Origin of the sequence: Cytobacillus oceanisediminis (genome assembly GCF_004366035.1) — a bacterium.
In the GTDB taxonomy this organism is placed as follows: Bacteria; Bacillota; Bacilli; order Bacillales; family Cytobacillaceae; genus Cytobacillus; species Cytobacillus oceanisediminis_C.
On record NZ_SOEE01000005.1, the window covers coordinates 57,672 to 115,342 of the forward strand.

Genomic DNA, 57,671 nt, shown 5'->3' on the forward strand with positions numbered 1-57,671 from the left:
CATATCCCGGGGAGCTCCCTCTGCTCCTCCACCTCCACTTGCTTCACCGCTGCTTCCCGCCTCATTCGAAGAACAGGCTGCCAATACGACTAACATAAAAGCCATCATCACTGCCAATAATTTTTTCAACTCATTTTCCCCCTTAATTTGTTTCTACTTTTGTTTTTTCCAGCACATGAAATTCAGCATCTGTCATCTCACGCAACGCCTCAATCGAAACATCGGAGAGAGTTTCTATGAGGTACATTTTTCCTTCAAGAAACTGAAATACAGCATGTTCGGTGACAATCATATCGGCTTTTCTTGTACCGCTGCTAGGAAATGATAACTTTTTCACAATTTTCGGACTTCCGTCTTTAGACAAGTGCATAGAAGCAATAATCATCCGCCTTGCTCCCGCAACTAAATCCATGGCCCCTCCCACTCCAAGAATGGTTTCACCCGGTACTGCCCAATTAGCGACTTCTCCTGTTTCATCGACCTGCAAAGCCCCCAGTACAGCGGTATCGATATGCCCTCCGCGAATCATCAGGAAAGAATCGGAACTATCAAAGAGTGATGCCCCTTTGTCCATGGAAACGGGCTTCTTACTGGCGCTGATCAAATCCATATCAATGTCGTCATCAGAAGGAGTCGGCCCCATCCCGAGAAGGCCGTTTTCTGATTGAAGGTAAACCTTTTTGTCATCGAGGTAATCCGGAATAATGGTTGGAATGCCGACACCCAGATTAACAATTTCTCCTTCCTTCAATTCCTGTGCTACCCTTTTGGCGATCTTAATTCTGTCAGATAGACTCAATGTATCTCCCTCCTTTTTTTACATACTGATTGACTACGACATAATCCACGTATAAGTGAGGGGTTACCACTTCTTCCGGTGTAAATGAACCGGCTTCCACAACCTCATCCACTTCAGCTATAACCACCTTCGCTGCAGTTGCCATAACCGGATTGAAATTCCTCGCTGTTTTGTCATAAATTAGATTTCCCAGTGTATCCGCCTTAAGTGCTTTAATAATGGCCACATCCCCTTTGATGGCTTTTTCAAAAATGTAGGATTCACCATCGATCACCTTCTCTTCTTTCCCTTCAGCAAGTTTGGTCCCGGCACCTGTCTTCGTATAGAAACCGCCGATGCCTGCCCCGCCGCATCGGATGGCTTCTGCCAATGTGCCCTGAGGAATTAATTCAATCTCCAGTTCACCTTTTGACCAGGCCTTAACTGCATCTCGATTAGTGGTAAAATAAGAGCCCTTCGCTTTTTTCAGCTTACCTGCCACCAGCAGTTTTCCGAGTCCCTTCCCTTCCTCACCTAAATTATTGCTGATGACTGTGAGATTCTCTTTATCAGATTTCACCAGCTCATCAATTAAAGTAAGCGGTGTTCCCGAAAGGCCGAATCCTCCTACAAGCAATGTGTCACCACTTTTAATGAACTGCAGTGCATTAGCAGGATTTAATCGTTTTTTCATTATGTTCCTCCTCTTGTCTCTGGGTTTCCGAGTAATTTATATAAGCAGACAATGATTTGATTGCTGTATTTTCATGAAAGAAGTAAGGTTTCTTTGTTTCCTTTAATATGTCAATGGCCAGTTCCCCCTGGTATCCCTGGGACATGAAAATCGGAATAAAAATACTATCTCTTTCCTCCATCAGCTTTTTCATTTGTTCCGAGAGAACTTCATTTTGATAGTCCACCTGGAAAGGGAAAGGAACAATGATATTATCAAAATCACCCGATTTATGAAGCACCTCCAGACAAGTTGTCAATTTTGACAAGTCATCATATACGATGGTGGTCAAATCTAAAGGATTCATGAATGACTTTTCTATACCTGTAATCGTTTTCATTTTCTGCTGAAGTTCTGATGATAGGGGCTGAAGCTGAATCCCATACTTATCGCATAAATCCGCAAGATAAATGGAAGTAGCCCCTGCCCAGGAAAAGATAGCCGTACGCTTGCCTGCTGCCTTTTTGTATGTGTCAAACAGCCATGAAAGGGCAACTACTTCATCAATACTTTCGGCTTTTACCAGTCCGGGGTGATTGACCATATCCCAGGGAATAGAGTAATCATTGTTTCTTCCGAGGTGATATTTAACGGCCATTCTTGAAATCTTCGAATGGCCGATTGGCAGAAGGATCACAGGCTTCTGTTTGATATAGGCCTGGTGCAGCAATCGGAAAAAACGCTCTTCCTCAGAAATAGATTCAATGATTAATAGAATGGTATCTGTTGATGGATCACTAATTAAAAATTCAAAGCAGTCATTAATCGTGATATCCATCTCATTTCCAGGTGATAGCCAATAGGAAAATCCCAGTCCTTTTTCATTGGCATCAAGTACAGCACGGCCTAAACTTCCTCCATGACTGATCAATCCAACAGATCCCTCATGGAAATTCTTAGGTTCGAAACGGGGTGAAAAAGAGATTCCCCAGTTTCCTATAAAATGATAAAATCCGGGCGAGTTTGGTCCATAAACCGCCGTTTCTGTACCCTTAACAATTTCTTTTAGCTCTTCTTCCCGGTTTATCCCATCCGGTCCGCTTTCAGAGAAGCCAGAGCTGATGATGATGACACTCTTCACTTGTTTTTTTACACATTCTCTTAAGATCTCAGGGGTATGTTTAGAGGGAACGATTATACAGGCCAAATCGACTTCTTCTTTGATCTCAAGTACACTCGGATAACAGTGAATTCCCGATATTGTGTCATAGTTTGGGTTTACGAGATAGATCTCCCCGGAATATTTTGATTTTTGAAGATTGACCATGACACGTCCGGCATTTTGATGAAACCTTTCCGAAGCTCCTATTATGGCAATGCTCTTAGGGGAAACAAGCGTCTGCAATGATCTCATGATTTTAATAATCCCCCTTCTAATTTTTTTACCTTTCGAACAATGGTAGAAGGATTCACTTCCAGCACACGGGCAATGCCCCGATAGGATTTTTCAGACTGTGACGCTTTATAGATCAGCTCTCTTTCAAGCAGGTCTACAGCTTCTTTTAGCGGTAATAACTGATTTACGACAATGGCTTGATCATGACTCATTCTTTGGTTATCGCCTTTGCTGAATAAAGAAAGAACCTCCTGCTCCCCCACTTCCAGATTCGAAGCTGTTACGTATATTCTTTCAATCATATTGACGAGTTCCCTTACATTCCCTGGCCACTGATAATTAGTAAGAACCTGTATGGCTTTCTTGGTGAATTTGAGATGTTTGTGATATTTTGCTGCGAACATTCTTGCATACGCATCAATCAGGATAGGAATATCTTCGACTCTTCTTCTTAATGGCGGAATTGATATGGGAATAACATTTAACCTATAAAATAAGTCCTCCCGAAAACTTCCTTCCAGAACCAATTCTTTAAGATCCCTATTGGTAGCTGCTATTACCCGGACATCAATCTTTGTCGTTTTGGCTGATCCTACCCTGGTAATCTCCATTTCCTGCAATACCCGCAGGAGCTTGACTTGCAGGTGGTTTGGGATTTCCCCTATCTCATCCAGGAAAATAGTTCCATTATTTGCTTGTTCAAATAAACCGGCTTTTCCCTTTTTCAAGGCACCTGTAAAGGCACCGCCTTCGTATCCAAAAAGCTCAGACTCCATCAGTGATTCAGGAATGGCCCCGCAATTTACTTTAATAAATGGCTCTCCCGATCTCGGACTCGACTGTTGGATCAGCTTGGCAATTTCCTCTTTCCCCACTCCCGACTCACCTGATAATAGAACCGTTACATCCACCTTTGCCACTTGCTGAACGGTCTTAAGCAGCCTTTCCATTTCGGGTGATTTGGCTATGAACGTCTCCGATCTCTCGGTAAGATGCATATGCTCCAGTATTGACTTTGTTTTTGCCAGCTCACTTCTGAGTGCATCGAATTCAGTCATGTCCTTCACATTGATAACAACTCTTTCAATTTGATTGCTGCTGTTCTTAATGGGGTTTGCCGTTATAATTAATGAATTTTTATTGTCTTTGCTTGTTTCCATGATATTATGTGATCTGCCCTTAGCTTCTACCTGCCGGGCTATATCTTTTATGTAGTCAGGACTCTCATGTCTAACATCAAAAAGCTGCCTGAAACTCTGGTTGCATTTAATAATGGCTCCATCCCCATCCGTAATGCAGATTCCGTCTGTAGAGTTATCCAGTATCGTTTCCTGTTCCTTCAAGAGCTGTTTGACGGATTCAAGTTCACTCGATACAAATTCGATTTCTGAAATATCCTGAAATACACCAACCGCTCCCACAAGAGTTTTGCCATCATAGAGCGGTGTTCGATGGGTTAAGTATTTTCTTTTTCCTACCCGGTATTTTTCTGTATGTCGCTTTCCTGTACGGATAACATTCAATAACCCGCTTGGAGTGACAACATCAGTTAAAAACTTTCCTATGGCTTTCTCCTTAGTTGTCATAGCCATCTTTTCTGCAGGAGGATTCATTGAGGTAATCCTTCCCTCCAGATCAATCGAAAGAATCCCATTATGAGCAGAATTAAAAATGGCATCCATGCGGCCGAGTTCCACCTGAGAAGTTCTGGCATAGGCCGCCATATACTGTTCTTTTGTCAGGAAGCCTGTAATCTGCCTATTCTTATTAAAAATTGGCCAGATTTCCTGATCATTAAGCTTTAAATTATTTAAATCGTCCATCTCGTTAAGGAAACAAAAGTTAGTCTGATAAATCTCTGATAATACCTTATTTTGATTCAACAATCCTTCTAATAGATTATGCTCCGTAAAGCATCCCGCTAACTCATCTCTGACGTTATAGACCAGCCCGCCTTTCATATGGGATTCAAGTAAGGTTTTTGCAGCTCTATCGATGTAATCGTTTTCAAAAAATTTAATAGAAGTACGAGTCATCGCATCTTTTACTAACAATTTTCCCGCTCCCTCTGAGTGATTCACTCATAATTTAATAATGCAAGAAGTGTGCCAACGTTAGAAAATTAATAAAATGCTGATATTTCTCACATTTTGTAATATTTAAACTATATATCTTGTAAAAAAATGTTGCAATACCGCAACAGGTGTTGCGGCAACGCATTAAAGGGTGAAGAAAACTAGTCTCTATAAAGAAGAAGGGGCAATCCTTTTATTATTATCCTTTTTAATATCGTTGCGTTACTGCAACATATTTGGGCAAGTTCATATAAAATAAGACACCTTTTTATAAAGGTGCCTTTTAAAACTAGACTCGATTATAAACATCTTCCAATTCAGTCTTTGTTAAAGCATTTGGTAAAACTTTTTTATAAATTTGACGAATATCTTCTTTTTCTGCTTTCCGGGGATTATTTGGAATCGTGCCTAAATCATTCATTGCATCTTTAGATAAGCGATCCACCATTTCATCAGTAAAATCCAGCTTTAGATAACTAAAATCATTTGGAATATCCAGAGCTTTATTAAACTCTTTAACTAATGAAGCAAGTTTCCTTGCAGCATTTCTATCATTCTCGAATGTCAGCGAAGGTTCAAAGACCCTTGCAATATTGGCATACTTTTCATAGTTAGCTATCAGGTTATGTTCTATAATGTGCGGCAGCAGTATGGCATTCGCAAGTCCATGAGGCACCTGATATAAAGCCGACATCGGATGCGAGCAAGAATGGACTAATGCAACGCCCGCCATTCCAAAGGATATACCTGCCATTGTACTGGCCAGGTGTATTTGTGCCCTGGCTTCAAGATTATCAGGGTGTGCATAGCTTGCCGGCAAATTCCCCTTAATCATTTTGATTGCTTCAAAGGCTAATCCATCTGTTATCGGGTTTGATTTAAGTGATGTATAAGACTCAATGGCATGTACTAAAGCATCCACACCAGTAGCAGAAACAACATGCCGCGGAAGAGAAGTGGTTAAACTTGGATCGACAAAGGCCGCCTTTGGTGCAAGCATAGGGGAAGCAATTACGTATTTTCTCCCCTCCTCATGATCAGTGATCACCGAGACCGGAGTTACCTCCGAACCGGTTCCAACCGTAGTAGGAATAGCAATGAGTAAAGGAATAGCTTTATGGAGGGGCTTTTGACCCCGGCGATAATCCAGGATGTGTCCTTCATGGGCAACTATCGCACTAACAGCTTTTCCGAAGTCCATGGGGCTTCCTCCCCCTATGGCAAGGATCATTTCGCAGGATTCCTGTTTATATATCTGTGCTCCCTTCATAACAGTCTGAGCATGGGGATTCGGCTCAACCTCAGCAAACACTGCTGTATCAATGCCGTTCTTATTTAATAATGAGGTAACCTCATCTATTATTCCTGTATTAAGAAGCCCTGGGTCAGTGGCAACAAAAACCTTTGCTTTTTGAAGGCTTCTTATTGTATCTGGCAGCTTGTGTTTAACACTATTAATGCCATAGACAATTTCTGTTGGTATGGAAAAATTAAAATTTTGCTGACTCAAATACATCTAAATCTCCTCTCTTTCTCCAAATCCAGTTTAGTCCGAAAAAGAAAAGCTGCTTCATTACATAATCTCATTGGTGAGTGTTCCCAAACCGGTAATTTCAAGTTCCACTACGTCCCCCGGCTGTAGCCAATTCTGAATATCCGTTCCTAATTCCAGGATACAGCCCGTACTAACTGTACCTGAACCAATAATATCTCCAGGATAAAGGGCAGCCTCTGAGGATGCCCGCTCAATCATTTGTCCAAATGAGTGATGAATGTCTTTGAAGTTTCCCTTAGATAGCTGCTTTCCATTAACTCTTGCTGTCATTTCCAGGTTTAACCTATCTCCATCGCGGTATTTTTCCAGTTCATCCTTTGTCACAATATACGGTCCAATCGATGTAGCAAAGTCCTTGCCTTTGGCCGGCCCTAATCCCGCCTTCATTTCCTTCATTTGCAGATCCCGTGCAGACCAGTCATTCAAAATGGTGTAACCTGCTATATAATCTTCAGCTTTTTCAGCACTTATATTTCTGCCTTCTCTGCCAATGATACAAGCAATTTCCAATTCATAATCCAGTTCACTGCATTGGGCTGGGCGCTGGATTTTCTGATTCGGCCCCGTAATGGCATGGTGATTCGTAAAGTAAAACACCGGAATCTCATACCACTCCGGCACAACACTTTGCTTATTTTTGGCTGCTATAGTCGCGACATGGCCTTCAAATGCCATAAAATCCCGCACACTTCCAGGGTTCGGCAAGGGCGCTAAAAGTTCAATTTCCTCTAGCTTGTACGTGCCCAAATGATCATGGCCAGCAATATGGCTGGCAAGCTCATAGTTCTCTTCAAACTGTTCCAGAAACCCACGTATTGAACCAGGCAGTTTACCCCCGCTTGCCTTTTCCATATCAAAAACTTGTTCTTTCTCTATCCACCCTGATTTAATTGTTCCGTCCTTGTCTTTAAAGGTTATCAGTTTCAAGAAAATCACCCTTTCATTTAATATGATTCATATAGTATTGAGAGGCATTTAGCTGATGAAGCAGCTTCCTATTAAACTGCTTTTTAATTTCCTCCGCTTCATCTTTTCGATAGTTAAAAAAACCTTCGCCGGATTTTAACCCCAGCTTTCCCTCAGATGTTTTCTCTCTCAGCAGAGGGCTGGAGAATTGCCTATTCTCCATATCTTTCAGCAAGTTATCACCTACCGTGCACCATATATCCAATCCGCCCATATCAGCAATCATTAATTGCCCTGTAGTGGCGTATCGGAATGCAGGCCCAAACATTAATGCTTTTTCAATATCCTCGGGAGATGCAGCTTGCTGCTCCATCAGGGAAAACACCTCTCTTGCCACACTCTGCTGAATCCGATTTGCCACCAGACCAGGAATATTTTTTAATACTTCTATACATTGTTTACCAATGGACATATGCAAGTTTTTCACATCTTCATACACATCTTTATGGTTATTTCCAAAATTCGAAATTTCTACAAGAGGCATGATATGCGCAGGGTTATACCAATGAGTTATCAGGATTCTTTTTCTTCTCATTTCGCTTACCTTTGCCATCATGCTCCCCAAATCCAAGCTTGAAGTGTTGCTTGCTAAAATGGTCTTTGGAGGGCAATAATCATCTAATTTTTTAAAAAGATCTTGTTTTAGTTCCAGATTCTCAGGGACGGCTTCCACCACAAATTCCCTATCTGCTACTGTTTCTTTTAAGCTGGTATAGAAATGGATGCTTTTAAGCGTATTGATTTTATCTTGGATATCTATATTTCCAACTTCCTGTAATAAGTCCAGCTGCCTATGAATCTCATCTTTAGCACTTTCAACACTTTTCCAATCTGGGTCATATACATTTACATTAAGGCCATAGATTGCAAAGTTAAGGGCAATACTGTGGCCCATTGTTCCTGCTCCAATAACAGCTATTTTTTGAATCATCGGCAAGTCTCCTTTTACAGATATGATAATTGCCTTTCATTTACACCTTTTTTACTAGCGAATGTGCAATAGGAAAAACAGCGCTCCAGGAAAAAGCGCTGTTTTCTCTATAGTTCCAAAATGGCTGTTATATGGATGACTGGACTTTTGCCATTTCAGTTAGGATTTCAGCTACACGCGCACCAACTTCTGAAGTGGAAGCAGATCCGCCGAGATCTGGAGTAAGAACCCTTTTCTCTTCCAAAGTCTTTTCGATGCAGCTGATCAGATTTTCTCCTATATCGTTAAAGCCGAGAAAATCAAAAAGCTGGCTGGCTGACCAAATGGCGGCCAGCGGGTTGGCTATCCCTTTCCCTGCGATATCCGGTGCTGAACCATGAATTGGCTCAAACATTGACGGAAACATTCTTTCAGGATTAATATTGGCTCCGGCCGCCAGCCCCATGCCGCCTCCTAGCGCTGCACCCAAATCTGTTAAAATATCTCCAAATAAATTGGAGGTTACAACAACCTCGAACCTTGCAGGATCCTTAATCATGTACATAGCTGCTGCATCAACAAGATAGGAATAGGTCTGAACTTGGGGATATTCCTTGCTTACCTGCTCAAACACTTGATCCCAAAATACCATGGAATAATTAAGTGCATTTCCTTTACTTATGCTGGTCAGTGTTTTTCCTGCGTTGGACGCTGTTTCAAAAGCATACCGGATGATGCGCTCCGTACCTTTCCGGGAAAATACCCCTGTCTGTAAAACGACTTCTTCAGGTTTGCCTTTAAAAAGCCAATCCCCGGCCCCCGCATACTCACCCTCACTATTCTCACGAATGAATAGCATATCGATGTTTTCTTTATTTCCGCCAGTAATGGGACAGGGTGCACCATTTAATAGTGTGATAGGACGAATATTTACATACTGGTCAAATTCCTTCCTGATTTTCAGAAGCAAATCCCAAAGAGAGATATGATCTGGCACCCCCGGATAGCCGACGGCTCCCAAATAGATTGCATCAAAAGACTTCAACTGTTCAATCCCGTCTTCATCCATCATCTTTCCATTCTTTAAATAAAATTCACAGCCCCAAGGAAAGTACGTAAATTCGAGCTGCAAACGACCATCCAGCTCTGCCGCCTTTTTCATAATCTTGACGCCTTCATCGATTACTTCCGGTCCAATTCCGTCACCTGGAATAACCGCTACTTTAAATGTGTCCAATTTTATCAGCTCTTTCTATTTTTATATGAACCTATTTATTATTCTTCAAGATTTACAACCACCGTTACAGTTTCCACGAGTTCTTGTATGGCATATGCCGGACCTTCCTTGCCATTTCCGCTTTCTTTCACGCCTCCATAAGGCATTTGATCAGTCCTGAAACAGCAGGTATCATTAATGACAACACCCCCTACTTCAAGCATATAAGGAATTTTATAAGATAAACTCAGATCGGAAGTATATATTCCAGCCTGCAGGCCATACTTCGAGTCATTCACAAGCTCGATTGCTTCTTCGATTGTTTCGTAATCTGAGACGGTAACGACAGGAGCGAAGACCTCTTCATCCGAAACTTTCATCCCTTTTCTCACATTTGTAACTACGGTTGGATAAAAAATACTGCCTTCTCGTTTTCCCCCTGTTAAAATGACAGCTCCATCCTCTTCAGCTTCCTTCACCCATTGCTCAATCCGCTCCGCTTCCTTCACATTGATCATTGGACCAACATTCGTGTTCGGGTCCAAAGGATCTCCCACCTTAAGGTGAGAAACTTCCTGTAAAAACTTTTCAAGGAAACGTTCTTTAACAGATTTCTGAACAAAAATCCTCTGAACTGAAATGCATATTTGCCCGGCGTGTGCAAATGACATTTTTGCAAGCTTGGCTGCAGCCTTATTAATATCCGCATCACTATGAACGATAGTGGCAGAGTTGGAACCCAGCTCTAAGGTTGCTTTTCTTAACCCGATTGTCTTCTGAATATGTTTGCCTACTCCAGGTGAACCTGTGAATGTATAATGCGCAATCCTTTCATCATTCAGGAGCTGTTCACCGACTGTGCCCCCGCTTCCTACTACACATTGCAGGTACCCTCTCGGAACTCCCGCTTTCTCGAGCAGTTCACATAGTTTGATAGCAATCGTTGCTGTATCAGATGCCGGCTTAAGAATAACTGGATTTCCCGCTGCCAAGGCCGGAGCAACTTTATGCGCAACAAGATTCAGCGGGAAGTTAAACGGGGTAATTGCTGCTACAACTCCCACAGGCTTTTTTACTGTATAAAGGAATCTTCCCTGCACGTTATAATTGGGGATAATTTCTCCTACGAGCTTTTTTGTTTCATCAGCAGCAATTTGGAATGTCGATGCTGAACGATTCACTTCTGCTCTTGCATCAGTGATAGGCTTGCCGCCTTCCTTGGCAATAATTTGTGCGAATTCTTCGGCATGACTCAGCAGCAGCTCTGCCGCACGCATTAAAACCTTATAGCGGTAATCCGGGGTAAATATTGTTTTTTTATGTGCGTATACAGCGGCTGCAATCGCTTGATCCACCAGCTTTTTATCAGCTATGCCAATCTCTGAAAAGAGCTCTCCGGTATATTTGTTATACACTTTGTGTGTATTTTCCGATTGAATCCACTGTCCATCAATGAATAGCTTTTCATTTAAAATACTTGTCTGCATATTTTACCTCTCCCATCCTATGGTTAAATTGAAGAATTTTTCTTCGTCAATGCCTCTTTGACTCTTTTGACAATGTGGCCGGATGAAATTTCGTACTTTTCCAGCAAATCATCATTTTTAGCTGACTCTGAATTTAGATCTTTCACACCCACACGAAGCATAGGAACTGGTTTCTCTTCTACCAGAACCTCTGCCACTGCACTTCCAAGACCGCCATAAATGCTATGCTCCTCTGCTGTAACGATAACTCCTGTATTTTCTGCTGCTTTAACAATTGCTTCTTTATCAAGCGGCTTAATGGTCGGCATATGAATCACTGCCACAGAGATTCCATCAGCTTCTAATTGTTCCGCTGCAGCTAAAGACCTGCTGGTTTGTGTTCCTGTAGATATGATGGTAATATCTGTTCCTTCTTTTAAATGCACCGCTTTACCAAATTCAAAGTGGTAATCTTCATTAAAAATGATTGGATAGGGATCACGCGCAAGGCGCATATATACAGGTCCTTCGTATTTATGGGCAAACTCCATCATTCTTCCTACTTCAGTGCTGTCTGCAGGTGCCAGAACAACCATATTAGCTAATGAACGAAAAATTGCGATATCCTCCAGGGATTGATGAGTTTTTCCTGTTACCCCTGTCAGCAATCCGCTGTAAGCCCCTATCATTTTTACGTCTAATTTTGGCTGAGCAATTTGTACCTGAATTTGATCAATGGCACGTTTAGACAGAAATGCAGCAAAGGTAGCAGCCCATGGCTGTAAACCAGTTGCAGCAAGTCCAGCAGCCACACTCATCATATTCTGTTCAGCAATGCCCATTTGCAGAAATCTAGAAGGATTCCCTTTTGCAACAGCATCTATTTTGGTTGAGTTAGCCAGATCTCCATCAATCGCATAAACCTTATCGGACTCCAGAGATAATTTAAGCAGTGTTTCTCCAAAAACGTCCCTCATTGAAACTTGATCTTTAGAAAGTAAGCTTTTCATTTTTGAACCCCCATTTCCAGTTCTTCTGATGCGCTGCTTAACTCTTCAGCTGTCGGAATTCTTGAATGCCATAAATAATCTCCTTCCATAAACGAAACACCCTTGCCTTTAACCGTGTTGGAGATAATCATAACCGGTTTTCCTGTTACCTCTCTGGCATGACTTAAAGCTTTACTAATCTCTTGATGGTTATGGCCATCTATCTCAATAACATGCCAGCCAAAAGCTTCCCAACGCTGCTTTGGCTCATTAATCGGAGTTGCTCTCGAAGCTCCTTTACCTTGCCACCCAAACTGCTGAAGCTTATTAAAGTCGAGAATAACGACCAGATTATCCAATTTATATTTAGAAGCAATATCTGCAGCCTCCCAAACCTGGCCTTCCTGTGATTCACCATCACCAATCATGCAATATGTGCGGAATTCTTTATTCTGAAGTTTTGCACCCAGGGCCATTCCGACAGCTGCAGAAATCCCTTGGCCAAGCGAGCCTGTTGACATGTCCAGACCTGGAAGGGTATTCATATCCGGATGAGCCTGCAAGCGGGAATTTAATGAATCGAACGTTTGCAATTCCTCTATCGGAAAATATCCTCTAAGTGCTAAAACTGCATAGAGTCCAATAGCAGAATGCCCCTTTGATAGGACAAATCGATCTCTCTGTTCATCTGCAGGGTTTTCCGGATTTACATTCATTTCATTAAAATACAAATTTACGAGGACATCTGAAGCAGACATTGGCCCTCCTATATGCCCTGCTCCTGCATGATGCACCGTCTGAATAATTAGATGTCTTGCTTTAGATGACTTCTCAATTAAATAACTTAATTTTTCTTCGTTTAATGGGGTACTCATTTATATCCTCCTTAAGGTTTTGTTCTAATTTAGTTAAGCGCTTTACCAAGTGGTGAAAAATGAACAAGATAAGGAAACTTATCTTGTTATTAAGAACTTAGTTTTTTGTGCCCATCTTTGTTTCATGTCTCTTAAAAACCGCATTTGCCTATTTTATTAGTGATGGCAGCCAGGTAGAAAGCGGCGGAAAAAATGAAATAACAAGCACATCGATAATCAAGATAATTATTAATGGGATTACTGCTTTTCCAATCCTTACAATTGAAAGTTTTGTAAGCTGGGATACAACAAATAAATCAATCCCTACAGGCGGGGTTACCAATCCAATCGCTAAATTACAAACCATGATTACTCCAAAATGAACAGGATCTATTCCCAAATTGACTGCAGTACCCAATAATAGAGGAACAAAAATAAGGATTGCAGCTCCCCCTTCTAAGAACATGCCTGCTACAAACAAAATGATGTTTACAATAATAAGGAAAATATATTTATTTGTAACTACATCTGATATTGAGCTGTATATCATTCCCGGAACACCATTCATCTCGATGAAAAAGCCAAACAAGCCGGCAGTTCCAATTACTATCATGATAATTGAGCTGCTGATGGCTGATTTCTTTAAGGTATCAGCAAGCTGCTGAATAGTAATATCCCGATAAATAAAGAAACCGACAACAAAAGAGTAAACAACTGCAATAACTGATGCTTCTGTCGGAGTAAATACCCCTGAATAGATGCCTCCCAGCACAATAATAGGCATTAGAAGTGCAAGAAACGATTTCTTAAACGACACGAGGACATCAGGGAAGCTTTTCTTCTCCTCTCCAACATAACCGCGACGGTTTGCGATGATATATGCACTGATCAGAAGCGAAAAAGTAATTAATAAGCCCGGAAGGATCCCCGCAATAAAAAGGTCCCCAATAGAAACTTCCGCAGCGACACCATATAATATCATGGCAATACTTGGCGGAATAATAATCCCTAAAGCACCTGCCACCGCCTGATTGGCCGCAGCATACTCAATTTTGTAACCTCTTGCCACCATAGCCGGGATGAGAATAGAACCAATGGCTGCTGTTGTGGCGGCACCTGATCCTGAAATAGCTGCAAAAAACATTGATGTAACGATCGCCACCATCGCTAATCCGCCAGTAAAGTGACCCACCAGAGCACTTGCGAAATTAACCAGTCTCTTCGACATGCTTCCTGCGCCCATCAAATTTCCGGCAAGAATAAAAAACGGGATGGCCATTAATGGAAACGAGTTCATTGAGACAAATATTCTCTGCGGAATTATTTCCAATGGCAAAGTATCATGCATCCAAACCCCTAATGCCGTAGATAACCCCAATGAGAAGGCGATCGGCACACTTAGAAAGATAAAGATGAATAGAGATATAAAGAAAACAGGCAGCATCATTTCACTCCTTTCTTTCTATGAACTCTTCCAAAATACATGTGATGGAGTTCAATAGAAGCAATACGCCTCCCAGCGGCAAAGAAAGGTAGATAAAGAACATTGATATCCCTGTACCAGGAGCAATTTGATTGCCAAAGCTTTGCGCTACCTTCCATCCAAACATGATAATTACTGTATAAAAAAAGATGGAAATGAAATGGACTATAACTGTCAGCCATTTCTTGACTCGTCCCCTTAACATTTCCGGTAAGACTTCAACGGATATAAGCTGGTTCTCCCTAAGCGCAAGCGAGGCGCCGATCATAATCATAAATATCATTAAAAACCTTGAAAGCTCCTCTGACCAGGCCAAGGAAGAGCCCACTACGTAACGTGCGATAACCTGCCAAAAGATAATAATAGTCATAAATGCCATGATAAAAGCCAAAGCATAGCCAAAAAACTTGTTCAGCATATCAATGGTTCGAATATACAATCCGGGAATGCTCTTCATCTAATCAACTCCTTAAATGAAGAGGGCAACAAATAATTCAATTCATCATTGCCCTCTCAGCAGCCTAATAATCCAGATTTTTTACTTTTTCAATGATTTCTTCCCCAATTTTTGGTGCCCACTTTTCATAGACACCATCGGTTTTCGCTTTAAAGGATTCTTTATCCGGCTCTGTCAGCTCCAATCCCTGATCTTTAAGGAATTTGGCTGCTTCATTTATTTTATCTTCATTTGCTTGTCTTCCAATTGGTTCTGCATGTGCAGCAGCTTTTAGTACCGCATCCTGCTGATCAGGAGTAAGACCATCAAAAGTAGTCTTGCTTATAGAAATTGGGCCAGGTGCATACCTGTCTTCCAAAAGGGCAACATGGGTTTGCACCTCAAAAATCTTTGATGTTTGAATGGTTGCTAAAGAGTTCGAATGACCGTCAATGACTCCCTGCTGCAGCCCTGTAAATACCTCAGTCCATGCCATCGGTGTTGCATCTGCACCATAAGCCTTCCATGCATCAATTTGCAGCTCATTTTCCTGAACACGCACCTTCAGCCCTTTTACATCTTCAACACTGTTAATGGCTTTATTTGAAGATGTTGCCACAAAACCATTTTCCACCCAGCCAAGCACCTTAACATTTGTCTGCTCTTCAAACTTTTGAGCCAGCTCATCTCCAATTTCTCCATCTAATACTGCATGTGCATGCTCTCGATTATCGAATAGGAAAGGCAGATCGAACATATTAAATTCCGGAACCCAGTTTCCCATGGGACCCGCAGATTGAATAGCCATATCCAGAGAACCCATTCCCATTAATTCAAACACTTCTCTTTCTCCGCCAAGTGCATTATTATAATGTATTTTTACTGTCATTTGATCGTCTGTTAAGTTTTCAAGCTCCTCTTTAAAGGCTTTTGCTGCTACATCAAATTTTGCTCCCTCTGGCTCAGGAATACTTAATTCCAGTACAGTTTGCTTTCCTTCTGTTGCATCTGCACTAGCAGTTTTCTTTTCTGATGATCCCCCTCCGCACCCTGCTAAAGCTAAAGATAAGATCGTTGCCAGTGAAGCCGCTTTCAATGCTTTTTTCATTTTAAATCCCCCTTTTTTATTTTTAGAGCCTTTTGAAGATAGACTCCTCAAAAATAACTCCAATTTCTAAAATCCTTCTTCTATTAATCTTGTAAATGATTGGGATATACCATGACTTTTAAACTGCCGCTTCGATTAGTATGAGCCTGGTTCATTGCTTCCTGGATATCTTCCAGCGGATATTTATCTGTGATGATGGGTTTTATCTTGCTGCCGATCGTATCTAGCAGACTGATGGCTAAGGGGTAGGTATTCGTATAACGATAGACAGAAAAAAGATCTATTTCTTTTTGAAGCATTAATGTGATGTTGAGAGGCACCTCTTCAATTGCCGGAAATCCGATAACAACAACGGAGCCGCCTCTTTTCGCGGATTCAATTGATGATTGCAATACTTTAGCGTTTCCAGAGGTTTCTATAATCATATCAACGCCTAAGCCCGAGGTTATCTCTTCAATGGCAGCATTCAGATCTTCATTTGCAGCGTTAAATATCTTTGTAGCGCCAAATTTTCTGGCTGTTTCCAGCCTTAATGGCTCGATATCACTGACAATGATCTCTTTTGCACCAAATGCTTTTGCCGCTATCACGGTCATTAAACCAACAGGTCCCATACCTGTAATGGCTACGGTGGAACCCGGAGTTAAGCCCCCGCGTTTTACGGCATGGATCGATACGGATAATGGCTCTGCAAGAGTTGCATGTTCGTAAGATAAAGAATCGGGAATTGGAAATAGAAAATCCTCCGGGTGTCTTAAATATTGAACGAAAGCTCCTTTTACCGGCGGTGTAGATAAAAACTGCACGTCGGGACATAGGTTATACCTTCCCTCCTTACACCATTCACAGTTCATGCAAGCAACACCCGGTTCCACAGCTACACGATCTCCAACCTTAAATTTTGTTACTTTTTCACCTATAGACACAACGATTCCTGCACACTCATGTCCCTGTACATGCGGGTACTGAACATATCTTTTGCCAATGCGGCCATGAGCAAAATAATGAATATCCGAACCGCATACCCCAACGGCCATTAACTTGACCAGTACTTCTTTTCCAGTAACATTAGGGACTCTTTCTTCTTCAACACTAACTTCCAAAGGTCTTTGCAAATAGGCAGACTTCATTGTCTCCGGAACAAGAACACTTTCTTTCTCACTAGCTGCTAATTTTGTCTTTGGCATCTGGCTTCCTCCTTTCGGAATATATAAATGGCATTTAAATGAACTTTATGAGGAATGGCTTAAAAGCACCTTTCCGCATTGCTTTTGTTCGCATAGATCAAACGCTTCTTTCCATTGTGTCAGCGGAAGCTTATGGGTAATGATTGGCTGAAGGTTTACTTTCCTTTGTTCTAATACCTGCATGACTCGATTCCACGTTTTCATGGAATGTGCAAGAGAACCAAATAGCTGTATTTGTTTGTACAAAATAATATCAAAATCCATTGTGATTTCTTTGCCTGCTATGCCAACTTGAATATGCTTGCCCCGTTTTTTTAAAGCTTGAAGGCAGCTATTGATTGATGGGGCAGCACCTGCACATTCTACCGTTACATCAGCACCCATACCATTCGTTTCACTCAGCACAATGGTTTGCAAGTCTTCAGCTGTAACATCAACGACAACATCCGCTCCGAGTTTTTTGGCGATTTCCAACCTCATTTTATCTGCAGATGTTCCTGCCACAATGACTTTACAGCCTTTTACAGCCAGCAAGGACAAACAGATGAGGCCAATAGGACCTGGCCCGGATAATAAAACGGTATCGCCAACTTGGATATTTGTCAGCTCCTCAATGGCCTGAACCGCACAAGCGAGAGGTTCGGATAATGCCGCCTCCTCAAGACTTACATTGTCAGGAATCTTATAAATCATATCTTCCCGGACTACAGCATATTGCGTAAAGCTGCCATCCACTCCATGCCCCATTCCCCGGCGATCTGAACAAAACATGTAATATCCTGTTTCGCAGTAATGACAGGTGCCGCATGTAATGGCAGTTGACCCAAGTACCGCTACCCGTTCCCCCGATTTCACCTTTGAAATATTTTCTCCTGTATCCGCTACAATTCCGGAGAATTCATGACCTATAATGACAGGCGGATAACTTTTAAAGGTCTCGTGGTAAATATGTAAATCCGTTCCGCAAATCCCCGTATACTTCACTTCAATTTTCACTTCATTCGGACCCATAGCGGGTTCATCAATGTCTAAAAGGTCAATATTTCCAACCCCTGGCGCTGTTTTTAGAAGTGCTTTCATTGCATTCTCCTCCTTCAGTACAGTAAGCGCTTACCTTTTTTTACAAAAATAAAATCAAGTGGAAAATCTTCCATTTAATCATTACTTAGGAGTATTTTGTTAAAGCGCTTACTTTTATTGAAAAAAATAATCTTTTACAAACTGGAAGGCCTTTTAAAATTGAAAAATTGTTTTAAAGGCCCTTTAATCCTCTGGCGTTCTGGACCAATGTTTTTAATTCACCCTCCTAATTAAAAGAGGATTTAGTTAAGCGCTTTATCAAATCGGTGTTGATATTATTTTATTCATAATATTATAAAAAATCAATAACTTTTATAAATTTTCTAATTTTTCTTTCAGGTCCTTATTCCTATTTTTTGCTGTGGAATTTCGGGTGACTAGAGAAGGCAGTAATGTCAAACGCATTTTTTCTTTTTTTTCTCCTTTAATCATCGAAATGATCAAATCCAGCACTTCTCTTCCCATATGCTGAATTGGCTGGGCAACCGTAGTCAATGGAGGCTCTACAATTGTAGCAATAAGAGTATTATCGAAACCCACAACTGAAATATCATCGGGCACTCTCATCCCCTGTTCTTTAACAGCCTGGATTGCTCCGATTGCCAATAAATCGTTGCATGCAAAAATAGCTGTTGGCGGATTCTTGCCTTTAAGATATTTAGCTGTCATAAATTTTCCAGGTTCAACATGACTAATCCCATTAATATATTCAAATTCCCGGGTAAACTCTAAGTTACTCTCTTCTAAAGCCTGCTTGAATCCCCGCAGCCTCTCCCTGTTGCTCCAGACATCCCTGGCAATCACACCTATGTTTTGATGGCCAAGTTCTATTAAATGGGAAGCAGCCAAGTAACCGCCCATGAAATCATCTAATGCAACCGTATTTATTGAAAACATTGGAAGATCACGTGCTACTATCGCTACAGGAACATCTTCTTTTACCAATTCTTCCACTTTATTTAAATCTTCAAATCCAGATGCTAAAATGAAGCCATCCACACTTTTTCTTTTTAAAAGAGCAAGATATTTGTTTTCCTTTTCTGTTTGGTAATCAGTACTGCAAATAACAAGGTTGTAGCCAAATTCATGTGCACGATCCTCTATGCTTCGTGCAAGTTCGGAGAAAAATGGATTAGCAAGATCCGGAATCAGGAGGCCGATTGTCTTTGTCTGCTTTCCCATTAATGCAGAAGCCATCATATTGGGCTGATAATCCAGCTGTTTCATGACCTCTAGTACTTTTCTTTTTGTTTTTTCTCCAATTCTTCCGGTATTATTAATAACTTTAGAAACGGTAGCAATTGAGACATTCGCTTCTTTTGCAACGTCATATATGGTTACTTTCATGTTCTCTCTCCTTGTTCAATCTTAGCTGATTTCATTTGTGTCTCAGATAATAGTTTTTAGCCTGCTTCTAATATTAAAATGCATTTTAGTTTAAATGCATTTTAGTTAAGCGCTTTCTTTACCTTTTATTATTATTAATCAATTTTCCAAATATATCAATAGGTTATGAATATATTTTTGAATTTTCACAAAATGATTCATCTTACCAAATAATTTCGACCGACAAATAAAAAAAAAGGATTCCACCCGAAAGTGAAATCCTTTTTGATAAAGCATTTTAAGAAAACAATTTAATCAAAAAGCTCAATAAAATCCCCACTACCCCGAAGTCCGAGTCTCCAAAAGTAGTTCCTTCAAACCCTAGTGATCCCAGAACCGGAAGCAATAAAGCCGGAAGGAATGAGATTAATAGACCGTTTGCAAATGAACCGATCATCGCTCCTCGTCTGCCCCCAGTCGCATTTCCGAATACCCCTGCCGCTGCACCTGTGAAGAAGTGCGGAATCAGACCCGGCACAATTATTTTCAGGCCGAATAATGGAAGAAGGAACATGGAAAGCAAACCAGCTACAAAGCTGAATAGGAATCCGATAATAACTGCATTTGGAGCAAAAGGGAACACTGCCGGACAATCAAGGGCAGGCTTCGCATCTTTTACCACTTTATCAGCGATCCCTTTAAAAGCTGGCACGATTTCCGCAATCAGCATCCGTACACCGGCAAGGACCACATATACACCAGCTGCAAACGTAATGGCCTGCATGAGCGAGAATACAAGGAAGTTAACTCCGCCGCTCAATTCAGATTCTACATAGCCTTTTCCGGCAATTGGCGCCACAACCAGGAAGAGAATCGTCATTGTCAAAGACATCGCAACAGATGTATCGCGCAGGAACCCAAGTGATTTAGGCACTTTGATATCCTCTGTTGATTTGGATTTATCCCCTACACGCTTTCCAATAAAGCCGGAAACAAAGTAGCCGAAAGATCCAAAGTGACCCACAGCGATGCTGTCATTGCCAGTGATTTCGCGCACATATGGCTGGACAAGCGCAGGCATGAATACCATTAATAATCCTAGAATAATAGACCCGATAATGATCAGCGGAAGCCCTGTCACTCCGCCGGTTGCAAATACAGCTGAGATCAGGCAGGCCATGAATAAAGTATGATGGCCGGTAAGGAAAATATATTTAAACGGTGTAAAACGGGCAATTATAATGTTCATGACCATCCCGAAAAGCATGATCATCGCCGTTTCTTTCCCAAATGTCTGCTGGGCAATCGCTACGATGGCCTCGTTGTTCGGAATAACCCCCTGGATATGAAAAGCCTTTTCAAACATTTTCCCGAAAATATCAAGTGAGCCTATTAAAATGCTTGCTCCTCCATTAAGGATGAGAAAGCCCATGATCGTTTTAAGCGTACCTGATATGACATCGGCAATTCCTTTCTTCTGCAGAAGCAAGCCAAACAAGGCGAATAATCCAACCAGGATGGCGGGCGTGCCCAATATATCATTCATGATGAAATCAAACATGTTTACCCCTCCTTTTTTAATCCTCTGTATCTATCTTTCATCTAACTGGTTTTCAGGTTATACTGTATTTGTTCTTTTTATTTTTCAGCGGGCGAGTCTATCGCCTGCTCTTTTTTTCTCTATTATGATAAATGGGATTCCAATGCTGCTTTTAGCTCGTTCTGATCAAGGATGTTTGTCAAACCAATGATCGTTCTTGTTCCGTCATCCAAAGTGGAAATCAGGTCTTTAGACCCCAGGTAGATATCCGCTTTTTCAGATTTAGCCGTTGTTAAATCAGTATGTGAAACATCTGCTTCCACTCCCAGTTGGCTTAAAACTGTTTTCACGTTCATTTCTACGATAAAGCTGCTTCCAAGTCCGTTGCCGCATACTACTAGAATTTTTTTCATTTTAATTTCCTCCTTAGTCTTGTGAATATTGATTAATAATTTCTAATACGTCAGCTTCTGTATCAGCATTCTGGAGCTTTTCTAGGTTATCACTGTCAGACAGCATTTTAGACAGCTGGGATAATGCTTTTAAATGTGTCTCATTATCAATGGCTGCGAGCACAAAGAATAATCTTACCTGATGCTCCGGCTTTTCCGAAAAAGCACAGCTTTCCTTTAATTGCAGAAAGCTCATTCCCAGCTTGTTCACGCCAGCTTCAGGGCGGGCATGAGGAAGGGCAATTCCAGGTGCGATCACGATATATGGTCCCATTTCATTCACGTTTTCAATCATGGCATCAATGTAATGCTGGCTGATGGACTGATCGGCCAACAGCGGCTGTGACGCCATTTGCAGTGCTTCCTGCCAGCTTGCAGCCGAATCTGCAAATTGAATTTTATCGGCGGTTAGAACTTCATTTAACATTGGCTTTTGATCCACCTCACTTTTTGCATCTTTATTTGATTGATAGTAGGCTTTCAGTTCCTGGACCAACATGCTTTCGTCTTTTATATCTGCATGCTTCCGGATAATGTCCATCAATGCGTCTATGTTTTCTGATTTCGGCCTTTTTTCTGATGCCTGAACCTGCTTAAGAAGAGATTCCTTCTCTGACGGGTTAAGAATCGGATTTACAATAAACACAGGTACGTTTTTCCGGGATACTGGCGTGGTCGAAATGACAAAATCCAAATCAGCCAGGGACGCTTTCTCATATTCACGGACGGTGTATACATTCGCCACATCTACAAACGGCATGAGATCTTCAATTTGTTTCTGAAGGATTCGGGACGTGCCTATTCCGCTGGCACACACCACAGCCGCTTTTTTGCGGGCTTCCACCCTGACGCCTTCTTTATCAATCCAGCCTCCAAAGTGCATCGCAATATAGGCCGCTTCATCATCAGATACTTTTTTGCCAAGCACGTATTCAAAATGATGAACCACTTTTTTGGTTAGAATAAACAGATCCTGATAAGACTCCTGTACAGATTTGGATAATGGGTTCTCCAGTTCTATCCCATATTTGATTCGGAAATAAGCCGGCTTTAAATGAATCAATAAATTCCGTTCAAGCTCCTTCCGATTTTGAAAAAATACGCACGCATATTTTTGAAAATCATCGACCATTCTTACCGCCATTGATTTGAGGATATCAAGATCCTGGTTTTCCAGCTCATGTGTATCATAGTCGCTTATTTTCGCACCTAACAGGTAGGTTGTAAGATAGCAGGCTTCATCATCGGGAACCTCAAGCTGGAAACCGCTTTCAATTTTCCGGCAAATAAATCGAGCAGCGGTGTACTCTTTTGTTTCTTTAATGACCTGTTTTTCAACAGGATCCATCTTGATGTATTTTTCCTGGTTAAACCTTTTGATGAGCATAAATATATGGGCACTTAGCGTCTCCATTACTTCATCTGTGTAATGAACACCAGAATAGGATTCACTTTCGTTCAGAATCTCATAGATTGCTTCTAAATCAGTACGCTGAAACATTTCAGGTGACAGTCCAGGCGCGTCCTGGATGGTTAACTGAACTTCGGATATTAAATCATTCCAGCCGCGGTTGGTTAAAACCTGTGATAGGCAGTAAATCAGCATTTTCCGCTTATCCTGCTCCTCACCGGCAATATAGTAGCCCGAAGGTTTATGGAAATTCAACTGAACCCGAAACTGGTTAAGCTGCTTTTTTAATTCCTTAATGTCTGCCAGAAGCGTACTCCTGCTGACACCCAGCTTATCCATCAAATCCTGCAGATAAATGGTTTTCTCGCGGGTCAGGATGAGGATGGCAGTCCAGGCCATTCTTTCTTTTCGTGAAAACTCATAACTGGCAGCTTTATCAAACGAATGTAACCTCTGTTTAATCTGCTGCTTTTCTTCTTCATCGAGATAAAATCCAGCAGCACGGACATATTTCAGCTCATCTAACCCCTGGTCTTTCAGCCAGCTATTAATTTTTTCAACATCATAATAAACGGTCCGCTTGGAAATTTGTAATTCTTCCATAAGCTCCTGCGGAGAAACATGTGTAGGCGCATGGACCATTTTCGTCAAAATCGTCATGCAGCGCTGGTCAAGAATCATCGGGAGCGCTCCCTCCTTTAACTGATTCTAAATTAGTAAGTTTGCAAAATGCCAGACTCTAAATTCATCGAATTGTCTGCTTACTACGTATTATACTCCTGTATTACACAAATTGAAGTCCGAATTCTGTAAAGGGGTTTTTGCAAGGGTTGGACTCATAGATGATCAGAGGGAATAAAAAAAACTTCCTGATTGAATAGGAAGTGGAGGATATGCTTATTCATTTCCCTTAATAATGTGGCCTTCTGCATCATAAACTGTGACCTCAACCGGCAATTTAATTTCGTCTTTCTCGAAAACAGCATACCAAACCCACAAGTTATCCCGAACAAAAAAGCGGGATGGCTGGATATTGCCTTCACTGTTAATCACGATCGTCTTCGCATCATCCTCAGCAAATCCATATATGATGGCAAAATCCTTCTCAGACTTATTATCTGCCCGCCAGTCGATGGCTCCCCTATCTCCTTTTTCCTCGCTGAACCCCTGGAAATCCATCATGGGATATATGAACTTCTTAAATTCTGTAAATTCCTGATTAGTCAGGACAGGGATAATTCCCGAATTGGTTTCTGCAAAAACCAAGCGTGAATGGGGGTCAAACATAAGAATTCCCTGGCAGTCTTCACCAAATTGTTCTGATACTCTTTCGCAGATGCCCTTTTCAAGGGAAACATCAGGGATAACAGGCTTTACAGGTCCTGCGGCACGTGAAGCCAAAAAATAAATAACACCGAATATTAATCCTAAGCTGAGTACTGCCAGTAAACTTTTTTTAATCTCACTCACCTCCTCTAATTCTTATCATATTATATTTTTCAAGAAATAAAAGATAAATAGAAAAAGCGAACCCCGCATATGTCCAGCGAGGTTCGCGTTCAAATTAAAACTTAAAATTTATCAATTTCTCCCGCTTCTCCTTAAGCCCTCTCACAGTCCCCTCATAGCTGAGCAGATCTCCTGTGAGGATTTCATTTCGATCCTTGATCATTCTCGAGACCTCATCCGGATTCGGTCCTCCCTGTAGGCTGCGGATCTGTACAAAGTATTCCGGAGAAATGATTTTCTTCCACTCTTCCTCTGACAGAGAAACAGGAACATATCCCCGGATGACTTCATTTACATCCTCCACTTTCCAGTCGCATAGCTCTTTCTGGTCTTTCACCGTTTGTTTCGAAATATAACTGGCAATGGAGTGGGCCTTCCGAAATGGGATGCTATAGTCTCTTGCCAGGGTGTCGGCCAGTTCGGTGATCGTGATGCACGACTTTTTGGCCATCTCTTTTGCATGGTCTTTATTGACTTTTAAAGTGGCAATCACGGCGTACATCAGCTTTAATACCCGATTGGCATTTGTAAAAGCTCGATACAGATGAGGCTGCAGATCATCCTCTGTATCAACGATATCCCCAAAGGGCGTATTATGAACCATGTTCATGGCTGCATATGCTTCACCGTAGGCGCTACTGGCAATGGACCTGGAGTGCTCAATCGAAACCGGGTTCCGTTTTTGAGGCATAATGCTGCTTACCTGCACGTAAGGATCCGCCACCTGGAAGGTGCCAAACTCTCTTGTTACATGCTGAAGGAAATCCTGTATCCACCGGCCGGTATTCACCATACAAGTCATCAGAGCCGATGAGGTCTCCAGCAGGTAATCTGCTCCCGCAATCGAGTCATAGGAGTTTTCAATAATTCCTTCAAATCCCAATAAGTCACGGGTGCGGTCCCTGCAGATTGGGAAGCCTGTCGTCGTAAGGGCGGCTGCGCCGAGCGAGGATTTGTTAACAGTTTTATAGGCAGCCCATAGCCGTTTGATATCCCTTTGAAGGACATCATAAACAGCCAGCAGATAATGACCTAAAGTGGTCGGCTGGGCCGGCTGTGTATGGGTATAGCCGGTCATATAGGTCTCTTTATGCTCTTCAGCCTGCTCCAGCAATGCCTCACTAAGCTGATAAGCACTTCCAAGGAGCTGCAGCAGATGCTCTCTTAGGACCAGCCTGTACATCGCAATCCCCATATCATTCCGGCTCCGGGCAATATGGATTTTCCCAGCCAGTTCATCACCGATTTCTTCTCCAATTTTTGCTTCCATCATAAAGAAGAGATCTTCAAATTGAGGCTGATAGGATAAGGAACGGGTGTCTGACATGGCCACTTTATTAATGCCTTCGAGCATGGTCTTTGCTTCTCCTTCTGGGATAATCCCTTTTTCCGCCAGCATGATCACATGTGCCCGATGAATATCGAACATGACATGGAACAGATAGTCCCGCTGGTCATTAAAAACAGGCATCAGCAGTTCTTCTGCATAGGTTTTGCCGGGAAAGGCATGGCCTTCATTTTTAATAAACTCTTCTAATTTGCTCATCTTTTCAACTCCTTTTTAAGACAATGATTTTTCAGCCTTAACTCCAAAAAACTTGTTTGATATGAACAGAACCAGTGCGATTAAAGTAATCTGAATCATCCCGTAAGCTGCCGCCTGGCCCATATTGAACATTCTCAGCTGATTCATAATCTCGATGGAAATAGGGCGGTTTGAAAGGGTATACAGCAATACCGAAGTCGGAAATTCACCGACTGACTCCACAAATGCCAGTAATGTCCCTGATAAAACCCCTGGCATAATAATCGGAAGGATTACTTTTCTGAACGTATAAAACCACTTTGCCCCAAGGCTTCTTGAGGCTTCTTCTATAGAATCATCCAATTGCTCCAATACAGCATTGGTGGATCTGACGACTAATGGAATATGGCGGATAAAATAGGCCAGAGGCAAAATCCAGAATGTGCCGACGAGAATGTTGCCAAATGAGAAGATGGTTGGCTCATTAAAAGCAAAAATCAAATTCATCCCGATAACGGTAGCCGGCAAAGCCCATGGAATCATAACTAAAATATCCACAAAGCTTTTTCCGACAAATTTCCGTTTAACGAGTACATAGGATGCCAATACTCCAAAGACCAGATTTCCTGCTGTAGCGATAACTGACAGGAGCAGGCTATTTTTCAATGGCTTGAATATGTTCGGATCCTGGAACAATAAACGATAATTTTCAAAATTAAATACCGATGGATAGGTCTGCCACGTCCAGGTTCCGTCCGGTACGAGCGATAGAAGGAGAATCGTGAAATGCGGAAGAAGCAGAATGATGACTCCCACGATTCCTGTAAAGACCAGTATCCACTTCAAAACAGGATTATTGACTTCACTGCGATGGGCCCCAATCCCTTTAGATGCCATCCGGTAATCCTTGCGGTTTTGATACCAGCGCATAAACAGCAGGAAGCTGATCGATACAACCGATAAAATCACCGATTGTGTGGCGGCCACTTCCATATCGCCATTAATTTTCGAAAAATAAATCTGCAGACTCAGCACCCTGAAACCGCCTGCCAGCAGAAACGGCGCACTGAAGGAAGCCATCGATATCATAAACACCAATAATGACGCGGCTACAATAGCTGGTGTTAATAATGGAAAGGTTACCTTCCAGAATACTTTAAAACGGTTGGCCCCCAGATTGTATGCAGCTTCTTCAAGAGATGGATCAATTTTATTAATGGCTGATGAAACGGTCATATAAAAATACACATACATAGTATATGCGTGGACAATCAAAATGCCTGAAATACCGCCTATTTTGAATGGCACTTCATCCAGCCCGAATAGGTCTTTAATGGCATTGGGAATCAACCCGGTTTCCCCATACAGGAACATGAACGCCATTACCCCTACCAGTGATGGGAGGACAATCGGCATGATGGCAGCCGATGCAAAGAAGCCTCTGCCCGGAAAATCATACCGGTTGAAAATGAATGCCAGCGGGATGCCAATCAGCGCACTGACCAGGACACTTAATACCGAAATATATACAGAATTCCACAGAGCTTCCAGATTGGTCTTGGATTCCTGGGTAAAGAAGTCACTGTAATTCCCGAATGTCATGCTGCCTTCTTTTTGAAGACTCTCCATTATGGTCCGTAAAGAGGGGTATAGAACATAAGCTATGAGAACCAGCAGGACCGGAATAAGGAGGAGCAGAGTCAGCCTTGTATCCCGATTCTTAATCATGATGCATCACCAGTCACCACAGGAATGATCCGCATCTGCTCTTCAGGCAATTCCACCCAAATCTCAGCACCCGCCTGCAGGTTTCTGGATAAGCCGCTATTCAGGGCATTCACCTGGAGCTTAAGGCCAGCAGCCCTGACCACAACATTGATGAGGGAGCCAAAGAAATGGACTTCCTCCACCATTCCTTTGAAGGTATTTTTCCCCTCCGGCTCTTTTTCCAGTATTTTAATAGATTCAGGACGAATGGATAATGCCAGGTTCCCTTTGTTTTCCTGATTATAATTAAATGGGGCATTTCGTACGGAAAGCTCACTTGCACTTTCACCGTTCTTCACTTGTACAAGAATGTTTTCATCTTCTATCCTGCTGATCTTCACAGGCAGCAGATTGATTTCTCCGATAAACCCCGCTACGAAATCATTGGCTGGTTCATTATAGATTTCAGAGGGTGTTCCCACCTGGTGGCAGACCCCAAAGTTAAATACCGCAATCCGATCGCTCATGGATAGAGCTTCTGCCTGGTCATGGGTAACATAAATGGTGGTGATATTATAATCTTTTTGCAATCTCAGTATTTCGTTTCTCATTTCATCTCGCAGCTTGGCATCCAGGTTGCTGAGTGGCTCATCCAGGAGCAAAATCTCCGGTTCAATCACCAATGCCCTTGCCAGCGCGACACGCTGCTGCTGACCTCCGCTTAACTGGCTCACCTGACGATCGGCGTATTGCTCAAGCCTCACTTTTTGCAATACATCCTTGACTTTTATATTGAGCTCCTTGGAGCCAAGTTTTCTAACCCTTAATCCAAAAGCGACATTCTCAAACACCGTCATGTGAGGAAAAAGGGCATAGTTTTGGAAAACCATGCCCGTATTTCTCTTTTCAGGAGGTACACGCGTCATATCCTTATCGCCGAAACGGACAACACCTTTAGTAGGATAATAGAATCCAGCAATCATCCGAAGTGTGGTGGTCTTGCCGCATCCACTTGGTCCAAGGAAGGTAAAGAATTCCCCATCCTTTATATCCAGATTTAAATGATCGACTGCAATAACCTTTCCAAAGGCTTTTTGGACATTATCTATGTTTATGGACGCCATACCTATTACACTTCCTATTCTTTAATTTCTTTTTCTCCGCTCTTAATGTTCTCATCCCAATACTTCATCCAGCTGTCGCTGTTCTCCTGGAATACCTTCCAGTCGATATCCATGCTCTTAATCTCTGTATCTGTAATCCATTCAGGCAGTCCTTCTACGTCATCCCTTGTTGGAATGCGGTAAAATTCATCTGCAAGGATTTTGGCCGCTTCAGGCGTGTTGACAAATTCATAGAATGCTTCAGCCGCCTTCGGATGCGGAGCATCATTCACAACAGCAATTCCTTCTGTCAGGACTGGTGTTCCGCTTTCCGGAATGATGAATTCAAATGGATAATTTTTATTTTCTTTTAACATGACAACGTCAGGCATTGCCCAGACAGATAGCTTTCCTTCTCCTTTGGCCACCTTGTTGTACATCATTTCAGGATTTGCTGCGTATTCTTTCGTGTTGGCATCCAATTTTTCAAGCCATTCGTAACCGGCCGCTGTATCGTTTGAGTCTTTATAGTCGCGGTAAATCATCGCTGAAAAAATCGTTCTCATCGTCCCGGATGCGAGCGGGTAGCGGATGATGATTTCATCCTTCCATTTCGGATCCAGCAGCTCATCCCAGTCTTTAGGCGCTTCATCTTCTGATAATTCTTTGCTGTTATACATAATGACTTCCGGTGTTTGGCTTGTTCCGGACCAGTGCCACTCAGGATCATAGAAGCCTTCTGCCAGGCTTCCGGAATAGGAAGGCTCATATGGCTTTAACAGTCCTTCATCCTTTGCCTGATCGAAGTTTACAGATGGTGCTCCCCACCAGACATCAGCCTGTGGATTGTTTTTCTCGGAGCGGATCCGGTCCAGGATTTCCTGTGATCCCATATCAAGCCATTCCACATCAATCTGATATTTTTCCTCGAATTGCTGTTCAAACTTTGATAGAATATCCTTTCCATGCGGTGAATAGATAACTACCTTTTCTTCCAGCTTATTCTCTTTCTCTCCCTGCTCATTCTCAGAGCTTGAGCTGGATCCCTTTTCAGAACTGCAAGCTGAAAGCATTAGTGCAGCCGAAATGGATAAAGTGGTTAAAATTGATGCCCTTTTCTTATTTTTCATTGAAAAATCCCCCTCATTAAGAAAATTTGATAATACTTTCATGCTCCCGCAAAAAAAGTGAAACAGCACCCAGGACTCCCGCATTATCACCTAATCTTGAAGTCTTCAATTCCACTGAACTGGGAAGATAGTGATTTACGATCCTGTCCAATTTAGGCAAAATGTAATCAGATGATTTTAGAACACCACCTCCTAAAATAATGACTTCAGGATTCAATAAGCTCGCGGCATTAATGATTCCATAGGCCAGATGTTCAATGGCTTCTTCAATGACCGCAATGGCTATTGTGTCGCCTTTTTTCGCAAGGGCAAATGCCATTTCCCCCGGCAGTTCTCCCTTTATTGCCTGAGAGTAGGCAGGGTGGTCCGGATCCTGCTGAATGGCTTCCGTCAGTTTTTTTCCGATTGATTTTCCGCCAGCGACGCTTTCCAAATAGCCGTAGCGGTGAAAGATTGGCTTAAAGTCTTTTTTCATATCTGTTTTATCCGTCACCATATAGCCCATCTCGCCAGCAGCATTTGAATACCCGCGGTACAGCTGATTATTGATAATAATCCCGCTTCCAATGCCTGTTCCGACCGCCATAAACAGAACATTCTGTTTATTTTTTGCGTTTCCGAGCCATTGCTCCCCCAGTGCTCCAACATTCACATCATTGTCCACATGAACCGGGAAAGAGAAGTATTTGCTTGCCTCCGCTAAGAACGGGTATCGAATCCAGTTGAGGCTTGGTGCTTCCAACACGACTCCGCTGGATGTTTGTGTAATCCCCGGTACCCCTGCTCCCATTCCCAGTACCTGATCCAATGGGATTTGGCATTCATCAAGCATAATATGGACTTCTTTGGCGATTTGTTTTAAAAGCCCTGATTCTAAAAATTGACAGGTTGAAAAACTGCTGGAATGGACGATGTTGCCCCCGAGATCGCTAACGACTGTCTTTACTTTGGTGCCGCCGATATCTGTTCCGATTACATAAGCCGCTTTTTCGTTAAAATAAAGATGTATCGGTCTCCTTCCGCCTTGTGAAGAAGATTCTCCTATTCCCTTTTCATACACCCACTTTTCCCCTATCAATTCATCTACCAGCAAAGAAACAGTCGGCTTGCTTATGGAAATCTTCGCAGCAATCTCGGCCCTTGAAGTCGGTGAATTTTCCTGAATCCATTGAAGTACTCTCTTTTTATTGATTGATTTCATTTGCATAGGTGTCCCATTAAAATTCATCACATCACGGCCTTAATTGATTTGGTTAGTAAATATTACTAATTAACCTCAATATAACCTACCTGGTAATCGTTTACAACCCATTATTTTTAATTTTATGATAATTGTGATTGTTTCTATGACTAAAGGAGGATTTTAATATAATTAATTTTTAGAATATTGAATTATTAACAGATTTCCCCTATTATGAGTTTTATTAGGCGGGTAGTAGCTGGTAGTTAGTTAGGATGTTTAACTAACCTGCTTTAGACCTATGATGAAAGGAGTGTAAGAGGAGCGTTGTTAAACCATTTTGAAAGGGGTTACACAAATTGAAAAAAATCTTTGTTTATTTTTTGTCCTTAGCGTTAATTCTCTCCCTGCTGCCTCTCAGCGGAAGTGCCCAGTCAGAAGAGCATGACCCCGACCTATGGAGTGCAGTGAAACCGCTGGACACTACAGTCAGCTTTTTGAATACAGGGGCACATCCTGACGATGAGCGCAGTGACTTTCTTGCTTACCTATCAAGAGGACTTGGTGTTAAAACCTCAAGCCTGATTGCCAACCGCGGCGAGGGCGGCCAGAATGAAATCGGGCAGGAGCTCGGGAACGGCCTTGGAATTATCCGCTCCCGCGAAATGATTGAAGCAGCGAAAATCACCGGTGTTAAAGCCTACCATTTAAGTGAAACAACCTCTGATACCATCTATGATTTCGGCTTTTCCAAAACAAAGGATGAAACTTTAAGCCACTGGGGCAAGGACCTTACTTATGAAAGATTAATTCGTTTCATTCGTACTTACCAGCCGGATATTGTCATGCCATCCTTCAGAGACTCGGATACCCAGCACGGACACCACCGCACAATGACCATTCTCAGCCAGGAAGCCTTCAAAGATGCAGCAGATCCTAACATTTTTCCTGAACAATTAAAAGAGGGATTATCCGTCTGGCAGACTAAAAAGTTCTATTTGCCGGCAGATAGTAAAGATACAGCAGATACATCGATTGAAATAGGCATGTTTGATCCTGTCTACGGCATGTCCTATCCGCAAATCGGCGAGGAATCACGCTATATGCACAAAAGCCAGGGAATGGGCAATGACATCCCTGTTGCGCCAAGACAAACGCATCTGGAATTAGTGGATAGTGCGGTTGAAACAAATGGCAGCCATGATCTTTTTGCCGGTATCCCATATGATTTTAACGAATGGGCTAAAACGCTCCCTAAGAAAGAAAAAGCATTGCAGGTGCACTTTACAAAATTCCAGAAAAGCCTGGATAGGATTATCTCCAGCTATCCTAGCCATAGCCAGGTATTCAGCAAAACGCAGCAAGCATTAAAAGAAGCAGACCGGTTAGTAAAGAAAACGGAGAAATCCAAGCTTGATTCCCAACTGAAATCTGATCTTCTTCATAAGCTTGAAGTGAAAAAAGAACAGCTGCTGAATGTAAGCCTGGTATCCTCCGACCTTGAGATTAATGCACAGGCGGAGACCAATATCCTGACAAAAGGGCAGAAAACGGCTGTTACTGTCACCTTAACGAATAATGGCAGTCAGAAGCTGAAGAAAGCTGACGTTGAACTGACCACTCCTGAGGGCTGGAAGGTTTCTAATAAGTCCAAGGCCGCTGACCTTGCACCGGGTAAAACGGCTAAAGTTACTTTTAAGATCCAAGTTCCAGCTGATGCAGCGTATTATCACGCATACGAAACCCCTGCCATACAGGCAAAGGTCAGCTATGAATCTGCCGGTGCAAAGACAGTGACTGTCTCTGAACTGAATGGCACCATTGCCGTTCTGCCGGACGTTGGCCTTACCCTTTCCCCTGAAGATCTGGTTATTAATACCGCTGATGTTCAGGAAGAAGTGCCTGTCAATGTAAAAGTGAAAAATTACCGTGAAGGAGCTGCACAGGCTTCCGTATCCTTAAATGTTCCGGAAGGATGGTCAGTAAGCCCGAAAAACGCTGAAGTTAACTTCGGATCTTCATTGGAGGAAAAAGAGGTTACCTTTACACTGAGCCCGCCTGCGGATATTCAGGAAGGTGACTTTAAACTATCCGCCGAGGCAATCGTAAATGGAAAGACCTTTGATTCAACAGTTCAAGAAATTCAATATGACCATATCGGAACATTTTATTACCTGTATCCAGCCAAGGTCAATGGGGTCGCCTTTGAATTGCTGGCACCAGAAGGCTTAAAGGTCGGCTACATTGAAAGCGGTTTTGATAAAGTGGCAGATTACTTGTCCAATGCAGGACTTGATGTGACGAAGCTTACTGAGACCGATCTTGCTTCAGGAGACTTAAGCCAATACGATACAATCGTTGTTGGTATCCGTGCCTACCTGTCACGTGAAGACTTAACAGCAAATAATGAACGTTTAAAAGAATACGTCGCAAATGGCGGGCATATGGTGGTTCAGTACCATAAGCCGAACGATGGCTGGGTGACGGAAGACACCGCGCCATACCCGCTGACTATCGGAAACCCATCCATCAGGTGGAGGGTAACAGATGAAAATGCACCTGTTACCGTTCTTCAGCCTGAATCGCCGCTCTTCAACTATCCAAATAATATTACAGAGGACGATTGGGCCAACTGGATTCAGGAAAGAGGATTATACTACCCAATGCAGTGGGATGACCGCTTTGAAACCTTTGTGCGCATGGGGGATCCAAACGAGGAGCCATTTGATGGCGGAATTCTCATGGCCGACTACGGAGAAGGTACCTACCTTTATACCAACCTGGTATTCTATCGCCAGATTCAAGGCCAAGTTCCGGGAGGCTACCGCATTTTCACGAACTTGATCAGCTACGGGCAAAATGAATAACTTATAAGGGGCAGCTGCGTATGCGGCTGTCTTTTTTAATGCCCATGTGATTCAACTCACATCATTTATTTTCCATGTATTGTAAGATATAACTGAGGAGAGGTGCCATTATGGAAAAGAACTGGTCTGCTTCCCTGGAGCATGGTGAGTATGTAAATAACATGGAGCTGCTGATCAATGATGCTATGCCAGCTGTCAGCCAGACGGCAAAGGGATACTATGTCAATATCGTCACACCGGCTATAATGGGAAATCCAGATGACTACTTAACAGATGTTTTAGTATTGCACTTCGGAAATAAAGTGGATGCGGAGGGTATGGTCTGAGGGTGGGACATGGGACCTGTCCCCTCGTCCCTTCCATGAATGTGGACTTTGCAAATTGAGTGTGAAAGCTGCAAATAGCAAGGGTCGTATTGCAAATAGCAGACTACTTTCTGCTAATAAAAATAGGAATTTGCATATAGCAGCCTACTTTCTGCTAATAAAATATTCGGGAAACAACCATTGTCTAACACTTGCATATAGAGTTGGATAATATGCAAATAGAGCACAAAAACCTGCAAATAAACTCCAATATAAAAAAATAAATTAAGATTTACTATCGAAAATAACTTATTATCATAGAAAGGAGAGACATACTTGATTATTAAAAGCCTGAAAGTCCCCGAAATTAACCTACAGCTTGAAGCGTTGTTAAGAAGAACGCCCGAACAGCATCCCGCGCGAGAAAAAATGACCTCAGATTTTAAAATGAGAAGCGCTGGCTTTAAGGGAGAAGAAAGATTATTTTATTACTTAAGCTTTCTAGATCCTAAAAAATATTGGATTTTTCATAACCTGCGGCTATCAAGCGGAACACACTTTTTCCAGATCGATGCATTGCTGATAACTACGAACTTCGCACTCATTTTAGAAGTGAAAAATTGGACTGGAACTTTGATTTTCGACCCTCATTTTCAGCAGCTCCTCCGCATTCACAATGACAAAGAGGAAGGGTTTCACGACCCCATTTCACAAGCCCGACATCAGACGAATCAGTTTAGAACGTGGCTCGATTTTAATGGATTTCCCGGGATTCCTGTAGAATTCTTAGTTGTGATCAGCCATCCTTCCACCATTATTAAAACCGATAAAGATCCACTGAGTATATCTAACAAAGTTCTACACTCCCATCATCTTTTATACAGAATTAATGAGATTGAAAATAAGTACCCTCAAGAAAAAACTGACCCTAAAGAGATACGGAAGCTGTGCCGAACTTTGTTAAAAAAACATAATCCTTCACAATCCGAGGTTCTCGAGCACTTCAATGTCTCAGCTGAGGAAGTTCTCACTGGTGTTAGCTGTCCTAAATGCACTTCCCTTCCGATGATTTTCCATTGGGGGAAATGGCACTGCCCAATGTGTTTGTTTTCCTCCCCCCTGGCACATGAAGATGCTATCCAAGACTACTTCCGGCTTATTAAGCCGTCAATTACCAACTGGGAATTTCGCTTATTCACCCATATACCCTCCCCCTATACGGCTTCAAGATTACTCTCCAGGATGAACCTTTCGTTTAAAAGAAATAAAAGACACCGAATTTACGAAAAATCCCCTGAATAGTGATTAACTGCACAAATATTTCTAATAAATTATTTTATAATCAGGCTGAATTGAGGTGCTAATATGGAAAAGAACTGGTCTATTTCACTTGAGCATGGTAATTACGCTAGTGATTTGGAGCTTCTGATCAACGATGCGATGGCGGCAGTAAGCCAGACAGCTAAAGGATATTATGTCAATATAGTCACACCAGCTGAGTTAGGTAATCCCGATAACTATCTAACTGAAGCGCTGCTCATATACTTCGGAAATAAAGTAGACACTCAATTTATCGATCAATGCGGATGCGGGGGTATGTTTTGAGGGTATGGAAGAACATATGAGGGACCTGATGATTTTGTGTGATTATAAGAACAGGCATGTCATTTTGAATTATTATTATGAAGAGGAGCTTATTGATCGGGATGGAATCAGCTTTAATGAGATTTACGTCCACGAGGGGACGATTTATTTTATCAAAAACAGAAAGCGGATCGTAACCATCAACTCGAAGAAGTATCGTAATATATTGATAGGCGAGGATTTTCAAAATTACTATATTATGCGGAGAGATAAGAATCGTCTTGATATCTATTTTCCTTAAACAGAGCAGCGAAAGCGCTGGATACGCTTTTGCAGCTTTTTTTATTTGGGAGGAATATATCTATTTGCAGGAAGCCTGAATCTACTTGCGAGTTCCCAGTTCTTTTTGCAAAATCTAAGATTCTATTTGCAATTTGATAATCCTAGACTGATCCCCGATCTATTGCTGCTCGTCTATTTGCAGGTAGCAGCCTGGTATTTGCATTTTTCCAGTTCTATTTGCAGAATACTCCGGTTTATTTTCAGAATCCCCGGTTCTATTTGCAAATCAACTAAACGAGCCGTTTCCCGTTCTTATGCAGTTCATCTATATGCAGAATCCAACTAACTATTTGTAAATTACCTATTCTATTTGCAGAATTTCCAGCCCTATTTGCAGGGTTAAGAGTCTATTTGTATGTTTCCGTGCTCTTTTTGCAGGGGTCACATTCTGAACCCGCGGCCACATAAAAACAGACCCGCCAAACCGGCGGGTCCTTCTATTTAATTCACTTTAAACTTCTTAATAGAATCCAGCAGCTCCTCCGCCATTCCCGAAAGCGAAGCAGCAGATGCCGCAATTTCTTCCATGGACGCGAGCTGCTCTTCTGTAGCAGCGGATACATCCTGGCTTTCGGCTGTGGTGACAGCGGCAATTTCTTCGATTGCGCTTACGAGTTCTACCACCTGGTCGGCACCTTCGGCCATGTCCTTGATGGATGAGGAAACTTCCGCGATCTGGCCCGAAACGGTGTCGGCAAATTGCTGGATGTGGCTGAAAGCATCTCCGGCATTGTTAACCAGGTCAATTCCTTTTTCCACTTCAGCTGTTCCTTTTTCCATTGAAGTGATGGCCTTGCTTGTGTCCGTTTGGATCGTTGATATCAGTTCGCGGATGCTTTCCGTCGATTTCGATGATTGTTCCGCCAGCTTGCGGACTTCATCGGCTACAACGGCGAAGCCTCTTCCGTGCTCACCTGCCCTTGCTGCTTCTATCGCTGCGTTCAGTGCGAGCAGATTCGTCTGGTCTGCAATTTCAGAAATGACATTGACAATCTGGCCAATTTCCTCCGAACGCTTCCCTAGAGTATGGACAATTGAGCCTAGTTCAGAGACTGTTAGATTAATATTTTTCATCTGGTTTGTTGAAAGGTCGATCGCTTCATTTCCTTTTACAACCACTTCATTTGTTTCATTAGCTGTTTGGGCAACGACATTTGTGTTGAGCATGATTCTCTGAATGCGGCCGGACATCTCCTTTACGACAGAAGTGCTTTCTTTCACCTTTTCCGTCTGCTGCTCAGTAGCTGTCGCTACTTCCTGGATGGAGTTGGCCACCTGCTCTGTTGCCATGTTATTCTGTTCGGAGCTCGCCGTCAGCTGTTCCGATGACGAAGCAAGGTGAACCGCTTTTTCACCTACCTGGTTGATTAATTGCTGAAGCGAGGCGACCATCTTATTGAAGCTGATGCCCAGTTTGCTGATTTCATCGTTATTTTTAACATCAAATTTCTGGGTCAGGTCTCCCTGGCTGACTTTATCTGTTGCGGTAATCAGCTGATTGAGCGGGCGTGTAATCGAACGGACAATAAAATATGAAATAAGTGCACCTATAAGTACGAAAATGGCTATGAATATAATTGTCGATACTAGGATAGGCTCTACGGCTGATGTTACTTCTTCCAGATTCATTGTGCCAAGCACCTTCATCCCTGTCAGCCCATTGGTGGTAAAGTGCATTTCTATCTTTTCGCCATCAAGAGTGTATTCTACCTGCCCTTTTTCCTTTTCCAGGACTTCCGGCAGCCAGCTTCCCTCTGCCTGTGCGCCTGGCTTCTCCTGCGGGTGAACTAAAAAGCTTCCCTCCGCACTTAAGATAGCGGGATATCCTTCCTTCCCAATCTTAATGTTATTGGATAGCTCACTTAGAGCAGAGAGACTTAAATCAATCCCGATAACACCAGAGCTGTCACCGAGCTTTTGGGCTACTGTGATTAGGATATTTCCGCTTACAGCATCAACATATGGCTCTGTGATGAAGGCTTTTCCCTTTGCCTCCATGGCTCCCTGATACCAGGGGCGTGTGGTTGCATCAAAGTCAGCCGGCAAATCTGCACGCGGATAAATGACTAAATCGCCATTTTCAGAGCCTGCATAAATGGCGACTGCCTCCGGATTCAGCTCTTTATATTGACTAAAGGCTTTATTCGTCTCCTCTAATTCTTCCGCAGTATAGAAATCCTTCTTTATCCGTTTTGAAAAATAATTCGTATCTTCCATTTTTGTTTTAATAAAGTCCATGATAAATTGGTCAAGGATTTTTACATTGTCATCCGCACTCATTTCAATCTGGCTTGTTATCTCATCTTGAGCCTTTTGATAGGAAATGTATCCAATTGAAGTGGATGGGATTAATAGAATAATAATAAATGAGAGCAATAATTTCTTTCTAATCGTAAATGAAAACAGTGACCCTTTTTCTTTCTGTTTTTTCTTTTTCATAATTGACCCCTTTAGAAAACTTAGTAATTTACCGCCTTAACCTGCGAGATGGCCCCTTCCAGCTTCTCGTCAACGACCCGCGCATCGTCAATATGCCTCTGGATCAGCTCGTTTACTTGATCGAAAACAGACTTCGTTTCCGAAATCTCATCGGCCACCTCCTGGGAATATCCCTTCTGAGCATTTATCATTTCAATCACTTCACTGACTTCTGTTTCAACTGTGTGGATAAGGCTTGTGATCGAATCAATTTTGCTGGTAGTTTGGCCGCTGAGGGACATGCCATCTTTAATTAATTCGGTGCTCGCCACTGTTGAGTTCAGTGTTGCTTCAATATCGTCCTGAATATTTTTTGTCAGGGAACTGATATTAGCCGTGCTCGTTGCTGTGCTTTCAGCCAGTTTGCGGACCTCATCCGCAACGACAGCAAATCCTTTGCCCTGCTCGCCTGCCCGTGCCGCTTCGATGGATGCATTCAATGCCAATAGATTGGTTTGCTCTGCGATATCTTTAATGACCTGAACAATCATCTCAATTTCCTTTGACCTTTTGCTCAGCGCCTCCATCTTCTGTGAATTCACTTCTAATTGCTCACCCAGCTGCTTAATCAGCTGTTCAGACTTGCTGACGGACCCGCGGCCTTCCTCCGAGCTTTTTACCATCTCTTTTGCAGACTGGATCAGATTCCCCCCTTTATCCGATAGAGAGAGGCTGTTTGTAAAAGTAGCTTCACTATGTCTTTTTACGTTTTCAAAACCGTCTTTAATTTTCAAAACCAAATCTCCCAGCATGTAATGCTGTCCATTGACAATCTCATGCTGGCTTACCGTATTCGTCAAATCTTCATTAAAAGAATGAATCAGTGTCTGATAATATTTTTCCCGGCGCTGAAATTCTTCTTCAGCAGCCTGAATTTTTGATTCCAGTTTCCGCTTTTCTTCCTCCAGCTGCTTTAACTTTCCTTTTCCGAACATCATTGATCTCCCCATCTCATATATACTCCTTTATTATATCGACAGAAAACGTGAAATTTTGTGACCTTTTGCACTCTTTTTTTTAAATATATGGGTCTATGTAATTAACAAAAAGAGACACCCGCATTTGCAGGTGCCTCATCTCTCTTATTTTTACCAGCGCGCAGTCAGCATCTTTCTCCTCGTATAGAATTCCACACCATCTGTTCCGTTTGCGTGAAGGTCTCCATAGAATGAGTTTTTCCAGCCGGAGAATGGGAAAAAGGCCATTGGTGCCGGTACGCCGATGTTGACGCCGAGCATACCCACTTCAATGTTTTCTCTGAAGTAGCGGACGCTGCTTCCATTTTGAGTAAATAAGCATGCGCCGTTACCAAAGTCGGATTTGTTGGTAAGCTCGATTGCTTCTTCCAGGCTCTTTACACGTACGATAGATAAAACTGGTGCGAAAATTTCTTCTTTCCAGATCTTCATGGATGGTTTTACATTGTCAAAGATCGTTGGTCCAATGAAATAGCCGTTTTCTTGGTATGCCTCGTCTTTACGGCCATCGCGTACAAGAGAAGCTCCTTCTTTTTCGCCAATTTCAATATAATTGCTTGTACGCTCTTTGTTTTCCTGGCGGATAACTGGTCCTAAGAAGACATCTTCATCCAATCCGTTTCCAATGGTCAGCTGGTTTGCCTGCTCATTCAGTTTCTCAACAAGCTCGTCAGCAACGGAATCTACAGCTACAACAACAGAGCAGGCCATGCATCTTTCACCCGCTGATCCGTAAGCGGCAGCAATAATTTCTTTAACTGCGCCATTGAGATCTGCATCCGGCATGACAATGGAGTGGTTCTTTGCTCCAGCTAGCGCCTGTACGCGTTTGCCGTTCGCTGTTGCAGATTTGTAGATATACTCGGCAACAGGCTGGGAGCCAACGAAAGAAATCGCCGGTACATCTTTATGATCAATCAGGCTGTTTACTACATCATGGGCACCGTGAACAATGTTGAATACCCCAGCCGGCAGGCCAGCTTCTGTGAACAGCTCTGCCAGGCGATTAGCCAGGATTGGCGTTCTTTCAGACGGCTTTAAGACGAATGTGTTGCCGCAGGCAATCGCAAGCGGGAACATCCAGCAAGGAACCATCATCGGGAAGTTGAAAGGCGTGATGCCGCCGATGACGCCAACCGGGTAGCGGTACATGCCCGATTCTATATTAGTCGCAATGTCAGGAAGCTGCTTTCCCATCATAAGAGATGGCGCGCCTGCAGCAAATTCTACACATTCAATTCCGCGCTGAACCTCACCGTATGCTTCTTTAAAGTTTTTGCCGTTTTCCTGTGTAATCAGCTTTGCCAGTTCGTCCCAGTTATCTACTAACAGCTGCTGATATTTAAATAGTACTCTGGCTCTTTTTGGCACCGGCGTTTTGCTCCAGGTTTTAAACGCTTCTTTCGCAGCCTGAACAGCTTTATCGACATCTTCACGGGTGGAAATCGGTGTGCGTGCAAGCTCCTCGCCCGTTGCAGGGTTTGGCACCACTTCGAATTTTTCCGTGTTTGCATCCACCCATTCTCCATTGATAAAGTTCTTTAATACCTTTGTTGTTGTCGCTGTCATGAGTAAAATCCCCTTTCAAAATTGAAGTCAATTATTTTAAAAAATTGAATATAAAATCACAGCCAGGAATAATACAGCCGTTGGCATTGCTACACTCAGGATAAAAATTGGCCAGTAGGAGCGCTTATGGGTTTCACCGCAGATGGCCCGGATCGTCGTGACCACATAGCCATTATGCGGAAGTGAATCCAGTCCGCCCGAAGCAAGTGCAGAAATCCTGTGCATCGCGCCAGGATCCAGGCCTTGGGCCATATACATAGGCGCCAGAATCGGAAGGGCAATCCCCAAACCGCCTGAAGCCGAACCTGTAATCCCGCAAATCAGCGTAACGGCTATAGCCAGTCCCATTAAGGGAGGTCCCGGAATATTGACCAGAGCATCGACGAATGTATCAAAGGCAGCAACCTGGGCGGCAACACTTCCGAAACCCACGACCGCACACGTATTAGCCGCGGCGACTAAAGCATCCTGGGCACCCTTTGCCAAAGCCTCCCAAAATCCAACCAGGTATTTAATCATCAATACACAAGCTAAAATGATTCCGCTGGTCAGGGAAATTAAAGCAGCAGCCGTTGACGAGGTAAAGTTGGCGGCTGTGTTTAAAATGGCAATAACGGAAGCCAGCGGCAATATCGCCATCAATACATGCGGGAAGTCCTTCCCTGCAGGAGCGGCATCAGGTCTTTGCATGGACAGCTCCGCTTCCAGGGCAGCCGCCGACTCATTTGCAGCACTGGACGGCTGATTCGGCAAAGAAAATACCTCTCCATTTTGAACCGCTTTTTTCACCATTCGGCTTAGTAAAATACCGCCTGTTATCATGATGATTAATGCCATTAACACTCCAATGATTCCGCCAGCAGTCGGCTTCGTTCCGAAAAACTCAGTTGGAATCAGGTTTTGGATTTCCGGTGAGCCCGGTGCTGTCATCGTAAACGAAATCGAACCGAACACCAAAGCGGCCGGGATAAAGCGATGCGGCAGATTAGCCACTTTAAACAAGGAAACAGCAATTGGGTACACTGCAAAGCCTACGACAAACAAGCTGACACCACCATATGTCATAATTGCCGCTGCTGCCACGACAGCAAATACAGCTCTGGATGGGCCCAGTGTATCCTTAACCCAATTCGCAATACTGTCGGCCGCCTTGGTTACCTGCATAATTTTTCCGAAAACTGCCCCAAGCAGGAAGATTAGGAACCAAGAGTAAAAATAATTTGTAAAGCCTGTCATATAATGCTCTGTCAGGGCAGTCTCAAGGTTAAGTCCTCCTGTAAGAGCAACCACAACGGCGCTGATGATGGCGGCAATAATTATATTTACGCCTTTCATTGTTAAATACATTAATAGAATCAATGAAGCGATTAACCCCAGCATTCCAAGCATCTGATTGTCCCCCTGTTACACTTTTTCAGTTTCAGAGGAAAACTGATATTCATAGCAAACATGGTATAGCTCTTCCAGCTCGCTCTGAGTCGGGACTCTTGGGTTGTTGCCAGGACTGCCGCTGTCAATCGCATCTGTTGCCATTTTTGCTACAGCAGCTTTAAAAGCCTCTTCGCTAATTCCCCATCCTCTTAAGTTAGGAATATTTAATTTCAAACACAAATTCTTAACAGATTGAACAGCGATCTCAGCTGCTTCTTCTCTGGTAAGGCTTTCATCATCCGGCTGAAAAATTCGTCCGATGTGCGCTAAGCGGTCTACACATGCTTCCTGGCTGAATTCCAATACGGCTGGCAAAAGCATGGCATTCGAGATTCCATGCGGCACGTGAAACAAAGCCCCGATCGGGCGGCTCATTCCGTGCACAAGACATACGGATGCGTTTGAGAACGCCATTCCCGCCTGGAGAGAGCCAAGACTCATCGCCTCACGGGCATCGACGTTTTCCCCCTCATTGTAAGCGGTTAAAATATTATCCACGATCAGTTTCATAGCTGATACCGCCATTGTATCGGTCATCGGATGTGCTTTTTTGGACAGATATGCTTCAATGGCATGGCTTAATGCATCGACCCCTGTTGCAGATGTAACATTCTTCGGTGAGGATATCGTGAGCAAAGGATCCACAATCGCTACACTCGGCATGAAGGCAGGCTGCTTAATCATCATTTTTACATCATTGGATGAGTTCGTAATGACTGTTACATCTGTTGCCTCTGAGCCTGTCCCAGCTGTCGTCGGAATGGCAATGTGAGGTACAGGGGCATTCTGGGCAAGTTTCCTTCCTCCCATATAATCGCCGATATAGCCGCCATTCGTTGCGAGAACGGCGATGGCCTTCGCCGTATCAATACAGCTGCCGCCTCCTACTGAGATGACCATGTCGCATTGCTCTTTTTGAAAATGCACCAATGCTTCTGCCACATATTCATCAGTTGGTTCAGATGCTACCCCAAGGTATACCTCGCTTTTTACTCCGGCTTCCTGAAGAAAGGTTCTGCATTCGCTTACATAACCAAGCTGATCCATTATTTTGTCACTGATTATTAATGCTTTTTTCCCTCTAAGCGCCGCTTCAGCACCAACTTTTTCGGAAGATCCCCTTCCATAAAAGATCGCTTCCGGCACACGGAAAACTGCTGGTTTCTCCATTGAACATTCCACCCCTTTTGCTTCGTTACTGCTATACTTGCAAGGAGTGTGCCAACTATGAAACCCAGTAAAGACAGTGTTTTATTTCTGCCAAACTGTAGCTGCTACACTACAACTGTAGATATCTTGTAGTGAAACCACTACACTTCATTCACGTTATTCCATGCTTCTTCAGCTTTTGATAGAGGGTTGTCCGATGTATCCCCAGTAAATCAGCAGCCTTCGATTTATTCCCGCCCGCATTTCTTAAGGCATCAAGAATCAATTCTGATTCTCTTTGATTTCCCAGAAACCTGACTTCTTCTATGGATCCGACAGCTAACGAGGGTTCTTTCCCTTCTTTAGTAATAGGTTCAGACCTTTTAATCATCTCCGGCAAATGGTGATAGTCAATGACCTTCCCATCCACCAGGGTAACCAGCTGCTCCACCGTATTGACCATCTCGCGAATATTTCCCCTCCATGGATGCCGTACAAATGCATTCACCGCTTCAGTGGTGAAGATTTTCCCGTGTACCTGATACCTCTCACAAATCTCTCTCAGATAATGGATCAGCAGGACAGGGATATCCTTTTTCCGTTCGCGCAGCGGCGGGATGTGAAGCTGGATAATGTTCAGCCGGTAGTATAAATCCTCCCGGAACTCCCCTGTTTCGATCATTTGCATAAGGTCACGGTTCGTCGCTGCGATTACTCTGACATTGATTTGATACTTCTTTACACCGCCGACACGTTCGGCTTCTTTTTCCTGCAGAACCCGCAGCAGTTTGGTCTGCATGACAAGCGGCATCTCCCCGATTTCATCGAGAAAAATAGTACCGTTGTCTGCCAGTTCGAATTTTCCGGGCTTGCCGCCCTTTTTCGCGCCAGTGAATGCACCTTCTTCATAGCCGAACAATTCGGATTCGAATAAGTGCTCTGGAATCGCCCCGCAGTTCACACTGATGAACGGTCCGGTCGAAAAGGGGCTGAGATGGTGGATGCTTTTTGCAAACATCTCTTTTCCCGTCCCGCTTTCACCCGTAATCAGAACAGTTGCCGCAGTCCTTGCCGCCTTCCGTGCCAGCCGCTTTACATCTGCGATGCCTTCGCTTGTCCCAATGATCTGATCAATCGTAATCCGGCTATCGCTTTCCTTTTTCTTTGTGAAAAGATCCGGCCTAGCCGTTTGATTTTCCTGCAGCTTTTCATAGATTTTATAAACCTCCGAGACCCCTTCAAAAATCAGCATTCCTATTGCCCCGACAATCTTGCCTTCTTTCCTGAGCGGAATCCGGTGCACCACCATGTCATGCCCCTGGATGTTCTGGAGAACCCCGCGTTCCGCTATTCCGGTCTTTACTGTCTCATGAAGATGAGTATTATCAATTACCTCTGTCACATGCCTGCCAATCGCATCCTCCCGGTTAATTCCGGTAAAACGGCTGTACGCTTCATTAAATTCCTGCAGGATGCCATTTTCATCAACAACCGCTATTCCCTCATAGGCACTTTCCAAAATCGCGCCAAGGGCACCATCTGCATTTTGCTTTTGCCTCAGTTTATGCAGGTATTTGGAGAGCCCGTCAAGGATATCCCTGGTTGTCAGGATGCCCAGAAAATTGCCATTTTCACCAATGACAGGTAGATGATCATATGGAAGGGATAAAACATCAAGGATCGAATCATCTGGCCGGACAGCAGCCAGATTCGATTTAGGAATACTGCCAATTAATGCGTCCCCCGAATTGCCCTGGGCAAAGTAGTTAAGCAGCTTTCTTGATGTAATCATACCGATTAACCCATTTTTCTCATTCAGTACCGGCAGACTTTCCAGGTGAAGATCCACCATCATTTTTGCTGCTTCACCCAGTGTTTGACCCGGCTGAATACAAAAAGGGCTGGGTGTCATCCAGTTTTTCACATAAAGAAGCTCATCAATATGTAATTTCGGCAAAAAGGATCCCTCCTTCTATCATAATTTTCTAAATTATAGCACTTTTAGAACAAATAAAGAGGATAGGTCAATTGCGAACTACTCAGGAGAGTTGCTTTCTGTATTGGCGATTGTGAACTTTGCAAATAAAAGCGGGTAACCTGCAATTAAAGATGTTAATTTTGCAAATAGACTGTTAGAACCTGCAAATAAATGGCCAATGCTGCAAATAAAGGTGGGATTCTTGCAAATAGACCACTGCACATAGCGGGATACTATATAAAGAAAGACAGAGAGCCTAAACCCCTCTGTCTTTCCGCTAAAGCCTTTTTAGAAAATGGAGAATAAAATGACCGCTAAAATCACACCAAGTATCGGAACAATTACTGTCAATGCACCAAATGCCGGATAGGCATCCTTATGCGATTCACCGCAGATTGCACGGATGGTTGTCACAACGTAACCGCCATGCGGCAAGGAATCAATCGACCCGGATGATATCGCCACGACCCGATGGAGTTCACTTGCATTGACCCCCATATCCAGATAATGCGGAGCAAGCAGCGGCAGTGCGATGGATTGGCCACCTGAAGCAGATCCGGTCAGACCTGCAATGACAGCAACAGCCAGAGCCCCGCCGATTAAAGGGCTTCCCGGAATGCTTGTCATGGCATCAACTGCACTTGCAAAGGCAGGTGTTGCTTTAGCCACACCGCCAAAGCCGACAACCGCGGATGTATTGGCAATGGCAATCAATGCGCCAATCGTTCCTTCAGACACCGCTCCCCATACATTCGTAAAATACTTTTGGTTAAGAAAATAGGTTGCAAAGCAGCCGCTCAATAACGCGATAATCAGGGCCGACTGTGCCAAGAAATCATGGAAAATAAACGAAATCACAAGGACGACCAAGAGCGGGACCATACTTAACACCGGGCTTGGCAGGTTTTCGCGCATCAAAGCAGAATCCGTTTCTCTTGCCTCAAATCTTTCTCCATTGCGGATGGCCTTGTTAATCATTTTCTTCAGCCACCAGTATCCAAATGCCATCATAAAGACAGCAACAATAAAGCTGACTTCCCAGGCAGCATATGGAGAAGTTCCCAGGAATTCAATCGGAATCCAGTTTTGGATTTCCGGTGAACCCGCAGACGTCATGGTAAATGTAGTCGAACCGAAGGCAAGAGCCGCCGGTATGAACCTTCTTGGCAGGTTGGCTTCCTTAAATAGGCTCAAGGCCATTGGATAGACGGAGAATGCAACAACAAACAGACTTACACCGCCATAGGTTAAGACCGCACAGGCAATGACAACAGCCAACGCTGCCCGTTTCATGCCAATCTTACCGATAATCCATTTGGAAACACTGTCTGCTGCCCCACTATCCTCCATTAGTTTTCCAAAAATGGCACCGAATAAGAACATTAAATACCAGGATGTTATAAACCCGGCAAATCCGTTCATATAGTTCGTTAGAAAATTGACTTCACCCTCGCCTGCCAGCTGAGGAAAAATCGGTATTCCACTGAATATTGCAACAATAAATGCAGCAAGAGGGGCAGCAAGCAGCAGGTTCATTCCTCTCATCGTCAAATAGATGAGAAGCCCAATCCCCCCAAGCAATCCAATCATACTTAGCATAAGATCCTCCTATCAGAAAAGCGCAAGGCGCCCGCCTATCGGCGACAAGCATAAGACAAGCCGGCTGAAAAAGTTGTTCTTTAACCTTTTGGACGGATTAGCTTATGATCTCGAGCCGATGGCGCCTGGAGCTAGACATTTATCGAACTTCAAAGATGTAAAATTGGGTTTACTAAAACCCCTGCCTTCTCTCCATCACCTTCTGTCCGCTACTGATCCTCTTTCCACCAAATGCCCTTCTATTCTTTGAATTTCAGGGGCGTCTGTATCCCCATTAATGTGCTTCAAAAGAAGGTTAATCGAATAATCGACCATTTCATCAACCGGCTGATGCCAGGTGGTTAATTCATAGGATGACCAATCCGACATAGCCACATTGTCAAAGCCTATGACCGAAATATCCTCAGGGATTCTGATACCCTGTTTCTTCAGATAATCCATTGCACCAAAAGCGGATATATCATTTGCACAGAAGATAGCATCTATCTTTTTATCCTGTTCCAGCAGCTTTTCCGCTGCTGCAAATCCTCCATCATACGAATAAAGGCCGTTTTCCGTTAAAAAGGAAGAGATGCCGTGTTCCTTCAAAGCTTCCTGGAACCCATTTTTCCGATCCACTGTTGTTGATGTATTCATCGGTCCGGAGATAAAGGCGGGATTTTCATGTCCTTTTTCTATCAAGTAGTGCCCTATCCTTTTGCCGGCAGCAAAGTTATCGCATACAACAGCACTGCTTAAGGAATCGTTCACATATCGGTTAAACAGGACGACCGAGATGCCATTGCGGGTAAACTTCTGTACAGTCGAAGAGGTCAAAAGCGCATCTGTGATGATGGCTCCCTCCACGCTGTACTCAATTAAATGGCTCACTTCATCCTCTTGGATCTCGTTATTCTGGGAGTTGATAAACATTACCTTGTACCCCTTTTCAGCCAGTCTGCTATAAAACTTATCGAGGATTTCCGGATAAAAAGGGTTCTGGATATTCCGCATGACAATCCCAATGATGCGGGACTGATTCGTGATCAGGCCGCGGGCAATAGCATTCGGCTGATATCCCAGCTGCTCAGCAGCCTCCAGAATAAGCTTTTTCTTTTTTGATGAGATACTTGAATTTTCACTAAAAGCCCTGGACACGCTCGATTGCGAAACGCCTGCCAGCCGAGCGACATCCATGGCTGTCACTTTTTTATTTTTCAACGCATGTTCCTCCTGCCTGAATCTAGACAGAGAAATTATAACAGATTTTGCTTACTTCACGAGGCTGCCATATCGCTTCACACGAAGGTCAGCTTGTGCCTGATGTCCTTTAAAGCCTTCAAGGTCGCATAAACGGGATGCATATTCACCGATCTTTGCACTTGCTTCAGCTGTTGTTCTCTGGTAAGTACACGTTTTCAGGAATTTTCCAACCCATAGTCCGCCAGTGTAGCGTGCTGCCTTTTTGGTAGGAAGCGTATGGTTTGTGCCAATGACCTTATCCCCGTAAGCAACGTTCGTTTCCGGCCCAAGGAAAAGCGCTCCATAGTTTGTCATGTTTTCAAGGAAGTAGTTTGGATCCTCAGTTAAAACCTCCACATGCTCATAAGCCAATTTATCCGCTTCCACTACGGCTTCTTCCAGGCTGTCAACAAGAATGATAGAACCGTAATCTTCCCATGCCGCGCCTGCAACATCTGCTGTTGGAAGTGTTTCAAGCTGGCGTTCAATTTCTGCCACTGTTTCGTTCGCCAGTTTCTCTGAAGTTGTAATCAGGCATGCCGGAGAGTTAGGTCCATGCTCAGCCTGTCCTAATAAATCCGTTGCAATTATTTCAGCATCTGATGTTTCATCCGCAATGACAAGAACCTCAGTTGGTCCTGCAAACAGGTCGATTCCCACTCTGCCGTATAATTGACGCTTTGCTTCCGCAACAAATGCATTACCAGGTCCAACCAGCATATCAACCGGTTCGATAGTTTCTGTTCCGATTGCCATTGCACCCATCGCCTGGATTCCGCCAAGAAGGTAAATCTCATCAGCGCCAGCAAGATGCATCGCGGCTACGGTTGCGGAAGGAATTTCCCCTTTAATCGGAGGTGTACACGCAATTACGCGCTTAACGTCTGCCACTTTCGCGGTCAAAACACTCATGTGGGAGGAAGCAACCATCGGGTAGCGTCCGCCGGGAATATAACATCCTACACTGTTGACCGGAATGTTTTTATGGCCAAGGAAAACTCCAGGCAATGTTTCTACTTCAATATCCTGTAATGCTGCTTTCTGGTGCTCGGCAAAATTGCGGATTTGCTCCTGAGCAAATTTGATATCATTGATCGTTTGTTCAGGTACAGATGCAACAATCTCCTGAATTTGCTCATCACTTAATCTGAATTGTTCCGGTGACCATTTATCAAACTGCTCAGAAAGCTTGCGGACCTCTGCATCGCCGTTCTCTTCAATATTTTTAAGAACCGCGCTTACCGCTTCCCTTACTTTTACGTCTGCTTCCTGTACTTCTTGATCATTTTTTCCCTGTTTTAAGAAAGTTGCCATTTGATATCACTCCAGGTTTTTTATTTTGAATACGTATGCAAAAATCTGTAAAAAATTAAATGGCTGTCCATCCGCCATCTACTTTTATCGTATCGCCTGTAATAAACTTTGATAGATTGGAAGAAAGGAATAGTGTGGCAGCTGAGACATCCCCGGCATCCGCAAGTTTTCCAAGCGGAATCCTGCTGTAGACTTCCTTTTCGAATTCCTTATCTTCGAACATTTTCGAAGTCAGCTCTGTTTCAATAAAGGTTGGAGCCACTGCGTTTACATTAATGCCATGGGAGGCCCACTCCACCGCGAGTGCTTTCGTCAGCTGCACCATGCCGCCTTTGCTGGCACAATAAGCCGCCCGTTTGAAATAGCCGACAAACGCCATCTGGGAAGCAATGTTGACAATCTTGCCGGATTGATTTGGGATCATATATTCGGCTGCTTTCTGGCTGCAGAAGAAGGCTGCCTTCAAATTGGTATCAAGCGTCAGGTCCCAGTCCTCTTCCGTCACTTCCATGGCAGGCTTGGCCCGGTTTATTCCCGCGTTATTGACCAGCACATCGAGAGTACCCATATAATCTACGGCCTTTTCTGTCATTCTTTGAATCTCTGAAACATTGTTCAAATCAGCGGAAACATAGAAGCTGCTGCGATTGAATTTTCTCAGTTCTACGGCTGTCTGCTGCAGAGCCTCTTCATTTCTCCCCACGATCACAACCTTCGCTCCGTTTTTGGCAAAGGAAAGGGCGATATCCCTTCCGATTCCTTTGCTTCCGCCCGTCACAAGCACCGATTTATTCTCCAGATCAGGAAAGTTCTTCATACCATTCCTCCATCAGATTAATTGGATTCCCAGATCCTTTTTCAAAAAGCGGATCAGCTCAGCTTCCCTCTTCTGGTTGTACTGTTTGGAAAAAGCCTCATCCCACTTGTAGTAGCCTTCACCCGATTTATCGCCGAGCTTCTGGTCTTCTACAAGCCTCTTTAAAATCGGCAGGGATTCCTCAGCACTGGATAAATGCTGGAACAGATAATCAGAGATGGCCGAGAAGACATCCAGTCCGCCCATATCGGCCGTCATCAATGGGCCTGAAACCGGCAGCCTGCGTCCAATGCCGTAAGTTACTGCGTCATCAATATCTTCTTTGCTCGCGATGCCTTCCTCCAGTAGATATTGGGCTTCACGGAAGAGTGCATATTGAAGGCGATTGCCGACAAAACCGGGAATCTCTTTTTTCACTTCAATCGGCTTTTTCTTCATTTCCTTTAAAAGCTGAAAGGATCTTTCCACAGCTTCATCGCCAGTCTTCTCACCTCGTACGACCTCTACGAGAGGAATCAGATGAGCCGGGTTCCAGAAGTGTGTCACCACTGTCCGTTCCGGATATACTGTCTCAGAAGCAATCTCCGTTGGACTGAGGCCGGAAGTATTGCTGGCCAGAATGACATCGGGAGAACAAAGAGCGTCAAGACGCTTAAATAAGTCAATCTTTAATTGAATGTTTTCCGGTACAGCTTCAATTACAAAAGTAGCATCTGTGACCGCTTCTTCAACAGATACGGTCATTTTAATATTTTCCTGAATTTGGGCAGCTTCCGAATCGGATAAAATACCGTTGTCGAGCATAACATCAAGCTTTTTCAGCATATTGGACCAGCCCTGTTTCAAGTCGGTGTCACTGATGCCCTGCATTTTCACACTCAGTCCGGCCCAGGCCGCATTAAGCGCAATGGAATGGCCCATCGTGCCGCACCCAAGTACAGCTATTCTCTCCATTCGCTCACCAGCTTTCTGAAATTTCTACCTTTTGAATACGTATTCAATATACTATGTAAGCGCTGTAATTTCAAGTTAAATTACTAAATTATGAAATTATTTTGTGCTTCTCTCATCCGGGAATGCAGTGTTTGCAGGGGTTTTCCTGGTTCAATCAAACGTTTGATTGATTTTAACAAAATGACTGAGAGATCAATCCCTGCCAGGCCGCTGCTTGGGGGACAGGTTGACTGTCCCTTGTCCCGTGAATTTGAACATTACTAATAGAAACGGGAAAATTGTAAATAGAAAAGCTCATTTTGCAAATAGATTGCTTGAATCTGCATATAGAATGACCAAACCTGCATATAGAGGGGAGAATTCCGCAAATAGGCCGGTTCGCACGGCTGCTTTTATAAAAAAAAGACAGAGAGCTTGATCCCCCCGTCTTCTCTTATATGATTAAGTATCTAAAAACGTCTTACCCTTCAGCTGATCCAATGTCACAACAAAGTCGTGCAGCAGTTTGTAGGAGTTCTCCATATCATCCAAGTCGACTACTTCAATAGGAGTATGAGTATAACGGGATGGGATTGAGATAACACCCGTTGTGACACCTTTATTTGTCATATGTATAGCTCCGGCATCCGTTCCGATTCCCATGAAGACTTCATGCTGATAGGGAATATTCCCTTCTGCCGCCACTTTTTCGAGGTGCTGAGTGACAAGCGGATGGGCAATCAGTGATTTATCAGCGATTTTGATGCAAGGGCCGTTGCCAAGGCTTCTCGTGCCTGTCATCAGGACATCAAATGTATCGCTGGTTGGCGTTGTATCAAGTGCCAGCGCAAAGTCAGGATCTACGGCAGCAGATACAACGGAAGCCCCTCTCAATCCAACTTCCTCTTGAACAGTAAATGCCCCGTAGATGTCGCCATGCTGTGCCTCATTTCCTCCGATGTTTTGAAGTAAGCGGATCAGCAGTGCGCAGCCTGCCCGGTCGTCCAAAGCTTTCCCAACTACGCGGTTATTTCCTATTTTCTTGAACTCTGTGCCATAGCTGATCGGCTGTCCAACTTTGATTCCCATTTCCACGGCTTCTTCTGCTGTGCGGGCTCCGATATCAATATAAAGATCACGATGGCTGGATATGCGCTTTGGATCATCCCATTTTACATAGTGGGCTGAAATGGTTCCAATCACTCCATCTACCGTGCCTTTTTCAGAACGGATCCTAACTGGCAATGATGTGAGAATACGGTCATCGAATCCGCCTAGTTTTTCAAATCGAATTAACCCATTGTCTTCAATTTTTTTTACAATAAACCCAATTTCATCGGTGTGGGCTGCAATGACTAAAGAAGGAAAATCCGGGTTATTCCCTTTCTTTTTCACAATCAGGTTTCCTACCGGATCGACGTGGTATTCATCCACATAATCCTTCACTTCATTTAAGATAAATCTTTGAACATCCTGTTCAAAACCGCTGGGACCCACAATATCGCACAGGTCTTTCAATAATTCATACACAGTGGAACCCTCCCTTTTATTTGAAAAGAAATCCCCCGCTTTTTGCAGGGGCTTCTTCCTGTTAATTCGTCAGGTAAACCTTCGTAAAATCATCATCCTCCATTGGGTGTGCACTGAATCCCTGGACATAGCCCGCCATTGCGATTGGCGGTGTTGTATGCGCAAGAGTCACCCATGGGGCATCCTTGTGGAAAATTTCCTGAGCCTGCTCGTAAAGCTTTGCACGTTCGTCCTGATCAAATGTTACACGGGCATCCTGCAAAAGCTTAGTAAATTCTTCATTTTCATAAAACGCACGGTTGCTGGCAGGTTTATCAGTATTCGTTGCACTCAGGTTCGGGAATAGGAAGTTATCCGGATCAGCCATAACGCCTGTCCATCCGTATAATCCCATTGGGTGTTCCCCGTTTCCTGACTTTTGAAGGTACGTTGCCCATTCATAGGTAACGATTTCCGCTTCAATGCCAATTTTCTTCAAATCAGCCTGAATGGCTTCCGCCACTTTCATTGGCTGAGGCATATATGGTCTTGGGTTGCTCATTGCCCAAAGCTCGGTTTTGAATCCATCTGGATATCCTGCTTCTTCCAAAAGCTTTTTCGCTTCTTCCACATTGAACTTGTAATCTTCAACGCTGTCATTATATCCCCAAAGTACAGATGGGAATGGGTTCTTCGCTACCTCGGCATAGCCATTATAGAAAGCATCCACAATGGCCTGTTTATCAATAGCCATATTTACTGCCTGACGTACTTTTACATCATCGAAAGGTGCCATTTGTGTATTGAGAACCATGTAGCCAATGTTAAAGCTTGGGCGCTTTACAAGACTAAGCTGTGAATCGGCTTCTATAGTTGTTGCATCATCGGGGTTTAAGCCATCGATGATATCCACTTCACCAGCTTGAAGTGCAGTCAGACGTGAAGAATTGTCAGGGATAACCCTGAATATCAGCTCATCCAGATATGGCCCTTCTCCTGCATAATTTTTATTTTTCTTCAGTACAATTTTGTCATTGTGTTTCCAGCTATCAAATACAAAAGGACCTGTCCCGACTGGATTTTCATAGAACTTGTCACCATGCTTTTCGATTGCGGCCGGGCTTGCAATTCCAAACATAGGAATAGCTAAGTAGCTGATAAATGGAGCTGTCTTTTCAGTTAATTTAAACTCAACTGTTGATTCATCTACTGCTTTTACATACTCGATCTTATGGTTTGGATCGCCTTTAAAGCCCCCATATAAGAACGGATAGTATGGAAAATCCCCTTTATGGTAGGGGTTTTCTGGATCCATCCACCGGTCGAAGTTAAACACGACTGCATCTGCATTAAAATCTGTTCCATCCTGGAACTTAATGCCCTTTTTAAGGGTGATGGTCCAGGTCAGACCATCATCAGAGACTTCGTGAGATTCCGCTAAGCCTGGCTGGACTTCAAGATTTTCATCATATACAAACAAAGTTTCAAAGATATTGCTTGTTACACGAATAGATTCTCCGTCCGTAACATTGATTGGGTCCAGCCCAATAGCGTCAGCACCGCGTGCATAAATTAATGAACCTCCCTCTTTTGGTTCACTGCTGTTGCCTGATGCTTCTTCACTGCTGCCGGAACATGCTGAAAGCAGCAATGAAAGAATCAGTAAAATGCTTAATGCTAGTGAAGATTTGCCTTTCATCGATATTTTCCCCCTTGTGTTTTTTATGTAAGCGGAGCTGAAAAATCAGATGCCGCTATTTCCAATAGTAAAATGACTGATTAAATTTTATATTTGGATTTTTCGTATTTTTTAATAAAAATTAGTATATCTTAGATTAACGAAATATTCTACTATATTTTTATAGTCGAAATATATATGATCGGGATTTATTCTTTATTACTCTGTTTGTAAACGTTTACATTCTTTTCTTGTGTTTTATAAACATTTTTTTAACGTTTAATAGTTATAGAAAACTATCATTTTAAAAATATATTTTCATTTCTTCTTAATATAAAAGACTGACCCAGTCAGCCTGAGCCAGTCTTCTATCTATCATTTATGAAAGTTCACTTTCTCTTTTATCTCCCCAAACATCACAGATGTCTCGCTGGGTTTCGTTTCAGCAATTACTTTTCCATTTCTTATGGAATACCTGACAGCTGCCTGTCTCCTGATCGCTTCATACTCATTTTCCGCATCAAGAATGATCAGGTTGGCCGGTTTGCCAGCTTCAATTCCATATTTCTCTTCAATATTTAATGTCTTAGCACTATTATTTGTAATCAGGTCCAAGGAGTTAACAATTTGCTCATAGCCCATCAGCTGTGACACATGGATGCCCATGTGGAGCACCTGCAGCATATTGCCGGTACCAAGCGGATACCATGGATCGAAGATATCGTCATGGCCGAAGCTTACGTTAAGCCCTGCTTCAAGCAATTCTTTTACTCTTGTAATCCCTCTGCGCTTTGGATACGTATCAAAGCGCCCCTGAAGATGGATATTTACGAGCGGGTTGGCGACAAAATTAATGTTTGATAGCTTTAACAGTCTGAATAGCTTGTAGGTATAAGCATCATTATACGAGCCCATTGCCGTTGTATGACTGGCTGTTACCCGGCTGCCCAATCCGCGTTCATAAGCTTCCGCAGCCACTACTTCCACAAAGCGTGACTGTTCATCATCGATTTCATCACAATGGATATCTACCAGGCGGTCATATTTTTCTGCAAGATCAAAGGCAGTTTTCATTGAAGAAACGCCATACTCCCTTGTGAACTCGAAATGAGGAATGCCCCCTACGACATCAGCGCCCATTTTCAGTGCTTCCTCCATGAGCTCGGCGCCGCTTGGATAAGAATTGATTCCCTCCTGCGGGAAGGCGACAAGCTGGAGGTCCACAAAGTCAGACATTTCTTCTTTTACTTCTAAAAGCGCTTTTAAAGCAGTCAGAGTGGGATCTGTTACATCCACATGGGTGCGGACATGCTGAATCCCCTGGGCAATCTGCCATTTCAATGCTGTTTTCGCCCGTGTTTTTACATCGTCATGTGTAAGGGTTTCTTTTCTTTGTGCCCATCTTTGAATGCCTTCAAATAATGTTCCGCTCTTGTTCCATTCAGGCTCTCCGGCTGTCAGGGTTGTATCCAGATGAATATGGGGCTCGATAAATGGTGCCGAAACCAGGGATCCTGCAGCATCAAGAATTTCACGGCCTGATTCCACTTCCCCTTGTGATAAGCTATGAATCTTTCCGTCTTGTATCGCTATATTCCATAGGCCTTCCCGGTCTCTTAGTTTTGCATTTTTAATAATCACTTCTTAATTCCCCTTCCCTGACTGTCTTCTTACCTTGTAAAGCAGCAGCCAATTTTGATACTAAAACAAATGTTACGGCTGATCCCAACAGCGAGTTGATTGGCGGGATTCCCGGCACAAAATTTGCCGCAGCCACGCCGGCTGCCCATGCAAGGATGGCGATCCAGTTAACAGCCTTAAACTTCATATCTGCAAACTTCTTATACTCTCCGCGATTCACAATAAAGTAATCTGCTAAGATGATAGCCCCTATGGACGGCAGCGTCGATCCCAGAACCGTCAGGAACCCGACAAAGTTGTTGTACAGCCACATGGCTGCAATCGTTCCGATAATCCCGTTGAAGATGACAACCTTTCCTTTTCGGATCTTTAAAATGCTTGCAAACCCTAAGCCTGATGCATATAAAGCGTTATCGTTCGTTGTCCAGATATTTAAACCAAGAACCAGAATCGCCGGGAAAATCAGCTGTTGGATGAACATGACTTCTGAAATATCAGATTGCCCTGTTGCGATTGCACCAATTGCACCGAAGAGGAACATGATAGAGTTTCCAATGAAGAAGGCGATGACAGTTGATACTACTGCTGAACGCTTTGTATTTGAGAATCGCGCAAAGTCCGGAGTCAGCGTGCCCGCACTGATAAACGAACCTACGCAAATCGTTAAGGCCGCTGCAAGACTAGTAGCCTCTGTTGGCTGATATTGCATAAGTCCTTCCAGGCCGCCTGCTGTTTCTGTTGCTTTAAAAACCGAGAAGCTTCCTAGAATAGTGATTAAAGGGACAGCTACGAAGCTCAGGATTGCCAGCGCCTTCATGCCGAAGAAGGCTGTGCCTGTCATCAGCAGACCTGCTGCTGCAATCAGGAGATACGCATCAAGTCCTGTTACTTTCTGAACCGGCAGCGCAAACATCGCTACCCCAACGCCAAACCACCCAACCTGAGTCGCAGCCAGCAAAAAGGATGATAGGTAAGATCCTTTTTCACCGAAGGCATAGCGGGTAAGCAGGTGCGTTGATAAGCCTGTTTTTGCGGCAATATAAGCAAGGGCTCCTGTGTAAGCACCTAAAATCAAGTTGCCTGCGAGAACGATTCCTATAAATTGAATGAACGTTAATCCTGTTCCAAGCGTTCCGCCTGACCACATGCTGGCTGAGAAGAAGGTCAGGCCGAGCATCACCACAAGCATTTTCCAAAAACCGTTGCGATGCCCCTGGGGTACCG

47 protein-coding genes (2 of these 47 cut by a window edge) are annotated in these 57,671 nt (G+C 43.3%); 5 read left to right on the forward strand and 42 right to left on the reverse strand.

Annotated elements, in window-relative coordinates; translation table 11 throughout:
* The 27 genes from DFO72_RS13590 to DFO72_RS13720 all read right to left on the reverse strand — a co-directional run.
* A protein-coding gene (locus tag DFO72_RS13590; RefSeq protein ID WP_113882204.1) for a TAXI family TRAP transporter solute-binding subunit crosses the window boundary here: on the reverse strand, nucleotides 1-129 show its 5' end (the start). The gene continues 870 nt to the left of window position 1, outside the view; 129 of the gene's 999 nt are visible here — the first part of the coding sequence; its start codon is at nucleotides 127-129; its stop codon lies beyond the left edge, outside the window.
* 13 nt (nucleotides 130-142) lie between these two features.
* Nucleotides 143-799 carry a 3-oxoacid CoA-transferase subunit B gene (locus tag DFO72_RS13595; RefSeq protein ID WP_113882205.1) on the reverse strand — a complete coding sequence of 219 codons (657 nt, stop codon included), beginning with the start codon at nucleotides 797-799 and terminating at the stop codon, nucleotides 143-145.
* Entirely contained in the window at nucleotides 786-1,472 is a 687-nt protein-coding gene (locus tag DFO72_RS13600; RefSeq protein WP_113882206.1) for a CoA transferase subunit A, read from the reverse strand. The genes DFO72_RS13595 and DFO72_RS13600 overlap by 14 nt, the downstream gene beginning before the upstream one ends.
* On the reverse strand, nucleotides 1,447-2,865 hold the full coding sequence (locus DFO72_RS13605) for a CoA-binding protein (RefSeq protein WP_113882207.1): 1,419 nt from the start codon (nucleotides 2,863-2,865) through the stop codon (nucleotides 1,447-1,449). The genes DFO72_RS13600 and DFO72_RS13605 overlap by 26 nt, the downstream gene beginning before the upstream one ends.
* The gene (locus DFO72_RS13610; RefSeq protein ID WP_113882208.1) at nucleotides 2,862-4,901 is read right to left on the reverse strand and encodes a sigma 54-interacting transcriptional regulator; all 2,040 of its coding nucleotides are present in this window, start codon (nucleotides 4,899-4,901) and stop codon (nucleotides 2,862-2,864) included. Before DFO72_RS13610 ends, DFO72_RS13605 begins: the two co-directional genes overlap by 4 nt.
* A 310-nt stretch (nucleotides 4,902-5,211) precedes the next feature.
* Entirely contained in the window at nucleotides 5,212-6,432 is a 1,221-nt protein-coding gene (locus DFO72_RS13615) for an iron-containing alcohol dehydrogenase family protein (RefSeq protein ID WP_166672487.1), read from the reverse strand.
* Between the two features lie 63 nt (nucleotides 6,433-6,495).
* Nucleotides 6,496-7,404, reverse strand: coding sequence for a fumarylacetoacetate hydrolase family protein (locus DFO72_RS13620; RefSeq protein ID WP_243856162.1), 909 nt, complete (start codon nucleotides 7,402-7,404; stop codon nucleotides 6,496-6,498).
* 13 nt (nucleotides 7,405-7,417) lie between these two features.
* On the reverse strand, nucleotides 7,418-8,374 hold the full coding sequence (locus DFO72_RS13625; RefSeq protein ID WP_113882210.1) for a 3-hydroxyacyl-CoA dehydrogenase family protein: 957 nt from the start codon (nucleotides 8,372-8,374) through the stop codon (nucleotides 7,418-7,420).
* Nucleotides 8,375-8,501: 127 nt separating this feature from the next.
* Complete coding sequence (locus DFO72_RS13630; protein WP_113882211.1) at nucleotides 8,502-9,590, reverse strand: tartrate dehydrogenase; 1,089 nt, start codon at nucleotides 9,588-9,590, stop codon at nucleotides 8,502-8,504.
* 38 nt (nucleotides 9,591-9,628) lie between these two features.
* Nucleotides 9,629-11,056: an aldehyde dehydrogenase family protein gene (locus DFO72_RS13635; RefSeq protein ID WP_113882212.1), complete on the reverse strand. Its 1,428-nt coding sequence runs from the start codon at nucleotides 11,054-11,056 to the stop codon at nucleotides 9,629-9,631.
* Between the two features lie 23 nt (nucleotides 11,057-11,079).
* Entirely contained in the window at nucleotides 11,080-12,045 is a 966-nt protein-coding gene (locus DFO72_RS13640; RefSeq protein WP_113882213.1) for a transketolase family protein, read from the reverse strand.
* Nucleotides 12,042-12,899, reverse strand: coding sequence for a transketolase (locus tag DFO72_RS13645; protein WP_113882214.1), 858 nt, complete (start codon nucleotides 12,897-12,899; stop codon nucleotides 12,042-12,044). Before DFO72_RS13645 ends, DFO72_RS13640 begins: the two co-directional genes overlap by 4 nt.
* A 148-nt stretch (nucleotides 12,900-13,047) precedes the next feature.
* Nucleotides 13,048-14,322, reverse strand: a complete 1,275-nt coding sequence (locus tag DFO72_RS13650; RefSeq protein ID WP_181782290.1) for a TRAP transporter large permease — start codon at nucleotides 14,320-14,322, stop codon at nucleotides 13,048-13,050.
* A 4-nt stretch (nucleotides 14,323-14,326) separates the two neighbouring features.
* The gene (locus DFO72_RS13655) at nucleotides 14,327-14,818 is read right to left on the reverse strand and encodes a TRAP transporter small permease (RefSeq protein ID WP_113882216.1); all 492 of its coding nucleotides are present in this window, start codon (nucleotides 14,816-14,818) and stop codon (nucleotides 14,327-14,329) included.
* A 64-nt stretch (nucleotides 14,819-14,882) separates the two neighbouring features.
* Entirely contained in the window at nucleotides 14,883-15,905 is a 1,023-nt protein-coding gene (gene dctP, locus DFO72_RS13660) for a TRAP transporter substrate-binding protein DctP (RefSeq protein ID WP_113882217.1), read from the reverse strand.
* Nucleotides 15,906-15,988: 83 nt separating this feature from the next.
* Nucleotides 15,989-17,092 carry an NAD(P)-dependent alcohol dehydrogenase gene (locus DFO72_RS13665; RefSeq protein ID WP_113882218.1) on the reverse strand — a complete coding sequence of 368 codons (1,104 nt, stop codon included), beginning with the start codon at nucleotides 17,090-17,092 and terminating at the stop codon, nucleotides 15,989-15,991.
* Nucleotides 17,093-17,137: 45 nt separating this feature from the next.
* A complete protein-coding gene (locus DFO72_RS13670; protein WP_113882219.1) occupies nucleotides 17,138-18,172 on the reverse strand; it encodes a zinc-dependent alcohol dehydrogenase in 1,035 nt (344 codons plus the stop codon).
* A gap of 312 nt (nucleotides 18,173-18,484) precedes the next feature.
* On the reverse strand, nucleotides 18,485-19,519 hold the full coding sequence (locus tag DFO72_RS13675) for a LacI family DNA-binding transcriptional regulator (protein ID WP_113882220.1): 1,035 nt from the start codon (nucleotides 19,517-19,519) through the stop codon (nucleotides 18,485-18,487).
* 277 nt (nucleotides 19,520-19,796) lie between these two features.
* A complete protein-coding gene (locus DFO72_RS13680) occupies nucleotides 19,797-21,059 on the reverse strand; it encodes a PTS ascorbate transporter subunit IIC (protein WP_048009154.1) in 1,263 nt (420 codons plus the stop codon).
* 122 nt (nucleotides 21,060-21,181) lie between these two features.
* Nucleotides 21,182-21,451 (reverse strand): PTS sugar transporter subunit IIB, encoded by a 270-nt coding sequence (locus DFO72_RS13685; protein ID WP_009332100.1) that lies wholly within the window; start codon nucleotides 21,449-21,451, stop codon nucleotides 21,182-21,184.
* A 13-nt stretch (nucleotides 21,452-21,464) separates the two neighbouring features.
* On the reverse strand, nucleotides 21,465-23,582 hold the full coding sequence (locus tag DFO72_RS13690; protein ID WP_113882221.1) for a BglG family transcription antiterminator: 2,118 nt from the start codon (nucleotides 23,580-23,582) through the stop codon (nucleotides 21,465-21,467).
* Nucleotides 23,583-23,798: 216 nt separating this feature from the next.
* Nucleotides 23,799-24,371 (reverse strand): hypothetical protein, encoded by a 573-nt coding sequence (locus DFO72_RS13695; protein ID WP_243856163.1) that lies wholly within the window; start codon nucleotides 24,369-24,371, stop codon nucleotides 23,799-23,801.
* A 94-nt stretch (nucleotides 24,372-24,465) separates the two neighbouring features.
* On the reverse strand, nucleotides 24,466-25,956 hold the full coding sequence (argH, locus tag DFO72_RS13700) for an argininosuccinate lyase (protein ID WP_113882222.1): 1,491 nt from the start codon (nucleotides 25,954-25,956) through the stop codon (nucleotides 24,466-24,468).
* 15 nt (nucleotides 25,957-25,971) lie between these two features.
* Nucleotides 25,972-27,663, reverse strand: a complete 1,692-nt coding sequence (locus DFO72_RS13705) for an ABC transporter permease (RefSeq protein WP_113882223.1) — start codon at nucleotides 27,661-27,663, stop codon at nucleotides 25,972-25,974.
* A complete protein-coding gene (locus tag DFO72_RS13710; protein WP_113882224.1) occupies nucleotides 27,660-28,766 on the reverse strand; it encodes an ABC transporter ATP-binding protein in 1,107 nt (368 codons plus the stop codon). Before DFO72_RS13710 ends, DFO72_RS13705 begins: the two co-directional genes overlap by 4 nt.
* 14 nt (nucleotides 28,767-28,780) lie before the next feature.
* Nucleotides 28,781-29,875 carry an extracellular solute-binding protein gene (locus tag DFO72_RS13715; RefSeq protein ID WP_113882225.1) on the reverse strand — a complete coding sequence of 365 codons (1,095 nt, stop codon included), beginning with the start codon at nucleotides 29,873-29,875 and terminating at the stop codon, nucleotides 28,781-28,783.
* A gap of 16 nt (nucleotides 29,876-29,891) precedes the next feature.
* Nucleotides 29,892-31,076, reverse strand: coding sequence for an ROK family transcriptional regulator (locus tag DFO72_RS13720; protein WP_243856164.1), 1,185 nt, complete (start codon nucleotides 31,074-31,076; stop codon nucleotides 29,892-29,894).
* A 338-nt stretch (nucleotides 31,077-31,414) separates the two neighbouring features.
* Here DFO72_RS13720 and DFO72_RS13725 point away from each other — a divergent pair, with 338 nt between their 5' ends.
* The 5 genes from DFO72_RS13725 (at nucleotide 31,415) to DFO72_RS13745 (ending at nucleotide 36,112) form a co-directional block, all read left to right on the forward strand.
* Complete coding sequence (locus DFO72_RS13725) at nucleotides 31,415-33,922, forward strand: NEW3 domain-containing protein (RefSeq protein ID WP_113882227.1); 2,508 nt, start codon at nucleotides 31,415-31,417, stop codon at nucleotides 33,920-33,922.
* Nucleotides 33,923-34,032: 110 nt separating this feature from the next.
* Nucleotides 34,033-34,248 (forward strand): CGCGG family putative rSAM-modified RiPP protein, encoded by a 216-nt coding sequence (locus DFO72_RS13730; RefSeq protein ID WP_113882228.1) that lies wholly within the window; start codon nucleotides 34,033-34,035, stop codon nucleotides 34,246-34,248.
* 315 nt (nucleotides 34,249-34,563) lie between these two features.
* Nucleotides 34,564-35,529, forward strand: a complete 966-nt coding sequence (locus tag DFO72_RS13735; RefSeq protein ID WP_113882229.1) for a nuclease-related domain-containing protein — start codon at nucleotides 34,564-34,566, stop codon at nucleotides 35,527-35,529.
* Between the two features lie 63 nt (nucleotides 35,530-35,592).
* On the forward strand, nucleotides 35,593-35,832 hold the full coding sequence (locus DFO72_RS13740) for a CGCGG family putative rSAM-modified RiPP protein (protein ID WP_243856165.1): 240 nt from the start codon (nucleotides 35,593-35,595) through the stop codon (nucleotides 35,830-35,832).
* Nucleotides 35,833-35,836: 4 nt separating this feature from the next.
* On the forward strand, nucleotides 35,837-36,112 hold the full coding sequence (locus DFO72_RS13745) for a hypothetical protein (RefSeq protein ID WP_113882230.1): 276 nt from the start codon (nucleotides 35,837-35,839) through the stop codon (nucleotides 36,110-36,112).
* Between the two features lie 482 nt (nucleotides 36,113-36,594).
* On the opposite strand, the gene DFO72_RS13750 is transcribed toward DFO72_RS13745, so the two are convergent.
* The 15 genes from DFO72_RS13750 to codB all read right to left on the reverse strand — a co-directional run.
* The gene (locus DFO72_RS13750; protein WP_113882231.1) at nucleotides 36,595-38,592 is read right to left on the reverse strand and encodes a HAMP domain-containing methyl-accepting chemotaxis protein; all 1,998 of its coding nucleotides are present in this window, start codon (nucleotides 38,590-38,592) and stop codon (nucleotides 36,595-36,597) included.
* A gap of 20 nt (nucleotides 38,593-38,612) precedes the next feature.
* Nucleotides 38,613-39,581 carry a methyl-accepting chemotaxis protein gene (locus DFO72_RS30405; RefSeq protein WP_279587083.1) on the reverse strand — a complete coding sequence of 323 codons (969 nt, stop codon included), beginning with the start codon at nucleotides 39,579-39,581 and terminating at the stop codon, nucleotides 38,613-38,615.
* Nucleotides 39,582-39,719: 138 nt separating this feature from the next.
* Nucleotides 39,720-41,177, reverse strand: coding sequence for a CoA-acylating methylmalonate-semialdehyde dehydrogenase (locus DFO72_RS13760; protein WP_113882232.1), 1,458 nt, complete (start codon nucleotides 41,175-41,177; stop codon nucleotides 39,720-39,722).
* A 36-nt stretch (nucleotides 41,178-41,213) separates the two neighbouring features.
* Nucleotides 41,214-42,566, reverse strand: coding sequence for a GntP family permease (locus DFO72_RS13765; RefSeq protein WP_113882233.1), 1,353 nt, complete (start codon nucleotides 42,564-42,566; stop codon nucleotides 41,214-41,216).
* A 15-nt stretch (nucleotides 42,567-42,581) separates the two neighbouring features.
* The gene (locus DFO72_RS13770) at nucleotides 42,582-43,778 is read right to left on the reverse strand and encodes an iron-containing alcohol dehydrogenase (protein ID WP_113882234.1); all 1,197 of its coding nucleotides are present in this window, start codon (nucleotides 43,776-43,778) and stop codon (nucleotides 42,582-42,584) included.
* A gap of 151 nt (nucleotides 43,779-43,929) precedes the next feature.
* The gene (locus tag DFO72_RS13775; protein ID WP_113882235.1) at nucleotides 43,930-45,714 is read right to left on the reverse strand and encodes a sigma 54-interacting transcriptional regulator; all 1,785 of its coding nucleotides are present in this window, start codon (nucleotides 45,712-45,714) and stop codon (nucleotides 43,930-43,932) included.
* A gap of 309 nt (nucleotides 45,715-46,023) precedes the next feature.
* Nucleotides 46,024-47,334 carry a GntP family permease gene (locus DFO72_RS13780; protein WP_113882236.1) on the reverse strand — a complete coding sequence of 437 codons (1,311 nt, stop codon included), beginning with the start codon at nucleotides 47,332-47,334 and terminating at the stop codon, nucleotides 46,024-46,026.
* Nucleotides 47,335-47,529: 195 nt separating this feature from the next.
* Nucleotides 47,530-48,534, reverse strand: a complete 1,005-nt coding sequence (locus tag DFO72_RS13785; RefSeq protein ID WP_113882237.1) for a LacI family DNA-binding transcriptional regulator — start codon at nucleotides 48,532-48,534, stop codon at nucleotides 47,530-47,532.
* Nucleotides 48,535-48,585: 51 nt separating this feature from the next.
* Nucleotides 48,586-49,869, reverse strand: coding sequence for a histidinol dehydrogenase (gene hisD / locus DFO72_RS13790; RefSeq protein WP_113882238.1), 1,284 nt, complete (start codon nucleotides 49,867-49,869; stop codon nucleotides 48,586-48,588).
* A 55-nt stretch (nucleotides 49,870-49,924) separates the two neighbouring features.
* On the reverse strand, nucleotides 49,925-50,686 hold the full coding sequence (locus DFO72_RS13795) for an SDR family NAD(P)-dependent oxidoreductase (RefSeq protein ID WP_113882239.1): 762 nt from the start codon (nucleotides 50,684-50,686) through the stop codon (nucleotides 49,925-49,927).
* A gap of 12 nt (nucleotides 50,687-50,698) precedes the next feature.
* On the reverse strand, nucleotides 50,699-51,640 hold the full coding sequence (locus DFO72_RS13800) for a 3-hydroxyacyl-CoA dehydrogenase family protein (RefSeq protein ID WP_113882240.1): 942 nt from the start codon (nucleotides 51,638-51,640) through the stop codon (nucleotides 50,699-50,701).
* A gap of 441 nt (nucleotides 51,641-52,081) precedes the next feature.
* Nucleotides 52,082-53,149 carry a M42 family metallopeptidase gene (locus DFO72_RS13805; RefSeq protein ID WP_113882242.1) on the reverse strand — a complete coding sequence of 356 codons (1,068 nt, stop codon included), beginning with the start codon at nucleotides 53,147-53,149 and terminating at the stop codon, nucleotides 52,082-52,084.
* 61 nt (nucleotides 53,150-53,210) lie between these two features.
* The gene (locus DFO72_RS13810) at nucleotides 53,211-54,827 is read right to left on the reverse strand and encodes an ABC transporter substrate-binding protein (RefSeq protein ID WP_113882243.1); all 1,617 of its coding nucleotides are present in this window, start codon (nucleotides 54,825-54,827) and stop codon (nucleotides 53,211-53,213) included.
* Between the two features lie 354 nt (nucleotides 54,828-55,181).
* Nucleotides 55,182-56,447, reverse strand: a complete 1,266-nt coding sequence (locus tag DFO72_RS13815; protein ID WP_113882244.1) for a cytosine deaminase — start codon at nucleotides 56,445-56,447, stop codon at nucleotides 55,182-55,184.
* Nucleotides 56,437-57,671, reverse strand: the 3' portion of a protein-coding gene (gene codB / locus DFO72_RS13820) for a cytosine permease (RefSeq protein ID WP_113882509.1). It continues 34 nt past the right edge of the window; only the last 1,235 of its 1,269 coding nucleotides appear in the window; the start codon falls outside the window, past its right edge — the gene reads right to left on this strand; the stop codon is at nucleotides 56,437-56,439. The genes DFO72_RS13815 and codB overlap by 11 nt, the downstream gene beginning before the upstream one ends.

Bases quoted from the DNA above. Each gene is read 5' to 3' on its own strand.
- DFO72_RS30405 (WP_279587083.1), bottom strand. From the start codon at position 39,581: ATGGGGAGATCAATGATGTTCGGAAAAGGAAAGTTAAAGCAGCTGGAG.
- DFO72_RS13745 (WP_113882230.1), top strand. From the start codon at position 35,837: ATGGAAGAACATATGAGGGACCTGATGATTTTGTGTGATTATAAGAAC.
- DFO72_RS13810 (WP_113882243.1), bottom strand. From the start codon at position 54,827: ATGAAAGGCAAATCTTCACTAGCATTAAGCATTTTACTGATTCTTTCA.
- DFO72_RS13780 (WP_113882236.1), bottom strand. From the start codon at position 47,334: ATGCTAAGTATGATTGGATTGCTTGGGGGGATTGGGCTTCTCATCTAT.
- DFO72_RS13760 (WP_113882232.1), bottom strand. From the start codon at position 41,177: ATGACAGCGACAACAACAAAGGTATTAAAGAACTTTATCAATGGAGAA.
- DFO72_RS13730 (WP_113882228.1), top strand. From the start codon at position 34,033: ATGGAAAAGAACTGGTCTGCTTCCCTGGAGCATGGTGAGTATGTAAAT.
- DFO72_RS13655 (WP_113882216.1), bottom strand. From the start codon at position 14,818: ATGAAGAGCATTCCCGGATTGTATATTCGAACCATTGATATGCTGAAC.
- DFO72_RS13710 (WP_113882224.1), bottom strand. From the start codon at position 28,766: ATGGCGTCCATAAACATAGATAATGTCCAAAAAGCCTTTGGAAAGGTT.
- dctP (WP_113882217.1), bottom strand. From the start codon at position 15,905: ATGAAAAAAGCATTGAAAGCGGCTTCACTGGCAACGATCTTATCTTTA.
- DFO72_RS13720 (WP_243856164.1), bottom strand. From the start codon at position 31,076: ATGAAATCAATCAATAAAAAGAGAGTACTTCAATGGATTCAGGAAAAT.
- DFO72_RS13750 (WP_113882231.1), bottom strand. From the start codon at position 38,592: ATGAAAAAGAAAAAACAGAAAGAAAAAGGGTCACTGTTTTCATTTACG.
- DFO72_RS13685 (WP_009332100.1), bottom strand. From the start codon at position 21,451: ATGAAAAAAATTCTAGTAGTATGCGGCAACGGACTTGGAAGCAGCTTT.
- DFO72_RS13670 (WP_113882219.1), bottom strand. From the start codon at position 18,172: ATGAAAGCACTTCTAAAAACAGCGCCAGGGGTTGGAAATATTGACCTT.
- DFO72_RS13605 (WP_113882207.1), bottom strand. From the start codon at position 2,865: ATGAGATCATTGCAGACGCTTGTTTCCCCTAAGAGCATTGCCATAATA.
- DFO72_RS13650 (WP_181782290.1), bottom strand. From the start codon at position 14,322: ATGCTGCCTGTTTTCTTTATATCTCTATTCATCTTTATCTTTCTAAGT.
- DFO72_RS13680 (WP_048009154.1), bottom strand. From the start codon at position 21,059: ATGTTTGATTTCATCATGAATGATATATTGGGCACGCCCGCCATCCTG.
- DFO72_RS13600 (WP_113882206.1), bottom strand. From the start codon at position 1,472: ATGAAAAAACGATTAAATCCTGCTAATGCACTGCAGTTCATTAAAAGT.
- argH (WP_113882222.1), bottom strand. From the start codon at position 25,956: ATGAGCAAATTAGAAGAGTTTATTAAAAATGAAGGCCATGCCTTTCCC.
- DFO72_RS13640 (WP_113882213.1), bottom strand. From the start codon at position 12,045: ATGAAAAGCTTACTTTCTAAAGATCAAGTTTCAATGAGGGACGTTTTT.
- DFO72_RS13665 (WP_113882218.1), bottom strand. From the start codon at position 17,092: ATGCCAAAGACAAAATTAGCAGCTAGTGAGAAAGAAAGTGTTCTTGTT.
- DFO72_RS13645 (WP_113882214.1), bottom strand. From the start codon at position 12,899: ATGAGTACCCCATTAAACGAAGAAAAATTAAGTTATTTAATTGAGAAG.
- DFO72_RS13765 (WP_113882233.1), bottom strand. From the start codon at position 42,566: ATGCTTGGAATGCTGGGGTTAATCGCTTCATTGATTCTATTAATGTAT.
- DFO72_RS13705 (WP_113882223.1), bottom strand. From the start codon at position 27,663: ATGATTAAGAATCGGGATACAAGGCTGACTCTGCTCCTCCTTATTCCG.
- DFO72_RS13675 (WP_113882220.1), bottom strand. From the start codon at position 19,519: ATGAAAGTAACCATATATGACGTTGCAAAAGAAGCGAATGTCTCAATT.
- DFO72_RS13770 (WP_113882234.1), bottom strand. From the start codon at position 43,778: ATGGAGAAACCAGCAGTTTTCCGTGTGCCGGAAGCGATCTTTTATGGA.
- hisD (WP_113882238.1), bottom strand. From the start codon at position 49,869: ATGGCAACTTTCTTAAAACAGGGAAAAAATGATCAAGAAGTACAGGAA.
- DFO72_RS13740 (WP_243856165.1), top strand. From the start codon at position 35,593: ATGGAAAAGAACTGGTCTATTTCACTTGAGCATGGTAATTACGCTAGT.
- DFO72_RS13690 (WP_113882221.1), bottom strand. From the start codon at position 23,582: ATGATTCTTGACCAGCGCTGCATGACGATTTTGACGAAAATGGTCCAT.
- DFO72_RS13715 (WP_113882225.1), bottom strand. From the start codon at position 29,875: ATGAAAAATAAGAAAAGGGCATCAATTTTAACCACTTTATCCATTTCG.
- DFO72_RS13795 (WP_113882239.1), bottom strand. From the start codon at position 50,686: ATGAAGAACTTTCCTGATCTGGAGAATAAATCGGTGCTTGTGACGGGC.
- DFO72_RS13800 (WP_113882240.1), bottom strand. From the start codon at position 51,640: ATGGAGAGAATAGCTGTACTTGGGTGCGGCACGATGGGCCATTCCATT.
- DFO72_RS13635 (WP_113882212.1), bottom strand. From the start codon at position 11,056: ATGCAGACAAGTATTTTAAATGAAAAGCTATTCATTGATGGACAGTGG.
- DFO72_RS13625 (WP_113882210.1), bottom strand. From the start codon at position 8,374: ATGATTCAAAAAATAGCTGTTATTGGAGCAGGAACAATGGGCCACAGT.